The organism is Streptomyces sp. WM6378, assembly GCF_001279695.1.
In the GTDB taxonomy this organism is placed as follows: domain Bacteria; phylum Actinomycetota; class Actinomycetes; order Streptomycetales; family Streptomycetaceae; genus Streptomyces.
This window is the reverse complement of sequence record NZ_LGDD01000312.1, coordinates 1-55,496: the sequence shown is the minus strand read 5'-3', so window position 1 is coordinate 55,496 and position 55,496 is coordinate 1. Positions and strand designations below refer to the sequence as shown.

The following is a 55,496-nucleotide window of genomic DNA, read 5'->3' as shown; positions in this document are numbered from 1 at the left end:
GTATTCCACCTGGCATAAGCCATGCAGAGGAGCCACGATGGTGAACCAGTCCTGGGGTGGCTGGTATGTCATACGCCCCTGATCGGGAATGAATCGCCTCTCGATGGTCAGTGAATTCCACGGCGCAACACTACGAGGGTCGGCCATTTTCACGTAGCCTTTCTGGCAGGTACTGCTCAGGTGCCCACCGCCTCAGGGCCTCTTCGCCCTTTCAAAGTCCGGTTGAGTGGGGGAAGTCGCTGGTCACAGGGTGATGGCGATGTTCGGTGGGCGCGGTGCGAACAGATCGAGGCTCCCGTCGCAGACGGATGACCTTGCCAGTCGCCGTCTTGAACCGGAGCCTCAATGTGCCGTCAGTCTGCCACTGGCTGTCTCGTCAAGTCGCCTTTGTCGGGGGAGAGTTCAGGGTTGTCGCCCGCTGATCGACTGGTTCAGGCCGCCAAGCCCATGCCGTCGTCGCGGCGTGCGTTTCCCGTTCGTGGGGGTGCTGCTGATCGCCGCGCCGCAGTGCTGGCGGGCGCGCGTTCGTATGTGGCGGTCGGGCAGTGGCGCGGAATGCTCCTGGCGTGATGGCTCCATGACGAATCCGTCGCGGTCCTTGTCGAAGGGCCAGGATGCCGGCTCGGGCGCTTCGCTGTGGGTGGACAGTGCTCGTCAGGGACCCGCCGACGTCCCTACCCGCCACCACGCCCAACCGGACCAGATCCACATCTGGAGAGCCCGCGTCCGCCCACGCCTCATGGGCGGCGATGAGTGCGGCTTCCTAGCGGTGATCGAGCCGCGGTCGCTGGACGCGGTCCCGACATCGGCCGGATCCTTCCCCCCGGACGTCCGCGATACGGACGGGTAGCCGGGTCGGTCCAGAAGGTCTCCGGTGTGGGGATACCGGACCCACTGCCAGGAGAGCGGATCAGGTGGACGGCAGATCGCCACCGAGCAGCGTCGTGGTGCCCATGTCGGCGACCACGACGTCCGTGGTTTTCGGGGTATCGGCAGTGGATCGGTCAGTGCGCCTCATACGCGCGTTTCGCGAGGGTGTCCGCAGCCATGTAGCCACCATCCACAGTGATTTCCGTGCCGGTGACAAAGCGGGCGCCGTCGGTGAGGAGGAACGCCACCACCGAGGCGATGTCGTTCGGGAACCCGTTACGCCCCAGGGGAGTCAATCTCGCTGATTCCGCGGGTGCGTCGACGTCGATGTAGCAGGGTGAGACGGCGTTGACACGGATTCCGGATGGCCCGAGCACATTGGCGAGGCTCTTCGTCAGGTTGGTGAGCGCGGCCTTGCTCGCCGAGTAGGCGAGTGAATCGAATGAGCCCAGCGTCCCCGCCGTGCTGGAGATATTGACGACTGAACTGTCTCGTGGCATCTCGGGGGCGAGCGCGATCGTGGTGGCCAGTGGGCCCCGGAGGTTGACGTCAAATACCCTGTCCCAGGAGTCCAAACTGGACTCCCAGGAAGCAAATTCGATCACTGCGGCGTTGTTCACGATCCCGTGGAACGGGCCGCTGGCGGCCAATTGCCGGAGCGTGGCCGCTGATTCCTCCCGGTCGAGGTGATTGAGGTGGACCATCTCCTTGATGCCGAGGGCAAGGAGTTCCTCCGCGTCGGACGTGCCGGTGTTGTACGTGCCGACGACGGTTGCTCCGTGCCTGGCCAGGTCGAGCGCGATGCCCCGGCCGATGTCCTTCGAAGCTCCGGTGACCAGGACACGCTTGTCCGTCAGCATTACGCGTCCACCTCCGATGTCACTGGGTGTGCCTGTCGGCCATGAGCGGCGGCCAGGACGTGGGCCAGTCGCCGCGCGAGAGCCAGGGTGGTGAGGGAGGGGTTGGCGGCACCCATGCGGGGAAAGGTCGCCGGCCCGCAGGCGTAGAGGCCCGGGACGGCGGTGAACGCGTGGCGGTCGTCGAGTACGTCCCCCAGCGGCAGCGTGCAACCTTCGTGGTCCTCGGTTCCCAGCAGGCTCGACCAAGTGAAGGGCCCTTCGGACGTTTCCGCGCCGATCGACTCCGGCAGTACGAACGCGTTGGTGCGAACCGGGTGGTCGAAGTCGTCGAAAGCCAGGGGCGTGGCGGTGAGACCGAACTCGGCGGCCAACTGGTTCCAGACCTCGTCCAGTACTTGGCGCTGGCGTCCGATGACGTCCCGGTCGGCCGGGGCCAGAGCCGCCGTTACGGTGGTGCGCCACGGGTACTCGCCGGCCGGCTCGCATGTGACGTGGCTACCGGTCCCGGGCACCTGCTCCCCGGTGAGCCGCACATCGAACAGCAGGACGTCGGGTTCGGGCCGTTCGACCGTGACGAACAGGTTCGACCGGGCTCCGTCCTCGCACGCAGTCACGTACGAGCCGGGTGCGACATCCGACAGGCCGCGAGGTGCCCTGTCGTCGCCGGAGTCGCCCGAGTCGCGCACGCGCAGGAAGAAGCCCTGGACGATGTGGTCGGTGAGCCCGTTCAGCCGGGGCGGGCGGCTGGGGTCGATCGCACGAAGCACCTGGATGGCCAGTCTGCTGCTCTCGATGGTCCCGGCGGCCAGGACCACCGAGTCCGCGGCGATCCGGCGGACCTTGGCGTTCGGACCGGTTTCCCGGACGTGGACGCCGCGGGCCCGCCCGTCTTTGATGTCGACCGAGAGGACTTCGGTGCCGCACAGGAACCGGATGCCGCGCGGGCCGTCCAGCGCGGCGCCCGTCACCGGGTGCCGCCAATGGTCCAGCGGGGAGTAGGCGTACCAGCGGCCGTCGTCACCGAACCGGGTTTCGGCCTGCGGGGTGCGGACAAGACGGAATCCCCCGACCTTCAGCACCGGTTGCTGCGAGTCGAGCCGGTTCGGATCTATGCCGAGGTCTGCCGCGACCTGCTCGTAGAGCGGGCGGCCGCCCTGCCAGGAGCCGCGCAGGTCGGTCACGATCGACTCCGGCCAGTCGGCCAGGGCCCAGTCCTCAACCGGCAGGGACGCGCCGTACCAGTACAGCGAACGTCCACCGAGACGCCTGCGCAGACCGGCATTGGCGGCGTAGTGCGGGGCGGAGTCCGATGTCCAGCAACGCTGGAAGTGCGGGTCGCCGACAGGATCGAGGAAGGTGCGCAGCGCCTCATCGGGGTTGTGCGCGGAGTTGATGTGCAACAGATCCCGCGCAGGTCCGGCTTCGATGACCAGGACGTCGTCGACACCGAGAGCGGCCAGTTGCCGGGCCACTTCGAGCCCGGCGAGCCCACCTCCGACGATCACGACCCGACAGTGCGGGTCATCGGTGTTCGGAGCCGCGGGCCACTGCCATTCGGCGAGATCTGGGGGGAGATCAGCTGTCGACACGGTGGGTTCTCCGTACTGAGTCCGTCGGGTCAGTGCACGCGGCCTACGGATCGGGGTCGTGGGGTGCGGCGCGAAAGGCCCGGCCGGTCGCCGCCTCGTGTGTCCTGGGATTCGACGCGCTCTGTCCCCGAGAAGAAGAAATGTCGAGCGAGCAGTGGGCACCTGCTCTGCTTTCTGCGGACGGTTGAGAAGGGGTGGAGATCGGCCTTGGCGCAGGGCGAATGTCTCTATCCGTACCGGTCGCCGGATGGCGGCATTCGCGTAAAGCCCTTGGTCCGGCGTTGCGTTGTTGGGATCCTGCGGTGCGGTGCCGCGCTTGTCAACCCCTGGTCTCCGGCGGTTCCGATTGCTGCTCATTGTTTCTGCAAGTCGGCGCTGCCATGCGCGGATTGGCCGGTGGGGCACTCGCCTTGAATTCTTGATGAAATCCGTAGGCCGCGACAGCCTCCATAGGCGCCCCCCAACTCTAGGGACTCAAGTGGACTGAGGTTGACCGGAATTGCGCAGTACATGGCCGATGTTGCGAGTGATCGAGTGGATCGTCCGACGGGCAGGTGATTGCCTCGCGCACGAGTACGGCAACGCGACTGACCGGCCCGAGCGGGATGCGGGGGCGGGACGGCCGACCGGAGGGGTACCGCCACGGCGGGGCCCACCCGCCCCGACAAGGGCCGACGGGTCCGGAGTGTCCTCGCCGCACGTGGCCGCTGCGACCCGGGGGCGTCCGCGAGGTGATCTTCCATGGCGATCGCGTCAGCGCGTACGCCTCGCGGACACCCCGCACACCTCGACCTGGATCACCGGCCCGGCATGCCCCTTCAACTGCGCGCACAGCAGTCCGCCTCGTCGGACGGTCCATATGGTCACTCGCAACATCGGCCATGGACTGCGCAACTCCGGGCAACTGTTCCCCACTTGAGTCCCTAGAGTTGTCCCTCGACAACGATCAATGGGCTTGCCCGTCATGGTCGGCGACTTGACCTTGCGTCACGAGGGGGATGCGACGGTCGTGACCGACGGGCTCATCAGGAATTCCGGCTCGTGCACCAAACCGTACCGGGACGGCATGTCCCGAATGACCCGCCGGCCAATCCAGTCAACGGCGGCGTCGATTCACAAACTGCCGCCTGTCCGCTCCTGCCAGCCTGTAACCGGAGAGTGCCTTGGACTCTGAGAAACCGGACTCCGCCAAATCGGATGTGGCCGTATCAGGTGGTGAAACTCCGTCACCCCTGAAGGAGGGGCGCGACTTGGGCAGCGAGTCGCTGGACTGTGCGCACCCGGCCACCTCGGTCGCGGCCTTCGACCACATCAGGCTGGACGTAGCGGACATCGACATCGCCGAACGGTTCTATGCCGACGCACTCGGGCTGTCCAGCGTCGTGCGCTACGAGTTGGCCGATCGCGTCATCCTGCAGATGGCGCCGGACGGCAGACCGGCGGGTGTAGAGCTGTGGCAGGAGCGCGACCTCGTGCCGGCCCCGCACCCCACGCATCATGTCGCGTTTCGCGTCGCCGACGTCCCGGCATTGGTGGAACACATTCGCGCACTGGGCTACCGAGTGGTCACCGAGCCACACCGGATCGAGCAGGAGACGGTGGCGTTCGTGGCCGACCCCGATCGCCACACCATCGAACTCAACGACTTTCTGGGGCGCCCAACAGTAGGAGCACCAGCATGACGGCCGACACCTCAACCGCTACGGACTACCTCAAACAGCTCACCGCGGCGCTGCCCGAGCTCGACCTGCCCCGGGTCGCCGACTGGGGTGCGCGGCTGGCCCAGTTGGGCAGCGACGGCCGGCGTCTGCTGGTGGCCGGCAACGGCGGGTCCGCGGCGCAGGCCCAACACCTGACGGCTGAGCTGGTGGGTCGATTCCAGACCGAACGCCAGCCGATGTCCGCGTTGTCGCTGCACGCCGAGACGTCTTCGGTCACCGCGATCAGCAACGACTACGGCTACGAGCAGGTCTTCGCCCGGCAGGTGCGGGCGCACGCGCGTCCAGGCGACGTGGTGTTGCTCATGTCCGGCTCCGGCCGCAGCGCGAACCTGTTGCGTGCCGCGGAGGCCGCGCGTGAGGTCGGCGCGGTCACCTGGGCGCTGACGGGACCGGCACCCAACCCGCTGGCAACGCTGGTGGACGAAGCGGTGACCGTGACGGCGCAGGCGTTGTCCACGGTGCAGGAATGCCACCTCGTGGTGATCCACCTGATGTGTGCTGCCATGGACGCCGCCGTCGCCGCCAGGCACGACACTGCCACGGACGCCGTCGGTTCAGCGCCGCCCGCGCCGCCGCCCTCGTCCGCGTCGTCACCGGAGCCGGTGGGGGAACGGCGGGCGGCTGCGGCACGCGGAGACCGCCCGCACCTGGTGGTGGTCGGCGACGCCTTCCTCGACCGCGACCACCTTGGCCGTGTGGAGCGGGTCGCGTCCGACGAGCCGGCCCTGGTCGTGACCGGTGGCACCACACACGTACGCCCCGGCGGTGCCGCGCTGGCCGCTGTACTGAGCGCGCGACAGGGCTACCCGGTCACCCTCGTCACCGCGCTCGGCCAGGACTCGGTCGGCGACCAGCTGCGCACCCTGCTCGACGAAGCGCGAGTCGAGGTGGTCGATCTCGGCCTTGACGGCTCGACCGCGGTCAAGACGCGGATCCGCGCCGCCGGGCGCACCGTGATGATGCTGGACGAGCACGACGTGTGCCCGCCCGTCGGGCGCGAGGGCGAAACGGCACTCGCCGCGGCACGGCGCGTGCTGATGGCGGCCGGCGGCGTCCTGGTGTCCGACTACGGTCGGGGCATCACCGCGCACACCGGACTGCGTGCCGTACTGACTGAGGCGGCCCGGCGATCCTCACTGGTCTGGGACCCGCATCCGCGGGGTGCCGTGCCGGTCGCGCACACCGCAGTGGTGACGCCGAACAGCCGGGAAGCCCGGCTGATCGCCTCCCTCACGGGCGGCGACACGTTGTCCGACGACGTCGAAGCGGCCCGTGCGGTAGGGCGCGAGTGGGGGCCGGTCCAGGTGGCGCTCACCCGGCACGAGCATGGCGCTGTCCTGCTCGCCGACGTGGATCTGCCGCCGCTGGTCGTGCCCACGACGGTTGCCGCGGGAGGGAAGGCCGACCCCTGCGGTGCGGGCGACTTCTTCGCCGGTCACCTCGCCACCATGCTGGCCTGCGGCCAGTTGCCCAGCGAAGCGGTGGCATCGGCGGTGGAGGCAGCCTCGGCGTACGTCGCGGCAGGTGGTCCCAGGTCCCTGGACCATCCGCCCGACGACGGCTCACCCACGACGGGGCTCTCGAATGCCGGGCCCGCGGCGAGTGGGCAAGGGGCGATCGAGCTCGCCGGTGCGGTTCGTGCCAGGGGCGGCACCGTGGTCGCCGCCGGGGGGTGCTTCGACCTGCTGCACGCAGGGCATGTCCGGCTCCTCGAACAGGCGCGCCAACTGGGCGACTGCCTGATCGTCTGCCTGAACAGCGACGACTCGCTGACCCGGCTGAAAGGTCCGTCGCGCCCCATCGTTCCGGCGGCGCAACGCGCTCTCGTACTCGAAGCACTCGCCTCCGTCGACGCCGTTCTGGTCTTCGACGAGGACACCCCCGAAGCGGCCATCCGCGCGCTGCGTCCCGCGATCTGGGTCAAGGGCGGCGACTACTCGGGGATGGAGATTCCGGAGGACAAGCTGGTCAGCTCCCTGGGCGGACGAACCGTGGTCGTACCCTTCGTCGCCGGCTGGTCGACGTCGTCGCTGATCGAGTCGGCACGGACACGGTGATGACGAGACTCCATCCCCTCCGCTTCCGCACGGCTTCCCCACGTCCGGTCACGCGGCCCGGACCACAAGGGCGGCAGGCATGAGCCAACGAAGCGTGCTCGTCACCGGAGCGGCCGGTTTCATCGGCAGGCACGTGGCACGGGCCTGTCTGAACGCCGGGTACCGGGTGACCACGGTGGACCTCACCACGCCGCCACCTGACCTGTGCCGGGACACCACCGTCCACACCGGTTCCTTCGACGACCCGGCGATCCTCCACGCGGTGGACGACGGCCGGTTCACCGCTGTGGTGCACCTCGGCGCGATCAGCAGCACGGTCGAGGAGAACCGGCAGGCCCTTGAGCAGGCGAACGTCACCGGGCCGGCGGCGCTGGCGGAGTGCTGCGAGCGCAGCGGCACACGGTTCGTCTACGCGTCCTCGTCCAGCGTCTACGGAGAGATCGCCGAGCGGCGGCCGCTGCCGGAAGCCGCACTGGGATCCTCCGCGTGCTCCGGCCCGCTGAACGCGTACGCCCGTTCAAAGGCCTCGTTCGACACGCACATGACCACCCGGTTCGGCGTCGACGGCGGACCGGGATGGGCGGGACTGCGGTTCACCAACGTCTTCGGCACGGGGGAGCGGCACAAGAAGTCGATGGCCTCCATCATCGGCCAACTGCTCCTCGCCACCGCGCGGCAGGAACCGCTCACGGTCTTCGCCGACACCTTGGAGGCGTGCCGGGACTACGTTCCCGTCGCCACGGTCGCGCAGACCTGTGTCCTCATGGCTGATCCCGCGGCGCCCTCCGGGATCTTCAACCTCGGATCGGGCCACGCGACGAGCTTCGCCGAACTGCTCCGCTGGTGTTCGGAGTTCGCGGAGGCGCCGCTGAACGTGCGACTGGTCCCGAACCCCCACATCGGCCGGTACCAGTACTGGACCTGCGCTGACATGTCAGCTCTGGACGCATCGCTCCCGACGCGGCCCCGGCCGGGCCCGGCCGAGCTACGGAGCGCTGCCCATGAGCTGTATCTGCATTTCAAAAACACGAACGACCGTAGCTGAAGGCACGTCAGCCGGGGCACGGATCCAGCCGATCGATGGAATGACCGCAGGGATGGAGATCACGTGAGTATTGAGACGGTCGTGGTGAGCAAGGACCAACTGGACATGCTCATGCCTCTCATTGTCGAGCAGCAGCACGACTGCGGAAAGAAGGTCGACCTGCCCAGTACCCGCACCTTCTTCGAGGGCATTGTCGGCCTTGAGGCGACCTTCCAGATCATGGCCGTCGAAGACGGGGTCGCCGTGGGCCTGGCGATGGTCGATCCCATTCCGAACCTTCAGTTCGCCGACAAAGTGGCGTATGTGCACGACGTCTATGTGACCGAGTCCCTTCGTGGCAGCCTGGGCATCGGGGCACTCCTGGTGGCCGCGGCGTTCGTCGAGTCGATGCGGCGCGGCTATGAGTTCGCCGAAGGCGAGACCGAGCCGGACAACAATGCCGCGCGGAAACTCTATGTCCGGCTCGCGGAAAAGCTGGGAGTCGGCTGCAAGGAAGTCGACTCGGTGCGTTACCTCCTGGACCTGCGTCCCGGCATCGAGCGGGCGCACACCGAGCCGGGCTATCTGGACCGCCTCGGCAACCCCCGGCTCCTCAGCCGTCTGGGTGCTCGACCGGGAGCCGGTAGCCGGCGCGTCATCCATGCCGCGTCGGCGGAACGCGACTGACGACGGCCGCGCTCGCACGAGCCGGGTGGGCCGGCCATCGACCGGTCCGTGGACGCTGACTTGGAAGGGCAAGAATGCGTACGGCAATGGCCGTCATAAACGAAGGCGTGGGCAACGGAATCATCGCGGCACCACTCCTGGCGGCGTTCGAGCGGTGTCATCCGGGATGGCGCTACTTCATGGCACCGAACATCGCACTCGACACCGAATGGGTGCGTACGGCGGTCGGCATGCATGGTGCTTCCGGGACTTTCCCGACGCTGTGGCGACGTTTCCTGCCGATCCACCGGGAGGAACTGTGGAACTTCATCGATCGCAACGGTGTGGAACTGGTCGTCAACCTCAGAATGGAGTCCGCCGAAGAGGACGGAAACTACTTCGAGTTCCGGGCGGAGGCGACGAAAAGGGGAGTCGAGTGCTGGGATCTGCACGAACTGGGAGACCGGCCACAGCGGCTGCCGTTCGGTGAGCAGGCCGCCAGTCTCCTGCGCGCGCACGACGTCCCCGTCGACCTGAACCGCCCGGCCTGGCTCGCCGACCGGCGACAACCACGTCCCGGTGTGGTCGGTTGCTACGTCGGTGCCAGCGCCGCCGTCAAACGCTGGCCTGCGGATGACTGGTCGACCCTGATCACGCGGCTGGACGACCGGGGACTGAACGTCGAAGTCGCGGTCGGCCTCGGAGCGGACGAGCAGGCACTGGCACGACGGCTGTCCTCGGTGCCCGGCGTCACCGACACGGTGTTCCTGCACGCGCTGGAAGCTCTCCGTGACTGGATCGCCGGGCTGGACGTGCTGGTCAGCAACGACACGCTGGCCGTACACCTGGCGGCCGCCCTGGGCTGCCCGGTGGTCACCCTGTACCTGGCGACCGACGGTGACATCTGGTCACCGATGGCGGCCCCGGAGGTCTCGCGGGTCGTGCAGAGCGCCTTCGCGCTGTCTTGTTCCTACATGAAGCCGAACGGCACCTGCCGCCGCTACTACACCGGCTGTCCCGCCCCGTGCGCGGCCGATGTGCGCCCGGCCGACGTGCTGATCGAGCTGGACCAACTGGAGTGGAGTATGCGGCAATTGAGTAACCAGAAGGTGGTCAAATGAGCCGTCGGCGCGCGATCGCGGTTCTCGGTGGCCGGCCCGGCAATGCGGGAGCCGACGTCCTGCGCCTGGCGGAGAGGATCGGCGAAGAGCTCGCACGGCGCGGCTACGGTCTGGTCAGCGGCGGCGAGGGTGGCGTGGCGGCCGCGGCCAACAAGGGCTGCCAGGCGGTCGGCGGCGACACACTCGCGCTGCTGAAGTGGAACCGGCTGTCCGACGCCGAGGACGGAACCACCTGGGCCCTGCCCACGTCGATGGACCTGGCCCGGAGCAACATCCTCAACTGGTGCGGCGACGGCATGATCGCGTTCGAGGGCCGCTACGGCACGCTCACCGAGATCGGTCTCGCCCTGGACACGGGACGCCCGCTGCTGGTCCTGGGCAACCACCCGTTCCTGACCGCCGAGGCGTTCGCGGCGCCCACGTGCCGCGTCGTGCCGGACCCGCGGCCGGAGAACGCCGCCGAACTGGTCGACCTCCTTGAGGAGTTGATCGAGGCCGGTGAGCAGGCAGCGGCACGACCCGGTGCCGCCGTCGTCGAGGACGACCAGGTCGACGAGAGCGGTATCGGGTTGCGACGCGCGATACCGGAGGACATCGAGCTGTTCCGCCGAACGTTCGGCGACAGCGAGGTGCTGGCGTGGCGGGCGCTGGAGCCGACCGACGGGGTGCTCAGCAAATTCCAGCACGAACGCTGCCTGGTGATGCTCGAACACAAGCGTCCCGTCGGCTTCCTTGAGTACCGCACGGAGGCCGACGCGGAGTTCGAACACATCCGGGTCGAGGCGCTGGCGGTGTCCGAAGCGGCCGACCGGGGCCGGGAGATCGGGACACGGGCGTTGAGACTGTTCGCCGGGTCGGTCTTCGCCGCCGACGGACACCGCATCACCGCCGCGCCCAATGCCGACAACGGGGCCGCTGTGCGATGCCTGGAGAAGGTGGGATTCCGGCACGTCGGCCGGATGAGGGCGTACGAACGCCACCACGGCGCCTGGCGGGACGCGCTCCTGATGGACCTGGTCCCGAGCGACCTGGCCGACAAGTCGCCCCAGCCGCCGCACACCGCGGTCGGCCACAGGTAACAGGACAGACTCGGACGAAAGGAGGGATCGCCATGGCAGGACCAGGAGTTTCCCGAATAGGCCCGGAAGAAGAAGCCGAGCTGCTGAGCGTCGTACGTGAGCGAGAGCTGAGCCGGTACCGCTTCGACGACCACGACGCGTCCGCACCGCCATCGAAGGTGTCACGGTTCGAGCAGGAATTCCGCGCCCTGACCGGTGCACGCCACTGCCTGGGCATGAACAGCTGCACCAGTGCTCTGTACGCCGGGCTGCTCGCCGCGGGCATCGGTCCGGGCGACGAGGTGATCGTGCCGGGCTACACCTTCATCGCCTCGATAGCCGCGGTCGCCCACACCGGGGCCGAGCCGGTGCTCGCCGAGATCGACGAGAGCCTGCTGCTCGATCCGGCTGACGTGGCTTCGAAGATCACCTCGCGGACGAAGGCGGTGATCGCCGTCCACATGCTCGGAGCGCCGTGCGACCTCGATGCCCTGGACGCCGTCACACGTGAGCACGGGCTGCTGCTCGTGGAGGACTGCGCGCAGGCCGGTGGTGGCACGTATCGCGGTCGGCACCTGGGGACGGTCGGTGGATTCGGCGCGTTCAGCCTCAACGTCTTCAAGACCTTCACGGCGGGCGACGGCGGCGTGCTGCTCACCGACGACGACGATCTGTACGAGACGGCGTTCGCCCTGCACGACCACGGCGCCGCGCCGTTGCGGCAGGGCGTCACCGACGGGCCACCGCTGTTCGGCCTGAATCTGCGGATGCATGAGCTGACCGGCGCGTTCGCACTCGCCCAGGTGCGCAAACTGCCGGACACCCTGCGGACGTTGCGGGCCAACCGGGACACGTTCGCGGACGCGATCGGCGACCTGCCCGGCGCGACGCGCCGCCGACTGCACGACCCGGACGGCGACTGCGCCACGGTGCTGGCGTACACGTTCACGTCCGCGGCCATCGCCGGCGAGGTGGCCGCCCGACTGGGCACGATCACTCTGAGCCAGTCGGGCAAACACAACTACGCCAACATGACGCAGCTGCGGCCGGATCTCCTTGATCCGACGGACTCCAGGAGGCGCAGGCCGGATCGCGCCGTCTCGCGCCGGTCGTATCCACCGGGCAGCCTCCCGCGCACGGACGACCTGCTCAGCCGCAGCATCGCGTTGAGTGTCGGGGTGGTCGACTCCTACCTCGGCAGCGGAGTGGGCATCGACGTGACCGCCGACGACGACACGATCGAGGCCGCGGCGCGGCTGTTCAGGACCACGGTGGAGGACGTGGCCAAGGCGGCGTCATGAGGGTGGCACGGGACCCCGGCTCCGCATCCGAGACGGCTCTGCCGACCTGTGGCGAGCAGGCGTCGCGGTGGAAGGGACGCACCGGATGAATGCCGTCGCCTTCGAGTACGGTGCGCGGGCCGCGACGGATTTCCTGGACGCGCACCGGCTCTCGGCGCGGACGCCTTTCCAGACGTGCGGCTGGTGGCGGGCGTGGATTCGTGAGGCGGCGGAAGCGGAGGGCACGACCCCGGTGCTGGTCCACATGGCGCGCGGCGACCGGCCCACCCTGGTGGTCGGCCTGCAGTTGCACCAGGACGGTGGCACGGCGCTCCTGCGCCCCTTGTCCTGGCCGTGGGCCGACTACAACGAGGTCGCGGAGGTGGGCGACGCGCCACCCACCGGACCCGAGCCCGACATCGAGGGTCTTGCCGAGGCGATCGACCGCTGTCAGCGGGAGTTCGGCGCCCGGCTGGAGCTGAGCAACCTCATCGCCGACGGACCGCTGCTGCGCGCCGTGTCCGAGTTGGGAGCCACGTCCTGGCCGTCGGACACGGTGTTCCGCCTCGACCTCACCGACCCCGACATCGTCCGACGTGTCAGCGAGCGGCGGGACATGCGGCGAAAGCGCCGCCGCATCGAGCGACTCGGCAAGCTCCGGCTCACCTGCGCGGACACCGCGGAGCGGGTCGTCGCCCGGCTGCCGGCCTTCATCGAGCTGCATACGCAGCAGTGGCGTCACCGGCCCGACGCGGTGGCGCCGTTCGACGGAGGCGCGGTCGACCGGACGTACGCCGCCGTCGCGGCCGAGCCGTCCAGTGCCGCGCGCATACACGAGTTGTGGCTGGACGAAACCCTGCTCGCCGGATGGTTCGGCTTCTGGCACGAGCGTACGTACTACGCCTACCGTTCGGCCTACCACCTGGGCCACGGCCGTGACTCGCCGGGGCATCTGCTGACGGCCGCGATGGTGACCGAACTCGCCGCCCAGGGCACGGACACCTTCGATCTGACCCGCGGCGCCTACGCCTACAAACTCGAACTGCCCAGCAGCCGCGCGCCCACCATGACGGCGAGCCGGGAGCAACCGCGCCGGGCGTGACAACGCCCCCGATTCGCGCCGCCCGGGCGGTCGCCTCACTGCCGGATGACAACACATCAGACTACGAACAACCGTGGGGTGTCAGTGGAACCGTTGGCCGAGGTGGAGACACTCGTGGTCGGCGCCGGAATGGCCGGCCTCGCAACGGCGGCCGAACTCGGCCGACGGGGCCGGGGTTCGGTGGCCGTACTGGAGGCCGGGCCCGACCGGGGCCGCACCCATATCCAGAACGCATACTCCTCGGCCGAGGCGCTCCGGCTCTGGCTGCATCCGGAGACCGACCCCGACTTCCGCCGTCCGTACCAGACAGCCAACGGGTCCTACCGCGACCTGGCCGGCCTGCGTCGACGGGTCGGCGGCCGCTCGCTCTACTGGGGTGGCGTACTGCTGCCCATCGAGCGCTGGGCCCTTACCGAGCAGTGGCCGGAAGCGGTCGTCACCGAACTGACCGAGACGTGGGACGGCGGGCCGTCGCTGTACCAGCGGGTCGTCGACGACGTGGTCGGGTGGGGCGCCGAGCCTCCTGGGGCACCCGGGCTGACCCTTGGCGCGATGGAGTTCGACCGCACGCCGCACGCCACCCGCACGGAACCCGCCGGAGGGTGGAGCGCGTTCAGCCCACTCGCGTGGTGGGACGACGACGGCGATCCGGGGGTGCGCCGTGTGCCGATCCTCGCCGGCCACGACGTCGCGGGAGTCCGGGTCGAACACGGCAGGGCGACTGGCGTGCGGGTCCGCACCGAGGACGGTGAGCTGCGTGACCTGAGGGCGAACCGGGTGGTGCTGGCAGCCGGTACGGTCGTGAACAGCCGTCTCGCGATCCAGGCCTTGGCCGCCTCGGACGCCGCCACACCGCGGGAGCTGCCCGGACTCGTCGACAAGATCTCACAAGGGTTCACGGTCGCCTTCACCGATCCCGAACGGCTTCCCGATGCCGTCCGGGCGGCTGCTCACGAGGGCCACGTCTACCACCGGAGCGGTACGGCCAGTACCCGGTCCAACCAGTTCGTGCGCTTCACCGAAGGGGCCAACGGCACGGTAAACCTGGACAGTTGGACCATGGGCGAACAGCGCCGGGGCCCGCACAGCCAGGTGCGGTGCGACGGTCACGGCGAATGGCCCTGGCCGACGACCGTGCACGCCCCACTCGAAGCGGGCGATGAGCCGGTGCTCGCCGCTCAGCGACACCTGCTCGCAGAACTGTGGGTCGAAATGGCGCAGTTGACCGGAGCGCCGGCCGACGAGCTTCACTTCTCGCCGCGGCACGGCTCGCCCGACCTGGCCGACCGGCTGACAGCGGTCCGCACACCGACGCCGCTCACCTACAGCTTCCCGCTCGGCTCCGAGCAACACGAGGCGGGCACCCTGGCCTTCGGCGAAGTCCTCGACGAGGAGCACCAGTTCACCGCCGTACCGGGTCTGTACGCGTGTGGTCCGTCGGTCATGCCACGCACCGGGGCGGCGAATCCATCGATGACAACGCTCGCGCTCAGCAAGCGACTTGGAGCGATCCTCGCCGGGTGACACGTACCCGAAGCAGCCAGATGAGAGGAAGTCCCCATGCGAGGAATGTCGATCGCGGTGTCCGGCACCGAGTTCACGGACACCGACGGCGTGGACGGCCTGATCGAAATGGCCAGGTCCGCTCAGTGCGACGCGGTGGAATTCTGGTATCCGAAGAACGCCGTGCGGGACGGTGTCGACGCCGCGCTCCGAAAACTCGACCGTGCCGGGCTGCGGATAGCGTGCGTGTCGACCCCCAGCCAGCTGTACGGCGCCGGCGAAGCGGACGGCGTCTCGCTTCTCCACGAGGCGATCGCGCTTGCGGCACGGACCGGCAGCGACCGGGTGAACACCTACTTCGGTCACGCGCCGCTGGTCGACGACCGGCGTGCGATCGCGGCATACGCCCGCGCGCTGGCGCCGGTCCTCGACCGTGCCGGGTCGGAGAACGTGGTGGTCGTGCTGGAGAACGAGTTCGACGCGTTCGGATGGGACCCGGTCGGGTCCGACATCAGCAGACGGCCGACAGCGTTGGCGGAGCTGTTCGCCCGGGTCGACTCGCCCTGGTTCGGCCTGAACTTCGATGCCGCGAACTTCCTCTGCGCGGCGGTCTCCCCGGCCCGCGACGCATTGCCCCTGCTCCTGCCGTGGGTGCGCTACGCCCACGTGAAGGACGTGTGCCGAGCGTCGGAGGAGACCCCGCACGACGGCTGGATCCGCTTTACCGATCACGGCAGGGCCTACGACACCGCGTCTCTCGGCACCGGGGAACTGGACTGGCCGGCGATGATCACAAGCCTGGCGACCGCGGGCTACGACGGGTACCTCACGCTCGAACCACACTGCGTGCCGTCGATTCTCCTGGCCGAGACGGCCGGGGCAGCCGCGTACCTGCGCGACGTGATCAAAGTTCACGCGCCGTCCCACCCATGACCGGAAGGGACCCTCGCGCCGCGGCTGAGCGGCAACCACGTGCGCCGAGCTACGAGGAGTACCCGCTGTGCTCAACCGCCAGCACCCCCGACCCGACGGAGGCGTCGTGACCACCACGGCCGCCGAGCCGTCACTGTGGCGCAACCGAGACTTCGTCACGCTCTGGAGCGGTCAGGTCGTCTCCACCCTCGGCGCCCGGATCAGCGCGACAGCGATGCCGCTGCTCGTCCTGGCCACGACCGGCTCGCCCGCCGACGCGGGCCTCGTCGGAGCCGCCGGTACTCTGCCCTTTCTCGTCGCCTACTTACCGGCCGGGCCGCTCGTGGACCGGTACAACCGCCACCGGATCCTGCTGACCAGCGAGATCCTGGCCGGTCTCGCTCTGTCCACCGTTCCGGTCGCCCTGTGGCTGGGGCTGCTGACGGTCGCTCAGCTCATCGTGGTCGCGTTCGTCCAAGGGCTGTGCTTCGTGTTCTTCAGCCTGGCGGAGACGGCCGCCCTGCCCAGGATCGTGCCGGCCGTCCTGCTGCCCGCGGCCGTGGCCCAGAACGAAGCCCGCAGCCGGGGCGCCGCCCTGGCCGGGGGACCGCTCGGCGGCCTGCTCTTCGGAATCGACCGCGCCCTGCCCTTCCTGGCCGATGCGATCTCCTACGCCGCCGCCTCCGTCGCGCTGCTGTTCCTCCGCAAGGACCTGCAGAGCAAGACGACCGCGCCGGCCGAGCCGCTGTGGCAGGCGACCCTGACAGGACTGCGCTGGATCTGGCGCCACCCGCTCATCCGCACGGCGGTCCTGCTGATCACCGCCACCAACCTGGTCTTCCAGGCGCTCGTGCTGACCGTCGTCGTCCTCGCCCAACGCCACGGTGCGACCCCCGGCGCCATCGGAACCATGCTCGGCATCTACTCCGGCGGCGGACTCGTCGGCGCTCTGGTGGCCACCAGAGCCCACCGTCACTTCACGCCCAAAATGGTCATCATCGGGGTCAACTGGATCTGGGCCGCGCTCCTGCCGCTCTTCCTGTTCACCACCGACCCCCTGCAGATCGGGGTGATCGGCGCGGCCACCTCGTTCATCGGACCCATGTGGAACGTAGTGATCTTCAGCTACACCGCACTCCTGGTCCCCAACGAGATCCTGGGCCGGGTCACCAGTGCCGCGATGACCCTCGCCTGGGGCGTCATGCCCGTCGGTTCGCTCGGCGCCGGACTGCTGCTGACCGCCGTGGGCCCCAACGGTGCCGTCGTCGCCCTCACCACCATCATGGTCGTCACGGCGGTCTGCGCGACCATCAGCCCGGCCGTTCGCCATGCCCCGCCACTGAGCGCACCCGAGGGAACGGCCTGAGGGCCTCTGTCCCCCTGGCCAGTTGCTCGTCCCGTACCCGTGTTCGTCCGTCCGGCCAAGGAATGACCCGTGATGACGCCAAGCCGCGAGCTCGTTCGCACATCAGCAACCGCCCTACCCGCAGTCTCCTTTCAGAGGACGGAGACCCAAGAGCCCGAACCCTTCCACGCCTTCGGCACCCGTGCAGCGGCATGACCACCCCGGCGCACACCGGAGCGCTTCGGCGGCCCGCGGTGTTCCTCGACCGCGACGGCACCCTCACCGAACCCCGGCACTACCCGTCCCGCCCCGAGGACCTGGTACTCCAGGCGGACATCGGGCCACCGCTGCGCGCGCTCCAGCGCTACGGTTTCGCCCTGATCGTGGTCACCAACCAGAGCGGACTGGCCCGCGGCCTGATCGACGAGGTCGCCATCGCACCGATGCACCGGCGGCTGCGGGAACTCCTGGCCCGCCACCGGGTCCAGCTGGACGGGATCTACCTGTGCCCGCACCATCCGGGCGGCACCGTGCCGCGGTTCTCCATCGCCTGTTCCTGTCGCAAGCCCGCCCCCGGAATGCTCCACCAGGCCGCCGGCGACCTCGGCTGTGACCTGTCCTCCTCGTGGATGGTCGGCGACTCCGTCTGTGACATCGAGGCCGGCCACGGCGCCGGAACCCGCACCGCCCTCGTCGGGCCACAGCCTCTCGCCGGTGTCGCACCGACCCTGTACCGGACCTCGACGGCCCAAGCACTCACCGCCATCGCGGGCTCCGAGATCCCCGGGCCTGCGGCAGCAATACCGGGCGCCCACCAGGCAACAGGCGTCAACTTCTGAATTGGAGGGCGGCCTATCATTCCTGTCCATGTCAAACCTCCCCGATGTCGTCATCTGGTCCATACCTGCCTTCGCGTTGCTCACCGTCGTCGAAATCATCCTCGTCCGGCTGCATCCCGACGAGGAGGACGCCGGATACGAAGCCAAGGACGCGGCGACCAGTGTCAGCATGGGGCTCGGCAGTCTCTTCTTCGGTTTCCTGTGGAAGTTCCAGGATGTCGCGATCTACGGCGTCGTCTACGAACTGACGCCGCTGCGCGTGCCGTTACTGTGGTGGACCCTTCCGCTTTTGCTGCTCGCGCAGGACTTCCTCTCCTACTGGTCCCACCGGAGCCACCACGTCATCCGGATCCTGTGGGCCTGCCATGTCGTCCACCACTCCAGCCGGAAGTTCAATCTGACCACCGCGCTGCGCCAACCCTGGATGACGTTCACCGTAGGGTTCTTCTTCCTGCCGATGGTCGCCGTCGGTGTGCACCCGGCGGTGCTGGCATTCTGCAACTCCCTGAACCTCGCCTATCAGTTCTGGGTGCACACCGAGCGCATCGACAAAATGCCCCGATGGTTTGAGTTCGTCTTCAATACGCCGTCGCACCACCGTGTGCACCACGCGTCCCAGGGCAGCTATCTGGACCGCAATTACGGCGGGGTCCTCATCATCTGGGACCGGCTTTTCGGATCGTTCGTCGCGGAGACCGAGCGGCCCGTTTACGGGCTGACCAAGAACATCCGGACGTACAACCCGCTGAAGGTCGCCTCGCACGAGTACATGGCCATCGCCAAGGACATCAAGCTGGCCCGCAGCTGGAGCGAGCGGGTCGGCCGGGTGTTCCGCGACCCCGGCTGGCAGCCGCAGAACGGGACGCCCGTCCCGGTCTCGGCGGCGCCCGTGGCCAAGGAACCCGCCAAGTGAGACCGTTGCGTCGAGCGCGGTGCCGTGCGCGCCGGCATCGCGGTGATGCGGGACCGCCTGGCCGATCCGCTGACGCTCACCGAACTCGCCGCGGGCGTGCACCACTTCATCCGGGTGCTCCGGGACGCCACCGGACAGACGCCGCACCGGTTTCTCACCCGGCTGCGCATCGAGCGCGCGCAACGGCTGCTCACCGAGACCGACCTCACCATCGGGCAGGTCGCCCAGCGGTGCGGCTTCGCCAACCCGGGCAGCCTCTCGACGACGTTCCCGGCGCACGGTGGTGGGACGAGCCTGCGGCCGTGACCGCGAACTGGCTCACCACTGCGGGAAACCAGGTCAGCCCGTCCGACAACGCGGTCCGCATCCAGAGCATGGCCAACAGCGGCTGGTGTCTGGGCAGTCGGGACGAGCGCGGCTCCCGTGGCAAGGTCACCCTCGCCGGGTGCGATGACGTCCCGGCTGAACGCCGGCTGCACGAACCGTCCAGGAGGTCGCGCACGCCGGGGCGCGGATCATCGCCGACCGGGGGGGAGCGGGAAGGAGCGTGGCGCTGTGCTGCCTCATCGCCAGGAGTGCGAGGTGCTGCTTCTCCTCGACGGACAGGTGCAACGCGTCAGCCAGCGCCGTCAGCACCGCACCGGACGGGTTGGTGTCCCGGCCCTGCTCCAGGCGTTCGAGATACTCGACGCTCAGCCCGGCGAGCGTGGCCAGCTCCCCGCGGCGCAGCCCCGGAGTGCGCCGCCGGCCATGAGAGGCCAGGCCCACCTGCTCCGGCTTGAGCCGCTCCCGGCGTGAACGCAGAAACGCGGCCAAACTGCTTTCGTCGGTCGTCATGCGAGCCGAATCCCCTGAAATCGGGCCCGCCGAAAGCTGGGGAGCCCCACAGTGCGGCGGACTGCCTTCAGGTCAACGGAGCGCTTCGGCATCAGCCGGGTCTCCATCGAGCAACTGCGGGCCGCAGGAAACAGCCGTGCTCACGTGATAGCACCACCAGGTACGTCTGATGCGGTACATGTCTCTGCTACGGGCTGGGGGTCAGGTCCTGGAGGCCGATGACCCGGAGCAGTTCGAGCCGTTCGTAGGTCTGGGTGCCCGGGCGTGCCGAGTGCACTACGAGACGCTGGCCGTGGTCGTCGGAGAGGAGTCCTTCGCAGTCGAGGTCGAGGGCTCCGACCACGGGGTGCAGGATGCGCTTGGGTGAGGGGCGGTGTGCCACGACGTTGTGTGACTGCCAGAGTTCCTCGAACTCCCTTGATGTCGCGCGGAGTTGGGACACCAGGGCGGCCGGGCCGGGGTCGTCGGGGCGGGCGGCGGTGACCGCGCGCAGGTTCGCGACGAAGGCGCTGCCGTGCGCCTGGTGGTCCTCGGGCGGGGTCAGGGACCGCGTGTCGGGAGCCGTGAACCAGCGGTGGATCACGTTCGCTCCTGTGTAGTCGCCGCTCAGGGCCACCGACATGGTGTTCTGCGCGAGGACCTCGCCCCAGTCGCTCAGCACCGCCGCCGGGAGGTCGTGCAGCCGGTCCAGGATCAGCAGCAGTCCAGGGCGGATGTGGTCCAAGGAGCCGCCGGGCCGGGGCGGTTCCTGGCCCGCGAGGTGGAACAGGTGGTCGCGTTCGACGTCGGTGAGGCGCAGGGCTCGGGCGAGGGCGGTGAGCATCTGCCGCGAGGGGTGGGAGCCGCGGCGCTGTTCCAGGCGTGTGTAGTAGTCGGTGGACATTCCGGTGAGCTGGGCGACTTCCTCGCGGCGCAGGCCCGGGGTGCGGCGCCGGGGTCCCGCGCGCAGGCCCACGTCGCAGGGGGACAGGCGGGTGCGGGCGCGGCGCAGGAAGTCGGCGAGTTCGGCTCGGTCCATGCCTCCAGGGTCCTCCGCACCCGCACGCGCATCCAGTCCGTATCCAGGGAGCGCCGGTCCCTGGATAACCGCGTCCCTTTTCCCGCTCCCGCCGCTCCCGCAGGCTTAGGTCATGTCCAGGACGACGAGGAGACGGCTGTGCCGACAGGCGACTCCGTCGACATCCTGGCCGCCCGAACCGGCGATCCGCCTTCGCGAACTCGTATCGCCGTCATCCACGAATGCGAGGACTCACCATCATGAAGCACGCTCTGCGTACCACGCTGGCCGGCGCCGTAGCAGCCGCGGCCCTCGCCGTGGCCGTCTCCCCGGCCGTCGCCTCCAACTCCCAGGCCGACCAGCCGACGAAGGTGCCGTGCTTTGACACGCTCGCCCCCAGGGGGCCGGCCGACCCGGCCCGGATCGGCGCCGGCGCGTACAACCAGGCCCGGAGCATCCTGGCCGTGGCCGGCAGCCAGACCGCGGCCAAGTCCCATCCCGCCCACGGCGTCACCTCCGTACCGGTCCGGTACGGCACCAGCCTCCTGGCCTGTGCACGCGACGAATTCCGGCACAACGACCGCAACGCCCCCAGGAAGCAGTCGGGCATGACGCCCTACCACTACATCGCCATCCACGACGCAGCGCGAACGATGGGCATCACCCGCTGGTGACTTCCCGGCCGCGCACCGGCCGCCGGCACCGCATCGTCCCGGCCCGCCCGGCTCCGGGGGCGTATCGCTGGGTCAGCCGGCCGGCGAAGTCGTCGGCGGGGTGGGCTTGTTGAGCATCGCGCATACCGCGGTGTTCACCAGTGCCTGGTGCGCGGCGGCGGCCTTCGGCGGGGCGATGCCGAAGATGGTGGAGGTGAGCACGGAGACGCTGCGTCGGCCGGTGGTGTCGGTGTAGGTCTCGCTGGAGTACCCGGCGGCCTGCCCGTCGTGGCCCCACACGGTGCCGCACGGGAAGACGACTCTGCGCAGGCCGAGTCCGTAACCGTTGCCGTCCGGCGCCTCGGGGTCCTCGGGCACGGTGGTGCGCATCTGGTCCAACTGGGCCCGGGGCAGCAGCTTCCCGGACATGAGGGCAGCGTCGAAGCGGGCCCAGTCGGCGGCGGTGGACACCACCGCGCCCGCCGCCCACAGTGTGCTCGTGTTGTTCCACGTGGTGTCGACGTGCTCACCGCGAGGGGTGCCCGCGAACGCGGTGCCGGGCGGGGTGCCCGGAGGCAGGTACGGGGCGAGGTGAGCGGCGTCGGGTTCGTAACCGCGGGTGAGTCGAGCGTCCCGGTGCTCCCCGACGGCCAGGTAGGTGTGCGTGAGGCCCAGGGGCTGGGCGATCCGCTGCTCGATCAGTACGGCCAGGCTCTGCCCGGTGACCTTTTCGAGGACGAGGCCGAGAGCGATGTAGTTGGTGTTGCTGTACGAGAACCGCGCACCCGGCGCGAACAGCGGAGGGTTTCCGACTCCTGCGGCGAGCAGTTCGCGCGGGGTCCACTGGCGGGTGTCCTGGCCGACGAATGCCGCCAGGACAGCCGGGTCGTCGAGGTAGTTGAACAATCCGCTGGTGTGGTTGAGGAGCATCTTCAGGGTGATCGCCGACCCGTCGGGGACCAGGCCGGGCAGCCATTTGTCCAACGGGTCGCTCAGCGCGAGGCGGTGTTCGGCGACCAGTTGCAGGACCAGCGTGGCGACCATCGTCTTGGAGTTGGACCCCATGCGGAACGCGCTCGTCGCCGCGATCTTGTCGTTGGCCCTGGTCCAAGGCGCCTGCCGGGCGAGCGCGACCGGGTGCCCGCGTCCGTCGTCGACCCGAATGATCACGCCTGGCGCGCCGGTGTCCACGGCCCGCTGGACCGCCTCGGCCAGGCGAGTTCTGGCGGTCGCCTCCGCGTGGCCGCGGGCCGTCGGCTCGGGGTTGATGGCCGCGGCGGCCGTCGCGCCGGCTGCCGTCGACGCGACGAGGACGGCGGCCAGTGCCAAGGCCAACGCCACCGGACGGCGGCGACGCCGCTGCGGTACGTACTCGGTCATTGCGGTTGGCCTCTCCCTGTGGTGCTCAGCTGGACAAGTGCCAGTGTTCTCGCGCCCGCAGGAAAGGCCACGGGTGCAGGGCACCCTCTCAAGGGGAGGTAACCCCCCTGTTTGCACGGGGGTTGGCTGCGGCGCGGCGAAGCGGGGCTGGGCGTCGACGGTGGGCGCGTACGTCGCGAGCACCGCTGTCTCACCGGTGACCACCGCCACCGGCAGGGCCAGAGCCGGCATGCGCAGCGAGGCAGGTTCGGCCGCGCGGGCCTCGGCAGGGGTGACGCGAGGCAGGTCGTAGGCGACCGGGGCAGCGGTCAGCCCCCAGGCCGGCGTTCCGATGCCCGGTGTCGATGCGAACGGCGGCCCCATCGGCTCGAAGGTGACGACCGTGGCGACCAGACCGGGGCGCCGGTCGGCCACCAGCCAGCCGCCCGGGCCGGACGCCGAACAGCAACTCGCAGCATCCACATGCCAGTTGAGGTTTGGAGGCGTACGTTGCCTGCCCCGGGCAGGGCGTCCGGTCAGCTCCGATCGCCTCGGGATAGGCCCGTGACTTCTCCTTGCGGCCAGTGATGGTCCTCCACTGAAGCCGCCGCGGCGCGGGTGTTCCGGGTGCGTCGTGCCCGGAACACCCGCGCCTCGGTCTACCTGGTGAGGTCGGCGGGTTTGTCGAGTCGCGTCAGCTTCTCCGGGTTCGATGTCGCATAGATCCGGGTGATGCATCCGTTCTCGACCACGAGGCTGACCGCGGCCTGCCCGCTGTCGGATTCGATCCGGATCGCCAGGGCGCCGTTGAGCCACACCGCCGTGGTCTCGAAGGCGGCCCGGTCGGTGCCGGCGAGCATCGTCGCCACGAGGCCGGCCCCGTGGATGGGGACCAGTGCGGCGCCGGCAAGCCCGCCGCCGTCAGCGATGAAGACCACGTCCGGCGCCATGATCTCCATCAGGTCCTGGATGCGCCCGGTGTGCAGCGCGGTGACGAACCGGGCCACCACGGCGTTGTGCTCCGACCGGCTCACGCTGACGCGTGACTGCCGAGCGGCGATGTGGTTCCGGGCCCGCCGGGCGATCTGCCGAACCGCGGCGGGGGTCTTGCCCACGGCCTCGGCGACCTCGTCGTACGGGACGTCGAAGACCTCGCGGAGCACGAACACGGCCCGCTCCGTGGGGCCGAGCGTTTCCAGGACGGTCAGCATCGCGATGGAGACGCTTTCCGAGAGTTCGACGTCGTCGGCGACGTCGGGGTGGGTCAGCAGGGGTTCCGGCAGCCACTCGCCCACATAGTCCTCGCGGCGGCGGGAGAGTGTGCGTATGCGGTTGAGTGCCTGCCGGGTGACGGCCCGGACGAGGTACGCCCGCGGCTCGTGGACCTGTGACCGGTCGACGTCGGCCCACCTCAGCCAGGTCTCCTGCAGTACGTCCTCCGCGTCGGCCGCGGAGCCGAGCATCTCGTAGGCGACGGTGAACAGCAGGCTGCGGTGGGCGACGAACGGCTCCACGGTCATGCCGTGGAGCCGTTCGTCGCCGGGCGGTCGGCCAGCGGGATCTCGCAGGCGTCGGAGAAGCCCTGCGAGGTGACCCCGTTCGCCACGTTGGCCCTGGTCGCCAGGTTGACGTAGGCGATGAACGAGGTGAGCTCCACCATGGCCGGCAGCCCGAGCCGCTCAAGCAGGGCGGCGTACTGCTCGTCGGTGACGGTCGGCGGGGTGTTGGTCATCGCCTCGGCGTACCCCATGACGTCGCGCTCCAGCGCAGTGAACACGTCAGCCTCCCGCCACCGCGGCACCTGGCTCGCCTTGGTCAGGTCCAGGTTCTCGTTCTGCGCCTGGAAATAGCCGACGTCCAGGCACCAACTGCAGCCGACCAGCGACGCGACGGCCATGTGCGCGAACGACTTCAGGCCCGGGTCGACCGCGTCCCACGCGCCCACCTTGGCTCCGAACTCCAGGTTGTCCTGGGTCACTCGGGGGCTGTGCCACAGCACCTCGACGTTCTCGGGCACGACGCCCAACTGCTTGATCATGTTCTCCTTGAGCTCGGCGGGGAGCTCGGCCTTCGGTAGGCGCAGCGTCATGCTGTCTCTCCTTTCCATGCGCCCCTGGTGGGGCTGTTCGGCATGAAGACACCGCCCGGTCCACGCATGTGACAACCACCGCCGCCCCGGCGTGCACCGTGGCCCGTCCACGTGCGCGCGTCCTTCTCCCTTGGGCACAGTGCTCCATGCGTTGCTGCTCTTCGCGTTCTCGGTCTCATCCGTCGCACGCGATGCCGATGCGGGCCAGTACCGCGGCGGCGCCGTCCTCCGTGGCGATGCGGCGCGCGAGTTCGACCGCTCGCTGCCGGTGGGCCGGATCGGCCACGCACGCTGTGATCGCCTCGGCGAGGGCTTCGGCGGTGAGCTCGTGGAACGGCAGCGGCCGCGGGGCGACTCCGAGCCGGTGCAGCCGGGCCGCCCAGAACGGCTGGTCGGCCATCACGGGTACGGGCACGGCGGGCACCCCGGCGCGCAGTCCGGCCGCGGTGGTGCCCGCCCCGGCGTGGTGCACGACGGCGGCCGTGCGAGCGAACAGCCAGTCGTGCGGGAGGTCACCGATCGGCAGGACGTCATCGCCGACCGCGCTCAGGCCGGCCCACCCCGCCTGCACCACCGCGCGCACACCCGCCCCAGCCACTGCCGCCGCCACCAGCTCGCCCAGGCGTGCCCCCTGGCCCGGTGCCATGCTGCCGAACCCGATGAACACCGGGGGCGGACCGGCCTGGAGGAAGTCGACAAGCTCGGCCGGGGGCCGCCAACCTCGCGGCTGGGCAGGCCACCAGTACCCCGTCACCTCGACCTCGGACGGCCAGTCCGCCGGGCGCGGCACCACCAACGGACTGAAGCCGTGGAAGACCGGCCGGATCCTTTCTGCCTCCATCGGCCCCACGGCGGCGGGCAGCCCGAGCCGGGTGCGCAGCCGCGTCAGGACCTCTTCCTGGAGCGTTCCGGCCCGCGCCAGCAGCGCCCGGCCCGCAGCGAGGTTGCCGTCCGGCCCCAGGTCGTCGGCGCCCGGCCCGCCGGGCAGCGGGAATTCGCTCGTGGCAAAGGCCGGCGCGAGACATCAGCGGCCACGACGACACCCCGGCGTTCCGTGCACACCTCCGCACCCAGTTCCGCCACGCAGCGCACCACGGCTCGTTCCCGCTGCGCTACTGGCGACACGCCCTCGCCGTCACCGGCGAAACCCCGCCTCGATCCACCGCCACCGGCCAGGGGCACCTCGCCGCTTCCCTCGCCACCCTGCACCAGCAAGTCGTCGGCCTCCCGCTGGCCGCGGAGCAAGGCCAGGAGCGGGCTGTGCCGGTCGATGATTCGGTGGGCAGCCGCCGGCGAGACGATGAACAGCGGCGTTAGCCGGCGCATCGGCGTCTCCCTCGGCACGGTACGGCGCTCGATGGCGGCCCTGATGGAGCGGCTCGTTGCCCGGAGCCGCTTCGAGGCGGGGTTGCGCGCCACGCAGCGCGGCTGGTGCACGCGGGGACCGGCCTATGCGTCACCGCGTCAGCACAGCAACAGGGCTGCCTCCCAAGGCAGTTCGCCGCGCGGCGCGTCCGGAGTCGTCGTGAAGTGCAGGGCGAGCGCCGCGCCCGCCGCGCCGTCGAGGAAGCCGGGCCGGTGCACGACGCCGGAGCCCCCGGGCCCGGGTTCGACCGCGGCCCAGAGGAACGGATGGGCCGGATCGGCGGCAGATGTCAGACGCTCCGTCAACTCCGCTACGTGCACGGTCAGTTCGGCGCCTCCGGGCTCTCGGGCCATCAGGGACACGATCGTGGCGAACCCCGCCAGGCCGTGACACAGCGTGGGATCGCCGAAGGCGGGGACTCCTCCCGGCCGGCAGGCCGCGGCGACCGCGCCGATCGCCTCGCGGTTCCATTCGGGCTCCTTCAGCGCAAGCGCGGCCAGCTGGAGGGCGCGGGCCACCCCGGGCGTGCCGTAGCACCAGCCCGTGCGGGCCTCGGCCAGCTCGGGCCGGCCACCGGCGGCGGCAGTGGACTCGGCCGCCATCGGCACCACGTTGGGCCAGCCCGCCCCGTCCGGGCTGCGCCGGGCAAGGAGCCACTCGGCGATGGTGCGGATGGCCTGCTCCTGGCCCGGTACCCGCACGCCCGCGCGGTGGGCGAGGGACAGCAGCGCGAGCGGACCCGGGATGCCGTGGGCGAGCCCGACGTTGAAGTGCCCGCCGGGGATTCCGGCCGGCTCGCTGTACAGGATCGGATCACCGGTCCACCAGCCCGGCACCCGCCCGCCGTCCGGGGCGGTCACGGGCCGGGTGAGTGCGACGAGGTGAGCCAGGACCAGTTCGGTGGTGCCCCGGTGTTCGGGCCCCGCCGCCAGCAGCAGGCGGCCGAGGCCGGAGAGGCCCGCCACCACGTCGTACCCGGCCATCGAGGCTCCCGCCGTCCCCGCCGCGACCCGGGGTGCGTCCTCCTCGACGAGCTTGCGCGCCAACAGGGCTGTCTGGGCGTCCAGTTGGGACAGCAGGCCGCCGTACTCGCCGGGGCGCGTGACGGCGGTGCGGGCCGCGAAGGCGACCGCGGGCAGCCCCGCGTACAGCCCCTCCCGCAGAGGCCTGCGTGCCCCGGTGACCGCCGCCGACAGATGGGCGTGCGCGACCTTGGCGTACCCGGGCTCGCCGTGGGCCAGCGCCGCGAAGAGCAGCCCCACGCCGGCATGGCCGTCCGCGAGGGACTGGGCGTGCCACAGGGAGCGGGTCCTGGCCAGCTCGGGGGTTTCGGCGGCGGCCACCCGCGCGGCCAGCGACGCCGGATCGGCCAGGCGCTCGGCCAGCTCCACGACGAGGTTCTCGGTCATGCGCCGGCCCTTTCCCGGTCGAGGTGCGCCTGGACCGCGCCACGGGCCACGGCCAGCGTCCGCGCCTCGGCCGTACGGTCCGTGCCCAGGCGCCGGTTGCAGTGCATGTGGACGAGCGAGGCCAGCACGCCGTCGGGGGAGACGCTCAGCGCGCCCCGCTCCTCCTGTGCACGCACCAGCCGCCCGAAGCGCTCCGGCGCCGCGTGGTACGGCTGCGCCACCGGATCAGGCAGGCCGTCCGGGGCGATCCGGGCGAGGGCCGCCCGCCTGCGTGCGGCGAACGCCTTGTGGTGCTCCTCCCGCTTGGGGTACGTCCCGGTGAGCCAGCCCCGCCAGTCGCCGCCGTAACCGCGCTGGAACGCCCGCACCAGTTCGGTCACGTCGTAGGCGGTGGACAGGATCGGGTCGTCCGCGGGAGCCCCGAGCCGCTCCAGTACGAGGCGGCTGTCCGCGTGGAATACCTCTTCGGCGGCTTCGAGCAGCGCCGGACCGCCGTAGCGTTCGGTCTCGGGCGCGTAGCTGTCCAGACGCAGCCCGCGGGCGAGCCCCTCGGCGGCCAACTGTCCGGCCAGATCATGCAGTTGGGGCAGGACGACGCCGTTGAGCAGCGCCGGGTCGCCGTGCAGCCGCAGCCGCAGGTGCGGGTCGGGATCCGCGTACCGCAGGAAGAACCAGCGATCGACGCCCTCCTGCCCGCCCGGCTCGGAACCCGGCCCGGTCAGGAAGCGGAGCAGCGGCCCGGTCAGGAGTTCGTCCTGGCGTTCCGCCGAGGTGTAGAGCGTCGCGTAGAGCCACGGGCCGCCGGGCGGGATCTCGCCGGTGCCGCGGCGCACGGTCGCGCGGGTGGTACGCACGGGGGCCGCGGTCGGCTCCGGCCGCAGCGGCGTCAGCGTCACCACCGCCTCCACCTCGTGGGCGCCACCGGGCCCGTGCAGCCAGCCCCCGTCGGCAAGGTGGCCGAGGGGCAGCTCGTGGACGAGGGCCGAACCCGTCCGCTCGCTCTGGCGGCGCAGGATCTCCCGATGCGCCGGAACGGCGAGGTTGATCGGGATGCGGTGGTCGCCGACGGAGAGCTGGACGTGGTCGGGCACCTGCCAGAGCGTGCGCCAGGCGTCGAGCGGCGGACCGTCCGCGTCGAGCCGCCAGCGAGCCGGGCTCAGGACGGTGCGACCGGTGCGCACGGCGGGCAGGAACGGCAGGTCCTCCGCGGCCCCCCAATCCCACAGCCGCCACTGCTTGCGGCCGAACGCGGCGGCTTCGACGAGGAAGCGCACCGCGTTGGGTGCGGTCAGCTCCCGGTTGAGCACGTGGAGCGCCGACGGAGTGAGCTCCTGCCCCAGCTCCGTGGACACGATCCGGAATCCCTCGGAGTCGGCGCTGACGGCGATGGAGTCGAGCGTGAGGTCGGTGACGCCGGGTGCGGCGGGGCCGGGGTGCGCTCCGACCACCAGACGCGTGTCCAGCCAGGTCGGTACCTGGGCGACGTTGGCGTGCCGGTGGTGCGACGCCTGATGGTGGACCTGCACGGGCAACCGCCCGGTGGACTCGCGCGCGGCACGCACCGTCCGCCGGATCGCCTCGGCCTGCGCGGGCGGGAAGAGGTGGGCGAACCGCCCCATCAGGCCGCCCGACGCGGTGGCCGCACCGACGAGCACCAGGGTGAAGTCGCCCCGGTCCACCGCACCGGCCGACTCCGCGGCCACCGACACGACGAGTTCGAGGGCCGGAGGCCGCACGACGTCGGCCGTCTCGTCCCGGTCGGCCGACTCGAACCGGAGCAGTAATTCCTCGTCTAGGACGACCTCGCGCGCCCCGCGCGCCTGCGCCTCGGCCGCGAGCCTCAGCAACAACCGCTGCCGCTCGGGCCCCAGGGGCGCGGGGCCCGCGTCGGGGCGGTGACTCGGGGGCAGCCGGTAGCCGGCCGGGGCGCCGAGGCCGACGTCGGGGTCGAGGACCTCCTTGACGGGCACGAGGCGTCCGAGCCCGTACCGCTCCACGAAATCCTGGTGGTATGCCGTCAGCCGGCCCGGCCCCGGGGGCGAGAGGCGCCACAGGGCGGCGCCCGCACGCTCCAGTTCCTCGGCCACCGCGTGCGACAGCACGGCGGTGCCCTCCAGGCGCAGGTCCACTTGAACGGCGTCCGCCGAGACGGCCGGGCGGCCCGCGGCCGGGCCAAGGCCCGAGGCCGCGTCCGTGCCCGGCACCGGCTCGGGGCCCGAAGCCGCGCGCTCAAGTGCCGTGCGCCAGGCGGCACTTCCCTCGCCGAGTGGGGTGCGGCGGTAGTGGTCCAGGGCTACGCGCAGTTCGGCGACCCACTCGGCGGCGCGAGTGCCGGGCGGGAGCAGCGCCTCGACGTGTGCCAGCGGATCGGGAGCGTCCAGCGGCGGACGCAGCTCCGTCAGCAGTACCTCCGCCCCGATCAGCTGGGCGACAAGGCTGGCCACGGCACCATCGGGTGCGCCGGGGAACCGGGCTTCGACCGCCCGGATCAGGTCGTCACAGCGGACGGGGCGAGCGGCGGCCTCGACCACGGCGCGTACGACCGGAGTGTGGCGGAGCGTCCGGGACGTGGGCCGGTCTCCTGGCGCGCCGCCGGAACCGGAACCGGAAGCGGCCGCGTCCGGACCCGGTGCGGCCGGGGCGAACGGCAGGACCAGACGCCCGCCGCGCACGAAGCACAATCCGTTCACCACCACGCTCAGTCCCCGGTGCACCGCGGGGTCGCGCTCCCACTGGGCGACCAGCCGGGCCAGCCGCCCGGCGTCGGGCCGCACCGCCCGGTGCCCCCCACCGGTGAGCTCCCCCTTGGTGGCCGCGCCGAACGAGCCCCACAACACCCCCGCGAGCAGACCGAAGGGGGTGGGCCGTGACGCGGCCCGGAGCAGATATCGGGTCACGGCCCGATGGGCCTTGCGCAGATCGGAAGCGGCTACGGGGGAGCCCGAGAGGACGGCGTCCACCGTACGGGCGAGTGAGGGACTGGAGACGTCCAGCGCCTCGCGGAAACGCGCGTCGGCGAGCAACTCCACGAGGTGGGCCCGGAGTTCGCCGACCTCCGGGCCGGTCCCGTCAGGTCGCTCACGCGCCGCGTCCCACCAGGTGGCGCGCACGCTGGAGCGGGCCAGGAGCGGCGTCCTCAGCAACACTCCGTCCGCGCAGCGAAACACCGGTTCCACGCCATGGCCACGCCGCATCTCCGACACGCCCCCCAACTTGATGCCCCGTGAAACGGACTGGGTAATTCCCGGCTTCTTCCTCGGGAATACCTCGCCACACTAACCCCGCCCATCCCTTTCCGTAACCCCTTGACTGTGTCCACCGCCGCTGCCTAGATTCCGTTTCTGTCGCCGAAATGGCGGCGATTCGACAGGTTCCAGAGGAAGGAATTCCCATGTCCGAAAACATGACGGACCTCTTCGACATCGACCTCACCGAGACCGCCATCCAGGACGTCGAGTCGGAGGGTGTCGCAGGTGCCATTTCCGGCGAGGGCACCTGTTTCCGCACGTGCACGACCTGCGCCCTCTGCTGACGCAGGCCGCCTGAAGCCGGTTCCGGCGGCGCGCCGCGCAGCCGGAACCGGCCTTGCCGGGCTGGCGAATTTTCGAGGTACTGCCGCACCCCCGCCCCGCCCCGAGGTTCCGGCCGCCGACCGGTGATGCCGTGGCGAGGGCAACAGAAATTGCCCTTTCGGGCACAGGGCGATGGCGCGGCCGGGCACAACCTCCCAGGCTTCCACCTCACCGTTGACGCGGAGGAATCCATCGGTGAGGCTCTTTGGTGCAGCGATCGCGAAAGGGTGTGCCGTTGCAGAGAAATTGAGGGCGCGGATTGCTCGGCCGAATGCGTACGAGCGCATCGCGTATCGCGTACTGCGCTTGCGTAATTCTGCCCGCATTTCGGCAGCCCGGAGTTTTCGGTGTTCCCGGTCGCCCGTATCTGCGTATCCGCGTATCCGAGAGCTGGCCGTCCGCGCGGACACGGTGATCGAGGGCGAGCCGGAGTCGCCGACAGACCGAGCCGCCGGCCGCTGCCCGGCCTGAACCCCGGGTTACCTCCTCCAGAACAAGTGGTGCCGCACGCCGCTGGGGCTCGGTACGACCTCCAGGTGGAACCGGTCGAGGAGGTCGTCGGGTGAGTCCCAGAGCCGTAGTCCGGACCCGAGCTCGAACGGCGAGACGGCCACGTGCAGGGTGTCGACGAGCCCGGCGTCGAGGAACTGGCGGATCGTGGTGACCCCGCCGCCGAGTCGTACGTCCTTGCCCTGCGCCGCGTCCCGCGCCTCCTTCAGGACCGCGGCAGGCTCGGCATCGGTGAAGTGGAACGTGGTGTCGGAGAGCGTGAACGACGGACGCAGGTGGTGCGTCATCACGAACACAGGCGTGCGGAACGGCGGCTCCTGCCCCCACCAGCCCTGCCACTCGTGGTCCTGCCACGGGCCGCGCTGGGGCCCGAACTTGTTGCGCCCCATGATCTCGGCGCCGATGTTGTGGGCGAAGTCCCGCGTGAAGTAGTCGTCGAGGCCGCGGCTCCCGCCGGGATCCGTGCGCATGGGCCAGCTCGCGGTGGCTCCGGCCCAGGAGAACAGCCTCTCGGGGTGCACAAGGCCGAACGGCAGCTCAAGACTCTGGTGCTCACCGGCACCGATGCCGTCGCTCGACACGTTGAAGTTCATGACTCTCAGCAGTTGAACCATGGGATCTCCTGTCAGGTCCTGTCGCGCCATTGTGCGGCGAGGTGCCGCTCACCATCACGTCGAACGGGGCGTGGCGAAATCGACAGCCGCCCGGAACTTTCTTGAGGTGGCGTCCATGGGCGCCGGTACGGGCTGCCGGGAGGGGGGGCGGCCGGCCCTGTCCTCCGGGCCGATAGCGTCGCTCCTCATGAGCACGACACCCCGGACGACGGATCCCTCCCAGGCGGCCTGGCTGCCAGGCAACAGACCGGCCCGGGTGAGCGTCTACGCCGCCGTTGGCAGCGTCATCTACGCCAGCGGCTCCGTCATGGGCGGGTGGCTGGCGGTGACCTACTCTGCCGCGATCCTCAGCCTCCTGGTCGTGTGCGCGCTCGTCGCGATCGTCTCGGGCCACATGGGCCGGTGGCGCGCCAAGCGGCGGGGGCTCGACGGCCGTTGGATCTCCCTGCTGGCCATCCTGGTGGGCTGGCTGTGCATCCTGTACGCCGTGGTCGTCAATCTCATCGTGGTGGGACTGATCGCGGGGCTGGCCGTGCTGGTCGGCCCCAGCAACTGATGATCGTTCAACCGCCCGTGCACTACGTGGTTGTGCAGCCGCACATCCACTCCTCCACTCACGAGACTGATCCCTGATCTGCCCAAGGGCGCGGGCTGGCACCGGCAGATACCGCGTCGGCTCGCCCCCCTCGGGTTACTTGAGAAGGAAAGCACCGGTGCGGCGCTCTTCCCGCTGGACGGGCACAGGCTTGATCTCGATCTCACGCATGCTGGACATCCCCTTCGACGCCTTGTTCGCATGCGGCTCAAACGCGCGCATCACTTCCCGGGAGGCGAGGAGACAGTGCAACGGACCGTCGGTGGACCGCAATTGCCCGAAAATCGCCGCCCATTCAACGATCTTGGCTGGAAGGCGCTACGGAGACGTGCTCACGTAGCCACGTCGCCTACGTGCCCGCCCTCAGGCCGACCGGCCCGCCAGGCGGAACGATGAGCCGCCGGGGGTTTCACATGGCCCATCGGACAGGCCGTAGGTGCGGCGGACCCAGAGGAACCGCTCCATGCGGAACAGCCGACACGCCCGGCGCTATGGCGTGGGGGGCTGCTGTGGGGAGCGGAGTGTGAGCAGGGTGATCTCGCTGGGGGCGAAGATGCGGAAGGGCGGGCCCCAGAAGCCGGTGCCGCGGCTGGTGTAGAGGAGGGTGTGGGTGCCGTGGCGGGTGAGGCCGGCGAGGGTGGGTTGGTCGATGCGGACGAGGTGGTGGAAGGGCCAGATCTGGCCGCCGTGGGTGTGGCCGGAGAGTTGGAGGTCGATGCCGCTCGCTGCGGCCCGGTCGACGAACTTGGGCTGGTGGGCCAGGAGCAGCACGGGCAGGTCGGCGTCGGCGCCGTGCAGGGCTGCGGGGAGGTGGGCGCGGTGGCCGGGTAGGCCGGAGGACTCGGCGGTGACGTCGTCCACGCCGGCGACCACGAGGGTGTCGCCGCCGCGTTCGAGCAGCAGATGACGGTTGCGCAGCGGCTCCCAGCCCAGCTCGTCCATCAGGTCGACCCAGCCCTGGGCCTCGCCGTAGTACTCGTGGTTTCCGGTGACGTAGACCCGGGCCCGGGTGGCCTGCACGGTGGCGAGCGGGGCGGCCTGGGCGCGGCGGCGTTCGGCCGTACCGTCCGCGATGTCGCCGGTGTGGCAGACCAGGTCGGCCTCCAGCGTGTTGACCGTTTCGCAGACCCGCTCCGACCAGCGGGCGCGGTCGAGCGGGCCGTAGTGGGTGTCGGTGATGAGGACGACGCGCGTGCCGTCCAACCCGGCTCCCAGGCGCGGGAGTTGTACGTCGAGCCGGCGCACTCGGGGTACCCGGCGGGCCTCGGAGTACCCCCAGGCGAGCAGCACGGCGGCTGTGCCGAGGACCGCCCACGTGACGATCCGGGCCCGGTTCTGGCCGTCGCCGACGCCGGCCACGGTCAGGGCGAGCCGCAGCAGGACGCCGAGCAGGACGGACCAGGTGAACAGCACCCAGCCGGCTCCAAGGAGGGTGTCCCCGACGATCGCCGCCCAGTCCTGCTGGCGTCGGCCGTGGCCGCGCATCATCGCGAGCGGCATGGCGATCAGACAGAGGAGGGACAGGGTCGTGCCGCCCAGCGCCACGGGGAGCGGCCAGTGCTGACCGCCGTGCAGCAGCACCCAGCAGGGCACGGTCCACAGCAGGACGGGGGCGATCAGGGGGAGGTAGCGCATCAGGCGGCGCAGCCGGCTCGGCTGAGTCGCGTGCTCTGCACTGTCGGCGGATCGGGTTTCGCTGGTATCGGTCACGCTTCCCCTCCTCAAATCGACCAGGTCGCCGTCGCGCGCACTGTAGCCGGTCGTCCCGGAGGACATCTTGCCGGTCGTTGATGACCATTTCGTCGGCAACGTGGGCGACGGGGCGACCGGCCAGGACCCGATCGATCAGGAGTCATCGGCCGTGCACAGTCAGTCGCGGAGTGTCATGCCATAACCCCGCGCATAGGGGCTGTGGGACAGCACAGGCGATGCAGAACCCCCACTGGCTCGCCTCCATCTGGCGGGGCTCCGCGATGTGAGGGGGGCCTGGTCCGTTGGCTGACCGGGAGGACGAGAGGGGGCGTGCGGGACTGTGGAGTTGGTGTGAGTGAGGCTCCCGCGCCGCAGCGAGCCCGGCCCGTCCTCGTAAGGGCGGAAGGCTCTTGGTGGTAAACGATCGCTGCGCCCCGATCATGCACGTGACCGGCTAGATGCCTCAACAAGGCGTCATGGCATAGGGGTTGCCCGGCTTCCCGCGCGGAACGGTTCCATTGTCGGCTGCCCAAACGCGACGTAGCTTCTTGCTGGTCAAACCAGGATCCCAGCGTCCGATTGGAGGAGTCGTATGGGTACTTCACACTTCCCCACCGATGCCGACGAGCACATGGCCCCTCGCCCCACAGGTCCGCGAGGTGATCGAGCACGCTGTCCGCGAGGGCGTGCCCGGCATGGTTGCTCGGACCCGTGACGGTGACCGGGCCTGCTGCACGGCAACGGGCACGACGGCGGCGGTGTCACCGTCCGGCACCTGATCCGCCAGACCAGCGGCGTCTTCCCCTACGGCATGGACCCCGCCAGGATGGAACGCTTCTTCAACCCCACCTTCCTCACCGGCCGCTTCGACCGGCTCACACCGCGGGAGCTGGTGCGGATCGCGGTTGGTCACCCGGCCCTGTTCCCGCCAGGCGAGGGCTGGGCCTACAGCAACACCAACTACGTCCTCGCCGCGATGATCGCCGAGCAGGCGGGCGGGCTGCCGTTCGCCGAGCTGTTGACAGCGCAGGTCACCCGCCCGCTCCAGCTGGCCGGCACCTACATGCCCGGCGACGAGACGGAGATCCAGGGCACCCACCCCCGGCACTATTCCAAGAACGCTGCCGACAGCGACCTCGCCGCCCCCGTGCACGATGTGACCGAACAGAACGCCGGGCACAACTCGGTCGCCTGGGGCGCAGGCGGGATCGTCTCCACCTGCGACGACCTCGACCGCTTCCTCACCGCCCTCCTCCACGGCGAACTACTGCCGCCCCGCCAACAACACGAGATGTTCACCACCACTCCGGTACCGCCGCACGTCTGGATCGACGGAGCCCACTACGGCGCCTGTATCTGCTCCATGCCCCTGCCCAACGGCCGAACCGCCTGGGGCGTCGACGGCATGATCCAGGGCTCCTTCACCTTCGCCATGGGCGACCGCGACGGGAGTCTCATGCGACAGCCCTCTTTCTGGTGGGCCCCGCTCCCGTTACGGGCCTCACACCCCCTTCGGGCAGCGGGTCGCAAAGGCCGGGGCCAGACGATTCGGCTTCCCATACCTAGGGCGGAGCGGTGCGGGATGTACCCCCAGACCGCTCCCTACGCGCCGTGCCAGCAGGCCGTGACGGGGTGCCGACCGACCTTCCAACTGCGTGCGCGGGCCTGGACCATACGGGGCTGGTGTGGAGCATGAGCGGGTCGGGTCAGCCCTGTGCCTTGATGTGGTCGATGACGGTGGTGAGGGCTTCGGTGGGTGAGAAGTCCACGTATTCGCAGTCCTCAAGTGCCACGGGGGCGTGCCCGGGCGGCCAGTAGAAGGCCTGGCCCGCTTCGTAGATGTCCTCCCCGTCCTTCGTCACCATCTTCAGCCGCCCTTTGAGCATGTAGCCCCAGTGAGGGCAGGCGCAGAGGCCGTCGGGCAGACCGGTCAGGGCCGGTCTCATATCGGCGCCCTGCGGAAACCGGACGAAGGCCACGGACAGGTCTTCTCCGATCGCTTGCGTACGGAACTCGACGCCTCCGCCTTCGATCACGACCGGTGTGTCATCCCGCGTCGTCGCCGTCATGGCCGTCTCCGTTCGCTGGGCTACGGGGAGTGTCCCTCCTCCAGGCTGGCCCCGGCGGCCGGATCGCGCCACGTCGGCGCGGTGGGTCGGTCCGCGCGGCGGTCGGCCCAGGGACGGGCTTGTTCGAGCTGGGCTGCGAGGCAGTGGTTCTCACTGGCGGCTGTCGCTCCATGTGTTCAGACGGGTGCGGACCGCTTCGGCGTCGCGGTGTTGGAGGTCGTCGAGAATGGCGAGGCTCGCCGTCCACGAGCGGCGGGCCGCCTGGGTGTCGCCGAGCGCGAGTTGGGTGTCGCCGATGTGGGTGTGGATCTCGGCTTGGAGGAAGTAGTCGCCGATCGACTGACGCAGCCGCAGGGACTCTTGGTAGGCGGGGAGCGCATCCTGGTACTCGCCCAGTTCATGATGGATGAAGCCGATGCTGTCCAGGGTGGACGACTGGGCAGGCAGGTTTTTGCAGGTGCGGGACAGTTCCAGCGCCCGGAGGCAGTACGGGAGCGCTTCGCGGGGTTCACCGCGCAGGGCCAGGTACCAGCCGATGCTGTTGAGCGCGGTGGCTTGTCCGGTGGGGTCGTCGACAGCCTCGAACAGCCCCAGCGCCGAGCGTGCCTCGGTGATGGCCTTGGCGTAGGCGCGTTCCTCACCGTAGGTGATGGCGATGTCGATCTGGGTCCTGCCCTGACGCGTACGGTCGCCGACCTGGGCGAAGAGGTCGAAGGCGCGACGCAGTCGGACGTGGGCTTCGGGCTGGCGGCCCTGGGAGCGGTGTACCTGGCCGAGCCAGCGGTGGGCATGGGCCTGCCGACCGAGATCCCCGGTGCGCTCGGCGGCGGCCAGCGCGATCTCGCTGACCTGCTGCCACTGCTGCCACCGCCCCGACTTGAGCAAGTACGACACCTGCGTCCCGGCGAGCTGCCAGGCGTGATCGGCGAACCCGTCCTGCAGAGCCCGGGCGGCTGTCTGGGCGAGCACCGTCTGCTCGTCCCGGTACCACACCAGGGACTGTTGACGGTCCGTCAGATCCAGGGGCGTCACGCCGGGGGCCCGTTCCCCGAGGTCCAGCGGGGGCCACGAGGCTTCGTCCGCGTAGGCGAGGGAACCGGCTCGGTGCGAGGAGTGGAGATAGTGGTCGTACATCCGGCGCGCCGACTCCGTCCGCGCATCGGTGGAGTCGTACGCGTCGACCAGCTCGACCGCGTACGCGCGCAGCAGATCGTGGAGGCTGTACCGCTCACCTCCCTGCGTGATGACCAGGTGGGCGCGGTGGAGTTCGTCCAGCAGGCTCCGGGTCGGTGACAGTGGCAGACCGGCCAGGCTCGCCGCGGCGGCGGCGCTGAGATCCGGCCCAGGGTGCAGGCCGAGCAGCCGGAACAGCCGGGCGCCTTCCGGAGTCAGGGCGCGGTAGGACCAGGAGAGTACGGCCCGGACATCGGCGTAGCCGTCGCCGACCGCGAGCAGGTCCAGCCGGGCGCGGGTGTCGCGCAGTTCGTCGGCCCAGATCCTCAGCGGGGTGTCGGGGTGGGCGGCAGCGCGTGCGGCCGCGATGTTCAAGGCGAGCGGCAGCCGGGCGCACAGTTCGATCAGTTCGTAGGCGGCGTCCGCGTGGCCGAGAACGGACTCGCGGCCAAGCCGACGGCAGAGCAGCTCGTGCGCCTCCTCGCGGGAGAGCACGTCGAGTGGCAGCGGAACCGCGCCGTCCAGGGCGATCAGGCCGGAGAGCCGGTTCCTGCTGGTGACGAGTACCAGGCAGCGGTCCGAACCCGGCAGCAGCGGGCGGACCTGCTCCACCTCGCGGGCGTTGTCCAGAACGATCAGCGTGCGAGTGTCGGCCAGTCGGCTGCGGTAGACCGCGAGTTGTCCCTCCGGGTCGGCCGGAATGCGGTGAGCCGGCACGCCGAGCGCGTCCAGGAAACCGCGCGCAACGCTTGCTGCGTCGACCGGGTCGGCCGCGGGGTCGAAGCCGCGCAGGTTGGCGAAGAGCTGGCCGTCGGGGAAGCGGTGGGCCACTCGGTGCGCGAAGTGCAGGGCCAATGAGGTCTTGCCCACTCCGGCGGTACCGGCGATCGCCGAGATGACGACGGCACCACACCTTGTCTGACGGTCTGCCAACAGCTCGTCGAGAAGCTTGAGTTCACGCATTCGGCCGGTGAAATGACGTATGCCGGAAGGCAGTTGCCGTGGCACATCCGCTGCTTGGATGGTGCGGCCCGGTGCGGTTGCCGATGGCACCGACCGCACCGCATCGCGGGCCTGAGCGATGTGTTGCCACCGTGCCCGCCATCGGGTCTCTTCCTCCGGCATCACACCGCACGCACGGACCAGGGCGAGACACACCTCCAGGCGCGGGAGCTCACGGCGACGCGGACTGAGCGCGTCCGACAACGTGCTGCGCGCGACGCCACTGCGCCGCTGCAGTTCCTGCAGGGACGGCTGGCCCGCCCGCACCTTCAGCGCCCGCAGCTCGCGAATGTAGTCGGCGACGCTCTCCGCCGTCTCTCCCGGACTTGGGCGTAACTGTTGCTCCATCTTTGCGGCTTCCCCCTGTGAGCCCTGCTGCCCAGCCGGGCAACCGGATCCGTCCGGACCTGACCGGGAACATTGTCATGCGAGTGCCGACATCTGCAGACTCAATCGCGGACGAAGTGACCAACCGACGGAGAGCTTTTGCCAGTCCTTGGCTCTGCGTGGTGAGTCACCCTCAAACGTCAAGGAAGGAGTCTGAAAGCGGAAAGGGTCCGTCGTCGGCGGGGGATGACAACGGGGATGACAACTCCGCAGGAGCGGCGTAGGGCCGAGTGCGAACGGTGGTCCGGTGGGGTGGATTCGACTGCCTGCCGGCTGCCGGACAGATGAATGCCTGCGGAGTTGTCCGGACCAGACACTTCGAGAGTGCCGGTGACTGGGCATATCAGGATGGCGCCCGGTCAACGCCTGACGCTTCATCAGCGAAATGGGCGAGAACAACGCCCCTGCCCCACCGCAGGCTGCCCCGCGCGCAGCCTTGGACGCCGCCGGATGACCGGCGAGGTCCACGCGACGTGTAGCTCCACTCGCTCAGCCGCACCACTTCACATCGGTGGTACGGCTTCATCCATGGACTTGAAGGACGGACGACATGCCTCGATTCAGTAAGACTCGCACGCTCGCAACCGCGGTCATCGCCAGCGGTGTCCTCGTCGGTGGCCTGGCCCTGGCGGCTCCGGCCAGCGCCGACGTCAAGCCGATCGACTGCGGTGCGGCCGACGGCCGCGGCGTGACCGTGTACAAGGGCGACCCGAACCACCCCCAGGCGGTTGCCTGTTACGGGTCAACGGGCAGCGGATCCACCACACTCGGCGTCCACCTGCCCGGCACCTCCGCGGTGGGCTCGGGAGTGAACACCGGCTACACCAACTACTACACCAGTGACTACCGCGACGAGGGTGCGCGCTTCAACCCGCATATGACCACGGCCTACATCGACCGTAACTCGCTGACGTACTCCGTCAACATCTGGTCCTAGTAACTCCGTGGTGTGGGCGCCAGGATCGACTGTTGCTGTCGCATCCTGGCGCCCACAGCCCTTGAGCGTCTCCAGGACGGGCCTCAAAAAATGAAGCGAAAAGCGATCATGCCGGCTTTGGTGTTATCGGTATCTCTGGTGGGCTGTGGGACGGAATCCGCCAAAGGAGCTCCGGGTGTCGGCAGCCAAACACCGCCGCCGATCGGTCCGGTGGCCACTATCACGTCGGTGGACCAGATCGTGCGCCCTGTCGATCGATATCTCGTCACACCCCAACAAGTGACCACAATTCAGTCCGCGGCGAACATACTCAACGAAAAATGCATGAAAGAATTCGGGCTGCGAGGAGTGGCAACCGAACTCTTCGGCTTCGACGCGAAATCGATTCGCTATGACAGGACACACGCACCTCTGTACGGATTCTTCGATCCGGCACAAGCCGGCACGAGTGGTTACGACAGGATTCCGTCCCAACCCGCACCCGCCCCATCCGGCGCTGTGCCACCGTCGATGGACACGATGACAGTGGAGCACGGGATGGACTCCGCCGGAAATCCCGTTTCCACCTTTGCCGGTAAGTCCCTTCCGGTTGGAGGCTGCAAGGGGCAGAGTGTGCGCGGAACGGGGGGCGCACTCCCGATGCCGGACCCGAAAGCCCTGCCGGACCATGGCCCGCAGATCCCGACCGACGACCCTCGCATCCTCAAAGTCACCGCGGCGTGGAGTGCGTGCATGAAGAGCAAGGGATTCACCTACTCCAATCCGCAGGACGCGCTGGACAACCCCCAGTTGATACCGAAAACGTCCGAGCGGAACGGCGTGATCTCTGTCCAGCACTCGGCTGATGAGCTGAAGCAGGCGTCGGCGGATGTCGCATGCAAACTGTCCACCAACATGGTCGGAATCTCCCTGGCAGTACAGTCCGCCTACGACACTCGGTATGTCGAAGGGCACACGCAGGCGCTGCGCGAGTACAGCCAGCGGATCGAGAGCCGTGTCCGAGAGGCAGCCCGGATCAGTAACGAGGAGGCGAAGGACTGATCGAACACGTGTCGTCGACCGGCCCATCCACCCCACCGCCGCGCTTCCCCGACCGCCCACCCGGTTGCGGAATTATTTGGTTTGCCGGGTAACGGCCCCAGCACGCCGAACCTCATGTTGGCCCCCGGCACTTCACGATCAGCGCCGGCTCTCTCCCCCCCCGGCTGACCTCGCACTAGGACGAATCCAGGACGACCGAAGGACCCGTGTCCGTAGCGTCATCGTGCGGTATCCAGCCGTTCCCGCGCGACGAAAGGAAACGGGGATCAGATGACGAACAAGTTCATGTCGAAGAGGTGGGCGTCGACCGCAGTGAAGGCGACGACGGTCGCCATGGCTCTGGGGGCGACGGTCGGTGCGACCGGGGCCGCGGCTGCCGACGCGGCGAGCGTCAGCAGCATGACGCCGACTCACTCCGTGGCTGCTCCTGCGGGTTCGGTGCTGGTCAAGGAGGTCAAGACGGCGCAGGGTACGGTCGACATCTACCGGGACTCCGCTGCGGGGGTCCGGCCCTTCTCCTCGTCCGGCTGCGCGGGTGGCAGTTTCGAGGTCTGCATCAACATCAACGGTAGCGGGACGTTCGTCTACTACATCGAGAATTCGACGCACTTCCCCAGCGCCGGCACGGTGAACATGCAGATCAACGGCCCCTCGGGTGTGATCGCTCAGACGGGTAACTTCAACCAGGGCGGCGGCTGGTACAGCGTTGTCTGGAACTTCGACTACAACGTGACGCCCGGGTACTACTGCGCCACGTCCTTCACCTCCACCTCCCGCCAGGGCGCCTGTGAAGACGTAAACTGACGCCTCGGCACTTCGGCGACGGGCAGCCGTGCTCTCCGGCGGCTGCCCTCTCCGGGGCGGGGGCTATGCGGGCTCGTGGTCGTGGAGTCGACACATCTACGCCAAGGTCAGCGCCGGTGCCCTCCGGGCCCGTCCCACCCGGGTCTTCCGGTTCGACGAGATCGTCGAAGCCCACCAGGCCATGGAGGCCGGAGAGGCCCTCGGCAAGATGGTCGTCACCCTCGGCTGAACCCCCAGACCCTCCGTCAGCCGCCAAGGGAGCCTGCCGCGCCCGAGGGCTACGGTTCCAGCCGCGCTGAGGACCTGGCTGGCATCTTCATCGTTCTCGCCATCGCCGCCTCCTCCGCCCTGACGACCTGGACCGCGATCGACCGGCTGCTGGCTCGCCGTCCTGCTCGGCGCCGGCGGGGCCGCACTTGGCCGGCCGTCGGCCGACCCGATCGTCGGTCTGCTCATCACCCTCGCGATCCTCGCTGTCCTGCGCGGCGCCCCGTGCGGGAGGTGTTCCGCCGTCTGATGGACGCCGTCGACCCCGCTCTGATCGACACCGCCGAATCCGCGCCGCGCGAGGTCGACGGTGTTGAGGAGGTGGGCGAACCGCGGATGCCCGGATCGGCCACCAACTGCGGGCAGAGGTCGCCATCGTGGTGGCCGGAGACCTCAGCGTCCGCGACGCCCACCAGGTCGCTGTCGACGCCGAGCATGCCCTCCCGCATGCCGTGCCCCGGCTGACGGCCGCTCTCGTGCGCGCCGATCCGGACATCGGCTACGGCGAGGCGGACCCTCATGCGCCTCTGGCCCACCACCACGCCCACGCCTGAAAGACCCGGGACGTCCTCAACCAAAGAAGCACCCCTCCGGCCTCAGATGGCGGGCGCGGAACTCCCAGCGTCAACACGTGACTTGATGTTCGTCGAAGCGTCTTGAGGTTCAGTCGATGGCTCCAACTCCACCCGGCCCGGGGCTGGTTGAATGTCCTGGCCTACGGGGAGGGGATGGCCAGCCCGCGAGGTGGGTGGTGATCCAGGGAACGTAGCCGCCGATGCGGGTGTAGACCCCGGGGTAGCCGGCTTGTGCGCAGCCTCGGTGCCATGAGGGCAGGGCCCGCGGGACGGGCAGGCCGAGCAGGTTGTGAGTGACGGGCCGTGCCACCCTCGTCACCCGCGCAGAAGTCCTTGCCGCCCTGGGTCAGCCCCGCGCACAGCATGTGTTCGGTGACCTCCTCGGATGTCCCGTACGCAGTTCGGCATGTGCCTCGGTCGGCCGTGGGGACGTCCACCGTCCTCAAGGCAGCCAGAAGTGAGCCCCCCTGCGAGGTGGCTTCCCAGCCCGCGGTGCTCAGGTCAGCCTCGACTACGCAGTGGAAGTCAAGCCCGGGCGGCTGTTCGTGCTGGGTGGAGACCTGAGGAGCTTCGTCGTTTCGGCGCCTCCGCAGTGGCATGAGGACGAAGGCGCCATGGACGATCCATCATGGTTCGGCCCTATGCGAGGAACGCGCTGAGAACAGGGCGGGAGGCCCCTTCGTGAAGAGGCCTCCCGACGCTCTCTGGCCGCTCCCGGTAGCCGACGGACCGCAGGCGCAGCATCGCCGTAGCGAGATCGCAGCCGCAAGCTCCCCGGTTCCAAAGCAGAAAGGGCTCTGCCTCGTCGACATACCGCCGGGGCAGGGCCCTTCTCTGTACGGCAGGGGTTCGCACCGCGGGGAGCCGCTGTCACAGGCGTCGCGAGCTGCGGCGCAGCCACGTCCCGATCTGGCTGCGGAGGGTGTCGACCCCGGTGTCGAACGGGGGAGTTCTCACCAACGGGCCCCAGGCACCTGGGGCCGTGTCCGGCCGATCCCTGTCCGGCTCATCCACGTTCTGCTGACGTCCTGTTTCCCGTCTGGTGTTACTGGTGAGAAATATGTGACGCTGACGCGGCGCGGATGCGCAGTTGGACGAAAGGGCAGTTGATGGCAGCGTCGGATCGGCCGGAGCGTGCGGACGAGGTCACCGTCCATGAAGTGGGGCGGCGGCGGTTTCTGGGATATGTGCTCGCGGCCTCGACGTTGACGGTGGCCGCGCAGATCGGTGAGTCGGCCGTCGCGCCCGCACGGGCACAGGCGGCGGTTCCGTCGCTCCCCGGACCGTCCGAGATCTACGACCTCAACGACATGCTCACGGACGCCGCGCTGCCGACCGCAAACCTGATCACGATCCAGGTCGAGGCGGACGGCACCGCCTCCTTCGTCCTGCCGCGCGCGGAGGTGGGCCAGGGCATCACCACCTCCTCCGCGATGCTGATCGCGGAGGAACTGGACCTGCCGCTGGACAAGGTGAAGGTCTCGCTGGCGGACGCACGGCCGGAACTCCTGTTCAACCAGATGACCGGCGCGTCGAACACCACGATCTCCACCTTCACCCCGATCCGGGTGGCCGCGGCGACTGCCCGGGCCAGGCTCCTGGAGGCCGCGGCCGCGGAGTTCGGCGAGGCCGCCTCGACGCTCACCACCCGTGCGGGCGTGGTCACTTCACCGCGGGGGAAAGCGGCGACCTACGGCGAGCTGGCGGCGAAGGCCGCGAGCCGGACCACCCTCCAGCTCGCGGTCACGCTGAAGAAGCCCGCGCAGTTCGGTGTCATCGGCACCCCGCGCGGCCGGATCGACGCGCTCGCCGCCGTCACCGGCCGCAAACGGTTCGCGATGGACGTGCAGGTCGCGGACGCGCTGCCGACGATGGTGTGCCGCCCGCCGACGATCAACGGAACGGTACGGTCGGTCGACAACCGGGCCGACGTCCTCGCGATGCCCGGCATCACCCATGTCGTCACCGTCCCCACCGGCGTCGCCGTGCGCGGGCGGACCTTCGGTCAGTGCATCGACGCCGTGCGGGCGCTGCGCGTGTCCTGGGGCCCCGGCACTGCGGACGGGGCATCCGACGCCACCGTCCTGAAGGAGCTGCGCAACGCCGAACTCCCGCTGGTGATCCCGGCGTTGGACCCTCTGGTCAAGTCGGTGGACGCGCGCTTCACCTTCCACTTCGCCAGCAACAGCGCCCTGGAGCCCAACTGCGCGATCGCGGACGTCAGGAGCGACCGCGCCGAGATCTGGGCCTCCCTGAAGACCCCGATCGTCGCCCAGGAGAGGATCGCGCTCGCCCTCGGTCTGCCGCTGTCCGCCGTCAAGGTCCATGTCGCCGAGGGCGGCGGCTCGTTCGGCCGCAAGCTCTTCTTCGACGCGGCGATCGAGGCGGCCCGGATATCGCAGGCGATGAGCAAGCCCGTCAAGCTGATGTGGCATCGCACGGACGACTTCCGCCAGGGCCGCACCCACCCGATGTCCACCTCCCGGGTCCGGGCCACGTACGCGCTGGGCGAGGTCCTCTCGTACGAGCAGCGGCACACCTCCGTGGCCACCGACTTCGGGCACGGGCTCGGCGAGATCATCACCTCGATGGCGGCGAAGCTGCCCGTGGGCGATCTCGCCTTCTCCGAGACGATCTTCGAGCTCACCCAGCAGAGTCCGTACCACTTCGGCGCGACCACCCAGCTGCTCGGCGAGGTGGACAAGGGCTTCAACACCGGCAGCATGCGCAACATCTACTCGCCCAATGTGCGGTGCGCCCAGGAGCTCGTCGTCGACCAGCTCGCGGCGAAGATGGGCAAGGACGCGTACCTGTTCCGCCGCCAGTTCCTCAAGGAGGACCGGGCGCGGGCCGTGCTCGACAAGGTCGCGCAGGTCGGCGAGTGGGGCCGGGAGATGCCGGCGGGCACCGCGCAGGGCATCGCCGTCCACCCCGAGTACCACGGGTTCGTCGCGGTCCTCGCCGAGATCGACTGCCGCCCGGAGACGACGGGGAGGCAGATCCCCGACGCCTACACCGGCCCGCGTGTCACCCGGGTCGTGTGCGCGGTCGACGTGGGCCTGGCCGTCAACCCGCGCGGTCTGGAAGCCCAGATGATGGGCGGGATCATGGACGGCATCGCCGTCACGCTCAGCTCCGGCCTCCACCTCAAGGACGGCCACTTCCTCGAAGGCAGCTGGGACAACTACTTCTACACCCGACAGTGGAACACCCCGCCCGAGCTGGACATCATCGTGATGCCACCGACCGGCGAAAAGCCGGGCGGCGCGGGTGAGTTGGCCGTCGCGGGCGCGATGGCGGCGGTCGCCTGCGCCTACGGCCGGGCCACCGGCACCATGCCGACCACCTTCCCCATCAACCACGACGGCCCGCTCGGCTTCGAACCGCTGCCGACCGTCCCCCCGATCCCCGCATCCCCCACCGACGGCCTCGGCCGCGCCTACTAGGAGCATCCGTGCCTCTGCACACCTTCATCCTCAACGGAAAGCCGGTCTCGGTGGACGTCGAGGACGACGTACGGCTGCTCTGGGTGCTGCGCGACGTCCTGGGCGTGACCGGACCGAAGTACGGCTGCGGTCTCGGCGTCTGCCAGGCCTGCACCAGCCACATCAACGGCAAGGCGTTCAACCCCTGTTCCGTGCCGGTCAAGGACATCCACCCGACGGACGAGGTCACCACCATCGAGGGCCTGCCCGCCACGGTCGGCAAGGACCTGCACCCGATGCAGGAGGCCTGGCTGGAGTACGACGTGGCCCAGTGCGGCTACTGCCAGCCCGGCCAGATCATGGCCGCCGTGGCCAAGGTCCGCCAGGCCCGCGCCGCCGGTCACGAGATCGGCGACGCGGACTTCGACGAAATCCGCAACATCTGCCGCTGCGGCACCTACCACCGCATCCGCGAGGCGATCAGGGCGGGAGCGAAGAACTTCTAACGGAGACGTCACGCGGTACCGCGCCCCTGTGAAGTCCCGCGCGGTGCCGCGCCCCTTCTTGGAAATCCCGTTCCCCGCGCCCCGATTCGGCAGGTTCAGGGGCGCGGGGAACTGTGCGACCAGCCACGCACGGTCCGCAGTCGAAAAACGCACCCCGGGATGCCGGGCGCCGCATCGTCACAGCCACGCACGCACCTCCTCGGCCGCGCGCAGCAACTAACGCAGTACGGGTTCCGGCGAACCCTCGACGAGGGCCAGCGCCTGGTTCATGAGGGCACGGCCCGTCCGCAGACCGTGTCCGGATCCGTATCCGTATCCGTCGACGCGTCGTGCACGGCCGGCCGTGCCAGCGAGCGCAGCACCCGCACTTCGCCCACCGGGTTGTCACTCGCGAGCCGCCAGCTCCAGGGCCCGCCGGACGCTCACCGGTCGACCGTGGCAAACAGGGACTCAAACGCTCGGGCATGACGGACGGATATGACATTCCCTTGGTGCGTGTCCCGGCCGGTGCCAACCGCCACGATTCCCCCTGCTCGCCCCCACCTGGACCGCTTGGACGACCTCGGCCCGTTGCCCGACGACGTCACCGTGCACCTGGACGCCGGCTACGACTTGGACAAGACCTGCGTTCTGCTCAGCGAACGCGGCCTGCATGGACATATTGCGCACAAGGGGGCGAAGGCGTCCTTTCTGGTTCGTCGGTGTTGGCACGTCGAACGCACCCACGCCTGGCGGAACGCCTTTCACCGTCTCGCCCGCTGCCACGAGCGTCACGTCACCGTCATTGACGCCTTCTTCGACCTCGCCGACACCATCATCACCGTGCGCAGCCAGAGCCGGCGGTCCTGGACAACTCGCCGCCGGGACGAACGCCCGAACCGCCGACCATGACCACACGCCTGCTGTCTCCGCGCGATCTCTTACCGCAGTGCGATGGCCGCGAGTACGCCCCGCGCAGCCGTTCCGTCCGGCCAGGTCCACCCGGCGACAAGGCGAACCGACGACCTCTGCGTGGTCTTTGTCGGCTGCAGGACACGGTTGACCTGAACGTCGAGCCCGTCGTCAGGGCCAGTTCCGTGCACGGTGACCGTCGGGTCAGGGGTGTCGCTCTTGCTCTGGTGCTGCGGTATCGCCTCGCCGCGCAGGAGCGCGCGCAACTGCGCCATCACGACCGGGTCGTGGACGCCGTCGTAGATCCACCGGGTGCCGAGCACCCCGTGCTCAGACCTGCCGATCAGCGCCTCTCCGGGGACGCCCTCCAGCGCCGCATCGCGGTAGCCCATCGGCACCAGATACGCCACCGGCTCGTGCGCGGTGGCGTCCACCACGACCATGAACTCGATCCCGACCGCGCCCTCGGGATCGTCCAAACGGAACCCACCGGCCTTGACCAGTTCCGGCGTTTCTGCGTTGCCCACGTACCAGCTCTGCTTCGGTAGCCAGCCGGTGAGAAGCTCCATTTTGGTGGGCGTCATGGTGCTGCGATGGATGGCGGCCATGCGAATTCCCTCACGTGTAGGTCTGGGCCCGTCCTCCAACGGGATGTGATCGAATCTATAGGTCTCGGCCGTCCTGCCCCGAGCGGCAGCGGGTGGGCTCGTGGGACCTATCTGCGCGACCTCTTAGCCCGCCTGTCCCCGGCGAACGCGAACGCCAGCTCGTCGTCCGGTACTTCGGCCTGCCCCGCTGCCTCGGCATTCGTCTTCCCAGCTTCGGTCAGCGAACCCTTCCCGTCTCCAACACGTTGCACATCACCGGCAGTTCGAGGGGCGCCAGGTCCAAGGTCCCACGTCAGGCGCCTTCCTCCTCGTACCCCTAGAAGAAGCCCGGCTTCTTCGGCGAGTACGACACCAACAAGTTCTTCGTCTGCTGGTGGTACATGGCCTACCCTGCCCCCACCTCGCCCGAGCCATCCACCGATGGACGGTTCGCTGAGCCCACCCATCCGGGTTTTGACGAAGTCGCCGTCGGCTCGATGGACCGAGAAGGAAATCAGCGCCCGCAACCGCGAAACGCGCTGTCCCGGGCGGCGCGAGTCAGCCGGATTCAACGCATCACTGCAAGCGTGGGGACGGCAGGGGCAGTTACTGCAAGGCTGGGGGCATCCGGTCGGTATGGGGCCGGATGGCCGCCGCAGGGTGCGGCGGCCATGGGCGTGGAGGATACGAGGCTCCCCTCCGTCGTGTCCCCACGCATGTCCATGCGGCACACGGGGCTGCGGATCGCCCCGTCTTGAACCATGCCGCAGGGACGGGGGCTGGAGCCGTGTTGTCGGTGATGCGGCTCCAGCCAGTCTCGGCGCGGTTGTTCATGCCCGGGGTCTGGGGGCCGGATCGGGGCGGAGTCGGCTGTCTGGCCAGCCACTCGAATCGTCCCTCGACACGAGGGTAGGGCGCTGTTCGGACTTGCGATAGGGGGCCTTAGGCGGTCTGTCTTCCGGTACAGGTTTGGGCGGTGAATGGTTTTCGTCTGTACCGGTCTTGGCATGCCGGGTCCTTAACCCGGATACCACGCCGCTGGGCTCTGCCTACGGGGAGCGCTCCACGCTGACAGCGCGGGAGAACCCGTCACGCTGGGTGCTGGGCCGGGGGCGTTGCGCGGAGCCGGGTTCGGCAGGTTCCCGGCTCAAGTCGAGTGCGGGCAGAGCGCCGATGCCCAGGTCGATGGCAAGGACCTGCATGACGGCCAGCGGGAGCGGTATTGCTCCGCCGGAGAGGCTGCCGCATCACTCGGCAGGACCGCCGTCAATCCCTGTTGGGCAAGTGGCGGCAGGAGCAAGACGCCTGCCGGCTCATCCCGAGTTGTCCCCCGCCTGCTGACACCTCGCGGTTCCGCGCGCCGCTGCCCCGCCCGCTTGCGGGTGGAGCCGATCGAGGGCTTCGTCGAGGGCGGAGACGGGACGGAACGTGTCGGTGAGCCGAGCCGCTCGGAGCAGGCGGAGGGCCGGTGGGTGGGAACAGACCAGCTGGAGGTTCCCGTATCGGGCGGTGATGCGGCGGTGAGCGCGGCACAGCAGGTTCAGGCCCGAGCAGTCGAGGAACGTGACGGGCGTCAGGTCGATGGCGACCAACGGCTCGGGAGGAGCAGTAGCGACATCGAGTTGTGGGGTGATCTCGATGGCGGCGGCGAGGTCGATCTCGCCGTGGAATTCCAGCACGGTGCATCCATGGATGCGGTACGTACGCAGATATCGGCAGGGGGCTGGAGTGTCGTGCAGCATGAGGTGCCACCTCGGTGGGGCGTGCCGCTCTCTTCTGAACGGCAGACGAACGAGAGCAGAGAAGGGGGGTCACCGAGGTCTGGGGCGACAGCGTGGACGTGTGGTGGAGGGGGAGACCCGCGAGGAGGAAAGGCGCGAGAGAGTGCTCCACAACCTCAATGCCCCCCGCGATATGAGTACGAACACATTCCCCTGGCGTATGTCAGTACTAGATTCACCGGCTTTCCCTGCCAGTTGAGACGCGTGGGATGCGGATGGCGTTCAACGCCCTGGCCCTGGCCCTGTCCCGTCCCGGTCCTGTCGTAGCGTCTGCCAAGCGGTCGAGCGTGCCCGTCAGGGGCTCGACCGGCGCGGCATCGCCTTTGCCCTGGCCTGCGTCAAGCACGAGCTACGAAGGGATCTGACGCTCAACAACGACCTCCCCTGATCCGGACTCCCCGGTCGGCCGAGGAGGTGGAGGATGCGGGTGCGCAGCGGGTCGGTGTCGGGCAGGCCCAGCTCGTGGGTGATCTCCAGCGCCCGCATCCAGGCCTCGTGGGCGGCGTCTTCGTGGCCCAGCGGGGCCGTTGCCGCACGGGGTGTGCGGCGACCGTGCCGAGGACGGGGGTTCCGTTGAGCGAGCCGAAAGCGGATGCGGCAGTCATGCGGCGGCACGACTTCCGGCTGTACTGGCTGGCGGGTGCCACGGACCGGCTAGCTCGCACGCGGCGGAACTCGTCCTGGTGCTCCTGGTGTTGACGGTCGGCGGGAGTCCTGCGGCTGCGGGGCTGCTCGGCACGGTCGCGGTCGCCGTGGAGACCGTGCTCGGCCCGGTTGCCGGGGTGGTCGCCGACCGCCGGTCGTGGCGGTGGATCATGCTGGTCTCGGCCGCTGTGTCGTTCGTCGCGTTCGGCGGGCTCACCGTGGCTGGCCAGTTCCTAGTTCACGGACGGTAGTCAGCGAAGGAACGTCTATTGGCTCCACAAAGGGACCCGGTCTCTGCGCCTATGTCGAGCGGGGGCGTCCGCTGGGCGATGTGTCAGTCCGTCTCGCTGACGCCGTGCTCCGCCCACGCCTGGTCGTCCACGGCCAGCCATGGCCCCCCGGCCGCGGTCGCCGGCGTCACTCCGGTGAACGCCACAACCTCCCGGTGCAGGTGGGACTGGTCGACGTAGCCTCCCTCCGCCGCGACCCGGGCCACGCCCTCGCCCGCGGCCAGGCGATGGACGGCATGGTCGAAGCGGACCAGTCTCGCGGCGCGCTTGGGGGGAAGGCCGATCTGTGACCCGAACCGGGACCACAGGCGCTTGCGGCTCCACCCGACCTCGGCCGCCAACTCCTCGACCCGGACCCGGCCGTGGCTGATGGCGATCCGGTCCCAGGCCCAGGCCACCTCCGGGTCCACGGACGGTCCCGTCTCCGCCCTGCGGGCGATCGACGCCTGCGCCAGTGCGAAACGCTCCTGCCACGAGGTGGCGTCACCGAGTTGCTCACGGATCCGTGCCGCGTCCCGGCCCCACACGTCATCGAGGGCGACCACGACACCGTCCAGCTCCGATGGGCAGGCGCCCAGCACGGCGCGTGCGACCACCGGGGAAAGGCGCACCTCCAGGCACATGACCTTCTCGCCCCGCATACGCGCCGCGCCGGTCACCAGCCCGGCAACGAAACTTCCCCGCTGGCGTCGGCCACCGGCGTCGGCCACGACGAGCGAGCCCTCGCCGAACGCGACCACCAGCGTGACGGCGGGGTGCGGGAACAACGGCCCCTCGACCGGGCCCGCGCTCCGATTGCGGAACCCGGCGATGCGGACGCCGGCTGTCGGGCCGGGCCCCGGCGGCCTCGCGACGTCCCACCCGGCTGCGGTCGCATGCTGGTGTGCGGTGGATCGCATGGCCCCATGCTAGGGGTGACCGATCGGAACATTTGTCCAAGACTCCGGTAGGCGGTAGCGGCGACCGTGGGTTCATGAACCTCAGCATCATCGAAGTCGCCTTCCAGGCGCTCGCCAGCAATGACCCCGACCGGATCTCCGCGGTCTTCGCCGAGGACGCCGAGTGGCTGTCGCCTCCGGGGAACGCCACTGTCGTCGCGCTCAAGTTGATCGACCACACGCTCAAAGTGACCAACCACATGGTGGGCAGGAAAGCGATCGTGCGCTTTTGGGCCGAGGACTTCCCCCGCCTGTTCGTCGGTGACCTCGACGTCACCTTCCACCAGTCCCACGCCGACGCTGAGCGAGGGATCGTGGAGGCGACCGTGACGGCGACGCTCGCCAACGGCAACCACTACATCAACGACTACTGTTTCGTCTTCGAGTTCCGGGACGGGTTGATCCACCGGGTCCGCGAATACACGGACACAGCCCGCGCGCACCGCATGACCTTCGGCAGCGTTCCACAGTAGCGGTTGCCGCCCTGGCAGCGGCCTGCTCGGCCTTCGACGAACAGGCCGGCTGAGGCGGCGAACCAACCCCGACGGACCTGGCGCACGACCAGCGGACCGCGCACCGTCGGCAACCAGCACGCTGGGGCCCCGGAGTGAACGCCGGATTGCCCGCCCTCGGCCAGCTCCCCCTGCCAGGCGCCTCGGCACCCGGCCTCGGCGGCGGACTGACCACGGTTTGTCGCCACGGCAGCGCTGCTCCCCGGAGCGCGTGTGTCAGACTCCGCTCCTTCCTTGATTCCTCCAGGGCAGCCGGACTGACGAGCGCGATCGGCCAGCCCACAGGGCCACCCCCGGCCGACAGCCTGTCAGGGGTAGCTGAAGGCGTAAGCGGCTTGTTCACCTGATCGCTCGGACAGGTCCACGGTGACGGTGCATCATTCCATCCGCAAGCCAAGGGCCTTGTCGCAGCGCATCCCAATCCGGCCGTGGAGGCGATCTGGGGGCAGGGACTGGCCGAGCGACGAACGTGCTGGTGACGATGTTGGCCGGGCTGGTGGTGGCTGCGGCGAAGGCGATTTCGGGGTGGGTGGCCAGTAGCCGTACTTGCGTGGGAGGCACTCTCACCGGACACCTCCGTCGGTTACCGTGCGCCGAGATCGACGGCGGGCGTGGTGGAGGGGCGAGCGATGAGCACGATGGGAGCCTCGATGAGTCCGGGTGGGCTGAAGCGCCGCTTGGGGCTGTCCGACGCGGTGGTGATCGGTCTGGGCTCGATGATCGGGGCCGGGATCTTCGCCGCGTTCGGCCCGGCTGCCGGTGCCGCCGGAACCGGGCTCCTGCCCGCCCTGGCGCTGGCCGCGGTGGTGGCGTACTGCAACGCGACCTCATCGGCCCGGCTGGCCGCCCGCCATCCTGAATCCGGAGGGACTTACGTTTATGGCCGTGAGCGGCTGGGTGACTTCTGGGGATATCTCGCCGGCTGGGCGTTCGTGGTCGGCAAGACCGCGTCCTGCGCCGCGATGGCGCTGACCGTCGGCTTCTACGTGTGGCCGGGCCAGGCCCACGCTGTCGCGGTCGCTGCCGTGGTGGCGCTGGCCGCCCTCAGCTACACCGGCGTGCAGAAGTCCGCGATGCTGACTCGTGTCATCGTCGCTGTCGTTCTCGCGGTTCTCGCCGCCGTGGTGACCGCCTGCCTGACCAGCGACTCCGCCGATTTCGTGCGCCTGGGCGTCGGCGTGGACGTGACCGTCGGCGGAACGTTGCAGGCGGCCGGCCTGCTGTTCTTCGCCTTCGCCGGATACGCCCGGATCGCCACGCTCGGGGAAGAAATCCGGGATCCCGCCCGCACCATTTCCCGTGCGATTCCTCTCGCGCTCGGCATCACACTCATCGTGTATGCCGCTGTGGCTGTGGGCGTGCTCGCGGTGCTGGGACCAGGTCGTCTCGCTGAGAGTGCCGCGCCCCTGGCCGAGGCGGTGCGGTCCGTCGGCATGCCGGGCCTGGTTCCCGTCGTACGTGTAGGTGCGGCCCTCGCGGCGCTCGGGTCACTTCTCGCACTGATCCTCGGGGTCTCGCGCACCACCTTCGCCATGGCCCGCGACCTCCATCTCCCTCATGCCCTGTCTGTGATCCACCCCCGCTTCCAGGTACCCCACCGTGCAGAACTGGCCGTCGGCGCGGTGGTCGCCGTCCTGGCCGCGTCTGTTGATGTACGGGGCGCGATCGGCTTCTCCTCCTTCGGGGTCCTGGTCTACTACGCCATCGCCAACGTGGCGGCGTGGACGCTCGCCCCTGACGAAGGACGGCCGCCCCGACTCGTGCCCGTCGTCGGTCTCGCGGGCTGTGCGGCTCTCGCTTTCGCCCTGCCCGTGACCACCGTGATCTCCGGCGCAGCCGTCCTCGCTCTCGGGGCTGCCGCCTACGGTGTGCGGAGGGTCAGGACATGACCAGTCGATCGCGACACCGCCCCTGCTGATGCGCCCGTCTACAGGTGGCCGGACCGAGGCTGTGTCCTTTCCCTGGACAGGAAAAACGCGAGGGCAGGGAACCCGCCGGGTCGCGCGGCCAGCCGCCGTCAGCGGGGGATCATCGGCGTGGGCGTCGTCGTGTGCAGGCCAACCGAACGGGGGCGATTGACCTGCACGGCTGGACGTCGGCGGGGGCCTGTGCGCTCTGTCGGGTCCGGGCTCACAGGCGGGTCACGGATTCGCCCTCAGGTGCGTCGTACCGTGCTGGTCCGCGAGCTCGTTTTGGGGTCTGCCAGCGGGACCGTAATGGTCAGGACGCCGTCCTTGTATTCCGCGGTTGTCTCGTCTCCCTGCGCTCCGGCCGGCAGCCGGACCGAGCGGGCGAAGGTTCCGTAGCGGAACTCGGTGTGATGCTTGTCGGCCGTCTCCGTCTTCCGTTCGGCGCGGATGGCCAACACGCCCTCGGTCACGGTGAGTTCGACTTCGTGATCGGGGGCGATGCCGGGGAGTTCGGCGCGCAGTGTGTACGCCCCTTCCGCCACGGACTCCTCGATGCGGATGTTGTGGATCCCGGGGACACCTGGCAGGCCCGCCTCGACCCAGCTGAACAGGTCGGGGAACTGTGGGGGCCAGCCGGGCAGCCGTTCCATCACCTGTGGCACGGCGCTCCAGGAGATCGGTCAGGGTCGGTGAGGTGTCGTAGACCCACATGCCGCCGGACAGGACGATGCGCAGAGCGAGTGGCCTGGAGTGCTCGTCGCCGGCAGCGGATTCCAGCGCTTGTGCCGCCTCGCCTTCGTAGCTGACGGTGTCGGCCAGGCCGAGCAGGCTCGCGGCGGCGTCGAAGAGGCGGCCGGCGCTGGAGGCGCGCGGAGTGTTGATGCCGCGGCGCACCATGGTGCGGACGGTGGACACTTCGGCCGGATCGAGCCGTTCGACGAAGTCGTCGGTCAGCCACCGGTACGGGCGGGGCGAGCCCAGTGACTCGGCACGGTGCAGGTAGCCCAGGGCCATCGGGGTGCGCAGTCCGTGTTCGGCGGCGCAGGTGGCGAGGTGGGCGTGATGGTGCTGGACCGGGACGCAGGGGAGGGGCTGGGACCGGGTCCACTGGGTGGAGAGGTAGCCGGGGTGCAGATCGTGTGCGACGGCCTGCGGCTCCAGGCCGGTGAGGTGTTTGAGGTCGTGGTACGCCTGGGCGAAGGC

48 protein-coding genes and 3 pseudogenes are annotated in these 55,496 nt (G+C 69.6%); 29 read left to right on the top strand and 22 right to left on the bottom strand.

The features are described 5' to 3' along the window. Positions 1-1,004: 1,004 nt before the first annotated feature. Positions 1,005-1,730 (bottom strand): SDR family NAD(P)-dependent oxidoreductase, encoded by a 726-nt coding sequence (locus ADK54_RS31020; protein ID WP_053729079.1) that lies wholly within the window; start codon positions 1,728-1,730, stop codon positions 1,005-1,007. Beyond that, complete coding sequence (locus ADK54_RS31015; protein ID WP_053729078.1) at positions 1,730-3,235, bottom strand: GMC oxidoreductase; 1,506 nt, start codon at positions 3,233-3,235, stop codon at positions 1,730-1,732. Before ADK54_RS31015 ends, ADK54_RS31020 begins: the two co-directional genes overlap by 1 nt. A 1,334-nt stretch (positions 3,236-4,569) precedes the next feature. On the opposite strand from ADK54_RS31015, the gene ADK54_RS31010 reads away from it, so the two are divergent. The 14 genes from ADK54_RS31010 to ADK54_RS30945 all read left to right on the top strand — a co-directional run bounded on the left by ADK54_RS31010 (position 4,570) and on the right by ADK54_RS30945 (position 19,166). Then, positions 4,570-5,001: a VOC family protein gene (locus ADK54_RS31010; RefSeq protein WP_053729077.1), complete on the top strand. Its 432-nt coding sequence runs from the start codon at positions 4,570-4,572 to the stop codon at positions 4,999-5,001. Continuing rightward, positions 4,998-7,097 carry a PfkB family carbohydrate kinase gene (locus tag ADK54_RS31005; RefSeq protein ID WP_078966770.1) on the top strand — a complete coding sequence of 700 codons (2,100 nt, stop codon included), beginning with the start codon at positions 4,998-5,000 and terminating at the stop codon, positions 7,095-7,097. Before ADK54_RS31010 ends, ADK54_RS31005 begins: the two co-directional genes overlap by 4 nt. 79 nt (positions 7,098-7,176) lie before the next feature. Continuing rightward, complete coding sequence (locus tag ADK54_RS31000) at positions 7,177-8,142, top strand: NAD-dependent epimerase/dehydratase family protein (RefSeq protein ID WP_078966769.1); 966 nt, start codon at positions 7,177-7,179, stop codon at positions 8,140-8,142. Between the two features lie 63 nt (positions 8,143-8,205). Beyond that, on the top strand, positions 8,206-8,808 hold the full coding sequence (locus ADK54_RS30995) for a GNAT family N-acetyltransferase (RefSeq protein WP_159047952.1): 603 nt from the start codon (positions 8,206-8,208) through the stop codon (positions 8,806-8,808). A gap of 86 nt (positions 8,809-8,894) precedes the next feature. After that, positions 8,895-9,908, top strand: a complete 1,014-nt coding sequence (locus ADK54_RS30990) for a glycosyltransferase family 9 protein (protein WP_053729074.1) — start codon at positions 8,895-8,897, stop codon at positions 9,906-9,908. Beyond that, positions 9,905-10,987, top strand: coding sequence for a GNAT family N-acetyltransferase (locus tag ADK54_RS30985; protein ID WP_053729073.1), 1,083 nt, complete (start codon positions 9,905-9,907; stop codon positions 10,985-10,987). Before ADK54_RS30990 ends, ADK54_RS30985 begins: the two co-directional genes overlap by 4 nt. A gap of 32 nt (positions 10,988-11,019) precedes the next feature. After that, positions 11,020-12,267 carry a DegT/DnrJ/EryC1/StrS family aminotransferase gene (locus ADK54_RS30980; RefSeq protein WP_053729072.1) on the top strand — a complete coding sequence of 416 codons (1,248 nt, stop codon included), beginning with the start codon at positions 11,020-11,022 and terminating at the stop codon, positions 12,265-12,267. Between the two features lie 85 nt (positions 12,268-12,352). Beyond that, a complete protein-coding gene (locus ADK54_RS30975; protein WP_053729071.1) occupies positions 12,353-13,348 on the top strand; it encodes a GNAT family N-acetyltransferase in 996 nt (331 codons plus the stop codon). Between the two features lie 102 nt (positions 13,349-13,450). Further along, entirely contained in the window at positions 13,451-14,872 is a 1,422-nt protein-coding gene (locus ADK54_RS30970) for an FAD-dependent oxidoreductase (protein ID WP_159047951.1), read from the top strand. A 36-nt stretch (positions 14,873-14,908) separates the two neighbouring features. Beyond that, positions 14,909-15,784 carry a sugar phosphate isomerase/epimerase family protein gene (locus ADK54_RS30965; RefSeq protein ID WP_078966766.1) on the top strand — a complete coding sequence of 292 codons (876 nt, stop codon included), beginning with the start codon at positions 14,909-14,911 and terminating at the stop codon, positions 15,782-15,784. 106 nt (positions 15,785-15,890) lie between these two features. Continuing rightward, the gene (locus ADK54_RS30960; RefSeq protein WP_053729082.1) at positions 15,891-17,129 is read left to right on the top strand and encodes an MFS transporter; all 1,239 of its coding nucleotides are present in this window, start codon (positions 15,891-15,893) and stop codon (positions 17,127-17,129) included. A 191-nt stretch (positions 17,130-17,320) separates the two neighbouring features. After that, entirely contained in the window at positions 17,321-17,947 is a 627-nt protein-coding gene (locus tag ADK54_RS30955; protein ID WP_053729068.1) for a D-glycero-alpha-D-manno-heptose-1,7-bisphosphate 7-phosphatase, read from the top strand. Positions 17,948-17,975: 28 nt separating this feature from the next. Continuing rightward, positions 17,976-18,860, top strand: coding sequence for a sterol desaturase family protein (locus ADK54_RS30950; RefSeq protein ID WP_053729067.1), 885 nt, complete (start codon positions 17,976-17,978; stop codon positions 18,858-18,860). Positions 18,861-18,884: 24 nt separating this feature from the next. Next, positions 18,885-19,166 (top strand): helix-turn-helix domain-containing protein, encoded by a 282-nt coding sequence (locus tag ADK54_RS30945; RefSeq protein WP_053729066.1) that lies wholly within the window; start codon positions 18,885-18,887, stop codon positions 19,164-19,166. 126 nt (positions 19,167-19,292) lie between these two features. Here ADK54_RS30945 and ADK54_RS48930 read toward each other — a convergent pair whose 3' ends face one another. Together ADK54_RS48930 and ADK54_RS30935 are read right to left on the bottom strand one after the other, a co-directional pair. Continuing rightward, positions 19,293-19,697 carry a helix-turn-helix domain-containing protein gene (locus ADK54_RS48930; RefSeq protein WP_053729065.1) on the bottom strand — a complete coding sequence of 135 codons (405 nt, stop codon included), beginning with the start codon at positions 19,695-19,697 and terminating at the stop codon, positions 19,293-19,295. 187 nt (positions 19,698-19,884) lie between these two features. Beyond that, a complete protein-coding gene (locus ADK54_RS30935) occupies positions 19,885-20,715 on the bottom strand; it encodes a helix-turn-helix transcriptional regulator (RefSeq protein WP_053729064.1) in 831 nt (276 codons plus the stop codon). 239 nt (positions 20,716-20,954) lie between these two features. Here ADK54_RS30935 and ADK54_RS46905 point away from each other — a divergent pair, with 239 nt between their 5' ends. Then, positions 20,955-21,368 carry a hypothetical protein gene (locus tag ADK54_RS46905; RefSeq protein WP_199827066.1) on the top strand — a complete coding sequence of 138 codons (414 nt, stop codon included), beginning with the start codon at positions 20,955-20,957 and terminating at the stop codon, positions 21,366-21,368. A 72-nt stretch (positions 21,369-21,440) separates the two neighbouring features. Here ADK54_RS46905 and ADK54_RS30925 read toward each other — a convergent pair whose 3' ends face one another. The 6 genes from ADK54_RS30925 to ADK54_RS30900 all read right to left on the bottom strand — a co-directional run bounded on the left by ADK54_RS30925 (position 21,441) and on the right by ADK54_RS30900 (position 30,713). Beyond that, positions 21,441-22,727: a serine hydrolase domain-containing protein gene (locus tag ADK54_RS30925; protein WP_053729063.1), complete on the bottom strand. Its 1,287-nt coding sequence runs from the start codon at positions 22,725-22,727 to the stop codon at positions 21,441-21,443. A 638-nt stretch (positions 22,728-23,365) separates the two neighbouring features. Continuing rightward, on the bottom strand, positions 23,366-24,226 hold the full coding sequence (locus ADK54_RS30920) for an RNA polymerase sigma-70 factor (RefSeq protein ID WP_053729062.1): 861 nt from the start codon (positions 24,224-24,226) through the stop codon (positions 23,366-23,368). After that, a complete protein-coding gene (locus ADK54_RS30915; RefSeq protein WP_053729061.1) occupies positions 24,223-24,795 on the bottom strand; it encodes a carboxymuconolactone decarboxylase family protein in 573 nt (190 codons plus the stop codon). The genes ADK54_RS30920 and ADK54_RS30915 overlap by 4 nt, the downstream gene beginning before the upstream one ends. A 175-nt stretch (positions 24,796-24,970) precedes the next feature. Next, the gene (locus ADK54_RS30910; RefSeq protein ID WP_107090660.1) at positions 24,971-25,636 is read right to left on the bottom strand and encodes a glycosyltransferase; all 666 of its coding nucleotides are present in this window, start codon (positions 25,634-25,636) and stop codon (positions 24,971-24,973) included. Positions 25,637-26,259: 623 nt separating this feature from the next. After that, on the bottom strand, positions 26,260-27,570 hold the full coding sequence (locus ADK54_RS30905) for a lanthionine synthetase C family protein (RefSeq protein ID WP_053729060.1): 1,311 nt from the start codon (positions 27,568-27,570) through the stop codon (positions 26,260-26,262). Next, a complete protein-coding gene (locus ADK54_RS30900) occupies positions 27,567-30,713 on the bottom strand; it encodes a lantibiotic dehydratase (RefSeq protein WP_159047950.1) in 3,147 nt (1,048 codons plus the stop codon). The genes ADK54_RS30905 and ADK54_RS30900 overlap by 4 nt, the downstream gene beginning before the upstream one ends. Positions 30,714-30,961: 248 nt before the next feature. Here ADK54_RS30900 and ADK54_RS46370 point away from each other — a divergent pair, with 248 nt between their 5' ends. Further along, on the top strand, positions 30,962-31,102 hold the full coding sequence (locus ADK54_RS46370; protein ID WP_159047949.1) for a hypothetical protein: 141 nt from the start codon (positions 30,962-30,964) through the stop codon (positions 31,100-31,102). A 519-nt stretch (positions 31,103-31,621) separates the two neighbouring features. On the opposite strand, the gene ADK54_RS30895 is transcribed toward ADK54_RS46370, so the two are convergent. After that, entirely contained in the window at positions 31,622-32,266 is a 645-nt protein-coding gene (locus ADK54_RS30895) for a dihydrofolate reductase family protein (protein ID WP_053729058.1), read from the bottom strand. A 187-nt stretch (positions 32,267-32,453) separates the two neighbouring features. On the opposite strand from ADK54_RS30895, the gene ADK54_RS30890 reads away from it, so the two are divergent. Then, positions 32,454-32,822 carry a hypothetical protein gene (locus ADK54_RS30890; protein ID WP_063802086.1) on the top strand — a complete coding sequence of 123 codons (369 nt, stop codon included), beginning with the start codon at positions 32,454-32,456 and terminating at the stop codon, positions 32,820-32,822. 528 nt (positions 32,823-33,350) lie between these two features. Here ADK54_RS30890 and ADK54_RS30885 read toward each other — a convergent pair. Then, positions 33,351-34,571 carry a metallophosphoesterase gene (locus ADK54_RS30885; RefSeq protein WP_053729056.1) on the bottom strand — a complete coding sequence of 407 codons (1,221 nt, stop codon included), beginning with the start codon at positions 34,569-34,571 and terminating at the stop codon, positions 33,351-33,353. 709 nt (positions 34,572-35,280) lie between these two features. On the opposite strand from ADK54_RS30885, the gene ADK54_RS30880 reads away from it, so the two are divergent. Beyond that, a complete protein-coding gene (locus ADK54_RS30880) occupies positions 35,281-36,249 on the top strand; it encodes a serine hydrolase domain-containing protein (RefSeq protein WP_078966763.1) in 969 nt (322 codons plus the stop codon). Between the two features lie 10 nt (positions 36,250-36,259). Here the strand turns inward: ADK54_RS30880 and ADK54_RS30875 are convergent, their stop codons facing one another. Then, positions 36,260-36,622, bottom strand: coding sequence for a hypothetical protein (locus ADK54_RS30875; protein WP_053729054.1), 363 nt, complete (start codon positions 36,620-36,622; stop codon positions 36,260-36,262). A 150-nt stretch (positions 36,623-36,772) separates the two neighbouring features. Then, positions 36,773-38,758: an ATP-binding protein gene (locus ADK54_RS30870; protein WP_053729053.1), complete on the bottom strand. Its 1,986-nt coding sequence runs from the start codon at positions 38,756-38,758 to the stop codon at positions 36,773-36,775. 976 nt (positions 38,759-39,734) lie between these two features. On the opposite strand from ADK54_RS30870, the gene ADK54_RS30865 reads away from it, so the two are divergent. Continuing rightward, on the top strand, positions 39,735-40,121 hold the full coding sequence (locus ADK54_RS30865) for a hypothetical protein (RefSeq protein WP_053729052.1): 387 nt from the start codon (positions 39,735-39,737) through the stop codon (positions 40,119-40,121). Between the two features lie 228 nt (positions 40,122-40,349). Next, positions 40,350-41,162, top strand: a complete 813-nt coding sequence (locus tag ADK54_RS46365; RefSeq protein WP_159047948.1) for a hypothetical protein — start codon at positions 40,350-40,352, stop codon at positions 41,160-41,162. Positions 41,163-41,428: 266 nt separating this feature from the next. On the opposite strand, the gene ADK54_RS48380 is transcribed toward ADK54_RS46365, so the two are convergent. After that, entirely contained in the window at positions 41,429-41,563 is a 135-nt protein-coding gene (locus ADK54_RS48380) for a hypothetical protein (RefSeq protein WP_267887053.1), read from the bottom strand. Between ADK54_RS48380 and ADK54_RS30855 the strand changes: the two genes are divergently transcribed. From ADK54_RS30855 to ADK54_RS43980, 3 genes and pseudogenes are all read left to right on the top strand, one after another. Then, positions 41,562-41,966, top strand: coding sequence for a hypothetical protein (locus ADK54_RS30855; RefSeq protein ID WP_159047947.1), 405 nt, complete (start codon positions 41,562-41,564; stop codon positions 41,964-41,966). The genes ADK54_RS48380 and ADK54_RS30855 overlap by 2 nt on opposite strands. A gap of 28 nt (positions 41,967-41,994) precedes the next feature. Continuing rightward, on the top strand, positions 41,995-42,195 hold the full coding sequence (locus tag ADK54_RS30850) for a zinc-binding dehydrogenase (protein ID WP_053729049.1): 201 nt from the start codon (positions 41,995-41,997) through the stop codon (positions 42,193-42,195). 50 nt (positions 42,196-42,245) lie between these two features. Then, positions 42,246-42,787, top strand: a pseudogene (locus ADK54_RS43980) (cation transporter dimerization domain-containing protein); the annotation flags it as partial. Between the two features lie 161 nt (positions 42,788-42,948). Here ADK54_RS43980 and ADK54_RS48925 read toward each other — a convergent pair. Continuing rightward, positions 42,949-43,407: a trypsin-like serine protease gene (locus tag ADK54_RS48925; RefSeq protein WP_078966761.1), complete on the bottom strand. Its 459-nt coding sequence runs from the start codon at positions 43,405-43,407 to the stop codon at positions 42,949-42,951. A gap of 510 nt (positions 43,408-43,917) precedes the next feature. Between ADK54_RS48925 and ADK54_RS30845 the strand changes: the two genes are divergently transcribed. From ADK54_RS30845 to ADK54_RS30835, 3 genes and pseudogenes are all read left to right on the top strand, one after another. After that, positions 43,918-46,254, top strand: coding sequence for a molybdopterin cofactor-binding domain-containing protein (locus ADK54_RS30845; RefSeq protein WP_053729048.1), 2,337 nt, complete (start codon positions 43,918-43,920; stop codon positions 46,252-46,254). An 8-nt stretch (positions 46,255-46,262) separates the two neighbouring features. Next, positions 46,263-46,739: a (2Fe-2S)-binding protein gene (locus ADK54_RS30840; protein ID WP_053729047.1), complete on the top strand. Its 477-nt coding sequence runs from the start codon at positions 46,263-46,265 to the stop codon at positions 46,737-46,739. A gap of 410 nt (positions 46,740-47,149) precedes the next feature. Next, positions 47,150-47,630 (top strand): annotated as a pseudogene (locus tag ADK54_RS30835) (IS5/IS1182 family transposase); the annotation flags it as partial. A 29-nt stretch (positions 47,631-47,659) separates the two neighbouring features. Here the strand turns inward: ADK54_RS30835 and ADK54_RS30830 are convergent. The 3 genes from ADK54_RS30830 to ADK54_RS30825 all read right to left on the bottom strand — a co-directional run bounded on the left by ADK54_RS30830 (position 47,660) and on the right by ADK54_RS30825 (position 49,959). Beyond that, the gene (locus ADK54_RS30830) at positions 47,660-48,238 is read right to left on the bottom strand and encodes a maltokinase N-terminal cap-like domain-containing protein (RefSeq protein ID WP_053729046.1); all 579 of its coding nucleotides are present in this window, start codon (positions 48,236-48,238) and stop codon (positions 47,660-47,662) included. Between the two features lie 1,028 nt (positions 48,239-49,266). Next, entirely contained in the window at positions 49,267-49,428 is a 162-nt protein-coding gene (locus tag ADK54_RS48610; protein WP_324610206.1) for a hypothetical protein, read from the bottom strand. A 102-nt stretch (positions 49,429-49,530) separates the two neighbouring features. Continuing rightward, complete coding sequence (locus ADK54_RS30825) at positions 49,531-49,959, bottom strand: STAS domain-containing protein (RefSeq protein WP_078966760.1); 429 nt, start codon at positions 49,957-49,959, stop codon at positions 49,531-49,533. A 722-nt stretch (positions 49,960-50,681) separates the two neighbouring features. Here ADK54_RS30825 and ADK54_RS30815 point away from each other — a divergent pair. Beyond that, positions 50,682-50,894, top strand: a complete 213-nt coding sequence (locus tag ADK54_RS30815) for a hypothetical protein (RefSeq protein WP_053729044.1) — start codon at positions 50,682-50,684, stop codon at positions 50,892-50,894. Positions 50,895-50,977: 83 nt separating this feature from the next. Here the strand turns inward: ADK54_RS30815 and ADK54_RS30810 are convergent, their stop codons facing one another. Further along, positions 50,978-51,832 carry a helix-turn-helix domain-containing protein gene (locus ADK54_RS30810; RefSeq protein WP_053729043.1) on the bottom strand — a complete coding sequence of 285 codons (855 nt, stop codon included), beginning with the start codon at positions 51,830-51,832 and terminating at the stop codon, positions 50,978-50,980. A 74-nt stretch (positions 51,833-51,906) separates the two neighbouring features. Here ADK54_RS30810 and ADK54_RS30805 point away from each other — a divergent pair, with 74 nt between their 5' ends. Both ADK54_RS30805 and ADK54_RS30800 read left to right on the top strand, forming a co-directional pair. Next, the gene (locus ADK54_RS30805; protein WP_053729042.1) at positions 51,907-52,344 is read left to right on the top strand and encodes a nuclear transport factor 2 family protein; all 438 of its coding nucleotides are present in this window, start codon (positions 51,907-51,909) and stop codon (positions 52,342-52,344) included. Between the two features lie 668 nt (positions 52,345-53,012). After that, the gene (locus tag ADK54_RS30800) at positions 53,013-54,272 is read left to right on the top strand and encodes an APC family permease (RefSeq protein WP_053729041.1); all 1,260 of its coding nucleotides are present in this window, start codon (positions 53,013-53,015) and stop codon (positions 54,270-54,272) included. Between the two features lie 266 nt (positions 54,273-54,538). Here the strand turns inward: ADK54_RS30800 and ADK54_RS30795 are convergent, their stop codons facing one another. After that, positions 54,539-54,955, bottom strand: a complete 417-nt coding sequence (locus ADK54_RS30795; protein WP_107090659.1) for an Hsp20/alpha crystallin family protein — start codon at positions 54,953-54,955, stop codon at positions 54,539-54,541. Positions 54,956-54,998: 43 nt separating this feature from the next. Continuing rightward, a pseudogene (locus ADK54_RS48920) lies at positions 54,999-55,454 on the bottom strand (carbamoyltransferase HypF); the annotation flags it as partial. Positions 55,455-55,496: the final 42 nt, after the last annotated feature.

Excerpts from the sequence above, each read along its gene's own strand:
- ADK54_RS30965 (WP_078966766.1), top strand. The coding sequence starts at position 14,909 with ATGCGAGGAATGTCGATCGCGGTGTCCGGCACCGAGTTCACGGACACC.
- ADK54_RS30800 (WP_053729041.1), top strand. The coding sequence starts at position 53,013 with ATGAGCACGATGGGAGCCTCGATGAGTCCGGGTGGGCTGAAGCGCCGC.
- ADK54_RS30810 (WP_053729043.1), bottom strand. The coding sequence starts at position 51,832 with ATGCGATCCACCGCACACCAGCATGCGACCGCAGCCGGGTGGGACGTC.
- ADK54_RS30980 (WP_053729072.1), top strand. The coding sequence starts at position 11,020 with ATGGCAGGACCAGGAGTTTCCCGAATAGGCCCGGAAGAAGAAGCCGAG.
- ADK54_RS30825 (WP_078966760.1), bottom strand. The coding sequence starts at position 49,959 with ATGCTGCACGACACTCCAGCCCCCTGCCGATATCTGCGTACGTACCGC.
- ADK54_RS30855 (WP_159047947.1), top strand. The coding sequence starts at position 41,562 with ATGACGCCGACTCACTCCGTGGCTGCTCCTGCGGGTTCGGTGCTGGTC.
- ADK54_RS30915 (WP_053729061.1), bottom strand. The coding sequence starts at position 24,795 with ATGACGCTGCGCCTACCGAAGGCCGAGCTCCCCGCCGAGCTCAAGGAG.
- ADK54_RS30830 (WP_053729046.1), bottom strand. The coding sequence starts at position 48,238 with ATGGCCGCCATCCATCGCAGCACCATGACGCCCACCAAAATGGAGCTT.
- ADK54_RS30845 (WP_053729048.1), top strand. The coding sequence starts at position 43,918 with ATGGCAGCGTCGGATCGGCCGGAGCGTGCGGACGAGGTCACCGTCCAT.
- ADK54_RS30975 (WP_053729071.1), top strand. The coding sequence starts at position 12,353 with ATGAATGCCGTCGCCTTCGAGTACGGTGCGCGGGCCGCGACGGATTTC.
- ADK54_RS31020 (WP_053729079.1), bottom strand. The coding sequence starts at position 1,730 with ATGCTGACGGACAAGCGTGTCCTGGTCACCGGAGCTTCGAAGGACATC.
- ADK54_RS30870 (WP_053729053.1), bottom strand. The coding sequence starts at position 38,758 with ATGCGTGAACTCAAGCTTCTCGACGAGCTGTTGGCAGACCGTCAGACA.
- ADK54_RS30920 (WP_053729062.1), bottom strand. The coding sequence starts at position 24,226 with ATGACCGTGGAGCCGTTCGTCGCCCACCGCAGCCTGCTGTTCACCGTC.
- ADK54_RS30950 (WP_053729067.1), top strand. The coding sequence starts at position 17,976 with ATGTCAAACCTCCCCGATGTCGTCATCTGGTCCATACCTGCCTTCGCG.
- ADK54_RS48380 (WP_267887053.1), bottom strand. The coding sequence starts at position 41,563 with ATGCTGCTGACGCTCGCCGCGTCGGCAGCCGCGGCCCCGGTCGCACCG.
- ADK54_RS30865 (WP_053729052.1), top strand. The coding sequence starts at position 39,735 with ATGCCTCGATTCAGTAAGACTCGCACGCTCGCAACCGCGGTCATCGCC.
- ADK54_RS48930 (WP_053729065.1), bottom strand. The coding sequence starts at position 19,697 with ATGACGACCGACGAAAGCAGTTTGGCCGCGTTTCTGCGTTCACGCCGG.
- ADK54_RS30925 (WP_053729063.1), bottom strand. The coding sequence starts at position 22,727 with ATGACCGAGTACGTACCGCAGCGGCGTCGCCGCCGTCCGGTGGCGTTG.
- ADK54_RS30990 (WP_053729074.1), top strand. The coding sequence starts at position 8,895 with ATGGCCGTCATAAACGAAGGCGTGGGCAACGGAATCATCGCGGCACCA.
- ADK54_RS46370 (WP_159047949.1), top strand. The coding sequence starts at position 30,962 with ATGTCCGAAAACATGACGGACCTCTTCGACATCGACCTCACCGAGACC.
- ADK54_RS30985 (WP_053729073.1), top strand. The coding sequence starts at position 9,905 with ATGAGCCGTCGGCGCGCGATCGCGGTTCTCGGTGGCCGGCCCGGCAAT.
- ADK54_RS30935 (WP_053729064.1), bottom strand. The coding sequence starts at position 20,715 with ATGGACCGAGCCGAACTCGCCGACTTCCTGCGCCGCGCCCGCACCCGC.
- ADK54_RS31000 (WP_078966769.1), top strand. The coding sequence starts at position 7,177 with ATGAGCCAACGAAGCGTGCTCGTCACCGGAGCGGCCGGTTTCATCGGC.
- ADK54_RS31005 (WP_078966770.1), top strand. The coding sequence starts at position 4,998 with ATGACGGCCGACACCTCAACCGCTACGGACTACCTCAAACAGCTCACC.
- ADK54_RS30895 (WP_053729058.1), bottom strand. The coding sequence starts at position 32,266 with ATGGTTCAACTGCTGAGAGTCATGAACTTCAACGTGTCGAGCGACGGC.
- ADK54_RS48925 (WP_078966761.1), bottom strand. The coding sequence starts at position 43,407 with ATGCCACTGCGGAGGCGCCGAAACGACGAAGCTCCTCAGGTCTCCACC.
- ADK54_RS30875 (WP_053729054.1), bottom strand. The coding sequence starts at position 36,622 with ATGACGGCGACGACGCGGGATGACACACCGGTCGTGATCGAAGGCGGA.
- ADK54_RS30890 (WP_063802086.1), top strand. The coding sequence starts at position 32,454 with ATGAGCACGACACCCCGGACGACGGATCCCTCCCAGGCGGCCTGGCTG.
- ADK54_RS30905 (WP_053729060.1), bottom strand. The coding sequence starts at position 27,570 with ATGACCGAGAACCTCGTCGTGGAGCTGGCCGAGCGCCTGGCCGATCCG.
- ADK54_RS30805 (WP_053729042.1), top strand. The coding sequence starts at position 51,907 with ATGAACCTCAGCATCATCGAAGTCGCCTTCCAGGCGCTCGCCAGCAAT.
- ADK54_RS46905 (WP_199827066.1), top strand. The coding sequence starts at position 20,955 with ATGAAGCACGCTCTGCGTACCACGCTGGCCGGCGCCGTAGCAGCCGCG.
- ADK54_RS30955 (WP_053729068.1), top strand. The coding sequence starts at position 17,321 with ATGACCACCCCGGCGCACACCGGAGCGCTTCGGCGGCCCGCGGTGTTC.
- ADK54_RS30910 (WP_107090660.1), bottom strand. The coding sequence starts at position 25,636 with ATGGAGGCAGAAAGGATCCGGCCGGTCTTCCACGGCTTCAGTCCGTTG.